Here is a 54,547-nt window from a genome sequence, read left to right as displayed (position 1 = left end):
TCCGGCTGGGGCTTCGAGGATCAGCCGAGCTTTTTCGGGGTGGATGCGGTGAGTGCCGGTGTGGTCGACGAGGAACCCCAGGCCGTGGGGTGTGAGCCAGACGTAGCGGCCTTCGCCGCACTGGCGTGACTGGTAGCCCGCGTGGGTCTTCCAGCGGTGGTGTCGTCGGCCCAGCGGGCCGCAGTTGTGGGAGCCGGTCTGGCCCGGCGGGGGTTCTCGACCAGAGCCGCGGTCGAAAGGCGTGGGGTGGTCGAGGTCGACGTGGCGGCTGGTGGAGGTGGCGTAGGGCCAGTAGTCGCCGCCGGTGATGAGGTGGACCTGGTCGCGCAGCGTCTCGGGGTGTTCGTAGGCGGTGTAGCGGACCCGGTCGGAGAGGTCCTTGACGGGCTGGACCTTCACGACAGATCGGGCGAGGAGCTCGGTGAGCCTGGTGAGGGTGAGGGGTCCGAAGCCCTCGGCCCGAGCCACGCCGTCCTCCCCGTGGAGCGCGGCTTCGTGGAGGTGGACGTGGAGCACGGCCTTGGGCGTGAGGGGTGTGAGGTCGAGGTCGCGGAGCTTGTCGAGGAGGTCGGCTGGGAACGCGAGCGCACGTGACATCGGTGCCGGCTGCGGCTCCGGCTCATCGGGGTCCGTGTCGAGGTCCAGCTCTGGGTCGGACGCTGCATCGGGCTCGGGGTCTGTGTCACGGGTGGTGTGTTCGAGGAGCAGCGTGAAGAGCTCGGCGGGGCGTGCGAGCCAAGCGAACGCGAGGGCCCGGAGCTCGTCGGGGCTGGCGTCGGGATGGCGCGGGGCGATGATCTCCGCAACCCGGCACAGGGTGGCCTCGACCGCAACTGCATCGCCGGCGTCGAGGCGGGCGATGAGCATCCGCAGGCCGTACTCGTCGGTGCGGCCGAGTCGGGCGAACCGGGCGCGGCGTTCGGCCTCGCACTTCTCGTCGTGCAGGGCGGGGTCGGCCTCGATGATCTTGGCCTCGGCGACCGCCAGGACGCGGCCGGATGCTTCGGTGGCGACCATCCGTGACATCGCGGAGTCGACCAGACGAACCTTGTCGGCGTCCAGGTGGCGCGAGAGCTTCGCGATGCGCCGCGCGATCCAGACGTCGCACTCCCCGCGAAGGCAGACCGCCCACGTCAGCGGGAGGCGGTGCTGGAGGTCGAGGACGTCGGCGAGAGCGTTGCGAGACGCCATCACACCGGTGCCGCGGGCCAGAGCGATCTCGCCGAGGCAGAAGTCCTGCACGCCGGGGGTGCCGTCGCCGCCGACCTGGACCAGCACGTTGCCCAGACGCCGCGCCACCGCACCGTCAGGACCCTCGGTCGGGTCGCAGGAGTGCACGACGGCCCACTGCGCAAGCACCTCGAGATCGTGGACTTCCGCCTGTCGACGGGCCTGCACAGCCTCGCCGGCTCGGGCCAGGAGCCCGGCCGGTTCGAGGTCTGTCAGGTCATCGATCATGTGTTCGATTCTACCGATGACCACCGACATCAGCCATCACGACGCCGGGCCTGTGGAGAGGGTCGAGCCAGCCTCCCAGTGCTCAGACCTTCAACCGGTCGACCCGCCGGGTGACGCGCTCGTCCGCCTTCTCGAGGAACACGATCTCGCCGAACTCGACGGACGACCAGCCGTCCTCGTCCTCCGTCAGGGGCTCGGAGGCGAACATGGCGACGGTCGCCTCGTTCTCGTCGCACGCCTCGAAGTCGTACGACGTGTCGTCGCCCGGGACGTGGCGACCCAGCAGCAGGTGCATCGGCTCCAGCAGCATCGAGAGGGCGTAGTCGTCGGTGCCCGGCCCCGACTCCCGCAGCTCCTTCCAGTCCCCGGCCGGGTCGGTCTCGCCGTGGTGCCCGAGACCGACGTTGACGCCGATGATCCGGTTCGGAGACACCAGGGCCATCTTCAACTTGGTCAGGGCTGGGAGGTCGAGGTCCTCCATCGCGCGGGCGATGAGACGGACCATCTCCTCTACCGCCCGCTGGACGTCCTCGTCGCCGTCGCCCTCGAGCAGGGACAGCAGGAGCACGTAGAGGAACTCCGTGTCCGTCGTGCCCCGCATCTGCTTGAGGTACCTGTCCTCGCAGTGCTGCAGCAGCTCTCGCTGGAGGAGCATCCAGCTCGGCAGGTCGCCGTTCTGGGCCATGATCCAGGGCGTCTCGTCGAAGGAGAAGGGGTGGCAGTTCTCGTCGACCATGACGACCTTCGAGTCATAGCTGGCCGCGCGCACGTGGCCCAACACCGTGCTGGCCTGGAGGCTCGGGATCATCCGGGTGGCGTTGTCGTCGTTGAACGCGGCCATGGGCCGGTGGTAGATGAAGGGGTCCTCCGGCTTGAGCAGGTGCTGGCTCCAGGCGCCGAATCCCCAGCCGGCCAGGTGGAGGTCCGGGTAGTGCTCAGGGTCGAGTGCCTGGTTGACGAGGCTGTTCGACGGCGTCAGCAGCAGGCTCTCGAGGGGAACTTCTGGCCCGATGTAGGCGAGCACTCGGCACATGGGTGTCCTTCACGGGTGGGGGTGTGGCGTCGCCACCCTATGGTCCGAGCTCCCCGACGATCGGGCTCAGGGACGGTAGGGCTTGTCCTCGTGCCGCGGGTCCGACCGGGGATAGCCCGCCTTGGGCTCCCGACCGTCCGGCTGCGGTTCCTCGCCGCCCGCGCTCTGCTCCGGCGGTGCCTCTGCCGGGGTGTCGAGCGCGGTGGTGTCCCGGAGGCCGTCGGCCCCCACCTGGCCCCTGCCGGTGGGACCGACCCACTCGCTGCTCGAACCCATGCCCCCCGCTGCTCCCTCGGGGCCGGACGCGTTCGGTGTCGACCGTCGCTCCTCGGATACGGATGCGGGTTCGGATGCGGGTGTGGCTGTCGTGTCGTCCGGGCTGGTCATGGACTCGTCCCCTCGCTGGTGGATGGCTGTCATCCCGTTCCCCGCCTGGCGATCGCCATGCACCGGGCGCCAGCGCGCCCCGACGCGCCGTTAGGCTCCGGCACGTGAGTGCGCGGGGTCCGATCTGGCGCCAGCCGGGGATGGCGTCGCTGTCGCTGATGACGTGCGCCGGATTCTCCGGGTACGCGGTGCTGCTCACCGTCGCTCCGCTGTGGGCGGTCGAGGGCGGCGCGGGCACGGCCGGCTCCGGGCTCGTCAACGGCGTGCTGCTGCTGTTCACGGTGCTGACCCAGCTCTTCGTCCCGCGGGCGCTGCACCGCTTCGGCTGGGGACCGGTGCTCACCGTCGGACTGGTACTGCTGGGTGCTCCGGGAGTCCTGCTGTCGCTCAGCGACGACCTCGGCGTGATCCTGGCGCTCTCCGCAGTCCGGGGAGTGGGGTTCGGCGTCCTGACGGTCACCGGGAGTGCCGCCGTCGCCGCCCTGGTGGGCGAGGAGCGTCGTGGAGAGGCGATCGGGGCGTACGGCCTGGCCGTCGCGGTGCCCAACCTCGTCCTCCTCCCCGCGGGACCGTGGATCGCCGAGAGCATCGGCTACTGGGTGGCGTTCGCGCTGAGCGCCCTGCCGCTGGTCGGCATCCCAGCGGCACTCCGACTCGCGTCGACGCTCCATCTCGGTGCACCGGACCTGCACCCGCGCGTGGCCGGGTCGACCGACCCGGTCGACCCACCCGGCCCACACGACTCCGAAGCCGCCGCCTTCCGGCAGCTGCTGCGACCGATGCTGATGCTGCTGGCTGTCACGCTGGCGGGCGGGGCGGTCATCACGTTCACGCCCCAGGTGGTCGACCGACCCGCGGTCGCGGCCGGTGGCCTCCTCCTGATGGGCCTGGCTGCTGCGCTCAGCCGGTGGCGCGTCGGGGTGCTCGCGGATCGTCACGGCGCTCAGCCCTTCCTGGTGCCGCTGATCCTCCTCACCGGGGTCGGGATGGCGCTCGTGTCGTGGTCGGTCGCGACCTCCGGCAGCGTCCGGGCCGGCTCGTTCCTGGCGGCGATGCTCCTGATCGGGCTCTGCTACGGAGCACTGCAGAACCTGACGCTCGTGATCTCCTTCGCAGCCGTCCCACGTCGACACCACAACCGCGCGAGCGCCGTGTGGAACATCGGCTTCGACGCAGGGACGGCGCTCGGCTCCGTGGCCGTGGGCGTCGTGGCCGAGCTCACGAGCTTCGCCACTGCCTTCCTGATCGCGGGTGCGATCGCGCTCTCGACCCTCCCGCTGGGACTGCAGCGGTACGCCGTCAGCGCGACCCGGAGGTCAGGACCCGCTCCCTAGGCTGGTCGCATGTTCACGCGACGTCGCCGACCCGATCCCGAGGTAGTGCACACGGACGCTGAGTGGCAGGCGCGTCTGGGCCCGGAGGCCTACCGCGTGCTCCGTCGCTCGGGCACCGAGGCGCCCGGGAGCAGCCCGTACGCGCACCCGACCGCGGGAGCGGACGGCGTCTACCGGTGCGCGGGCTGCGAGGCCGAGCTGTTCCGTGCGGAGGACCAGTTCGACTCCGGGACTGGCTGGCCCAGCTTCTCGGACCCCGCGGCGCGCGACGCCGTGGAGGTCCGCACGGACTTCAAGCTGCTCGTCCCGCGACGCGAGGCCACGTGCGCGCGGTGCGGGGGCCACCTGGGTCACGTCTTCGGGGACGGTCCGCGGCCCACCGGGCAGCGCTGGTGCATCAACGGCGCCGCACTCACGCTCGACGAGACCTCAACTGATCCGAACGGAAGAACCTCGTGACTGCCAGACCGACCACCACCCCCGGCCGTGCACTGGTCGTGGGAGCCACCGGGATCGTCGGGCAGTCCGTCGCTCGCCGACTCGTCGACGCCGGTTGGGAGACGTACGGGCTCTCGCGGAGCGGCACGACGCCGCACCCGGACGTACGCCCGGTCCGCGCGGACCTCAGTGACCCCGCCGGCCTGACGCAGGCGCTCGCGGATGTCCGACCCGACTTCGTGGCGATCACGGCGTGGACCCGGATGGACACCGAGGCGGAGAACATCCGGGTCAACGGGGGAGCGGTGCGCGACCTGCTCGCAGCGTTGTCGCCGGGCGGGTCGCTGAAGCACGTCGCGCTGATGACCGGGCTCAAGCACTACCTCGGCCCGTTCGAGGCCTACGGCCAGGGCGAGATGCCCGATACTCCCTTCCACGAGGACGAGGAGCGGCTGCCCTACCCCAACTTCTACTACGCGCAGGAGGACGAGCTCTTCGCCGCCGCCGAGCGGGACGGGTTCACCTGGAGCGTGCACCGCTCGCACACCGTGTTCGGCTTCGCCACCGGGAACGCGATGAACATGGTCGCCACGCTGTGCGCCTACGCGTCACTGTGCAAGGACCGCGGGCTGCCGTTCGTCTTCCCCGGGTCGGAGACGCAGTGGAACGGGCTCACCGACGTCACCGACGCCGACCTCCTCGCCGAGCAGATGCTGTGGGCGGCGCAGGCTCCCGCCGGTCAGGACCAGGCGTTCAACACCGCCAACGGCGACGTCTTCCGGTGGCGCTGGCTGTGGCCCCAGGTCGCGGCGTGGTTCGACCTCGAGTGGGAGGGGTACGCCGGAGCGCCGCGCACGCTGGAGGCGTCGATGGCCGGCATGGAGCCGGTGTGGCGCGAGCTCGCGGCCACGCACGGCCTCGTCGAGCCGGACCTGTCGCGCGTCGCCTCGTGGTGGCACTCCGACGCCGACCTCGGCCGGGAGATGGAGGTCGTGACCGACATGAACAAGAGCCGCACTGCCGGCTTCTCCGCGACCCGCGACACGAGGGCGACATTCTTCGACTACGCCCAGCAGTACCGCGACGCACGCGTCATCCCGTGAGCGCGAGGACTGCCGCGGCCCGGTGCTGATGATCCGGGCCGCGGCAGCGCTGTGAGGGCGAGGAGGACCTAGCCGGCGCAGATGCCCCTGGCCGTCTCGTTCTTGCCCTGGCCGCCGATCGCCTTCACCACGTCACCGACGTTGGTGAAGCCGAGGGCGCCCTCGGTGTTGATGGTCTTGTGGACCTGTCCGAAGCACGCGGCGTCGGACGGTGCGGCGTTCGCGGTGCCGGCGAGGCCGACGAGCGCGAAGGCAGCGATGGAGCTGGCGGCGAGAATGCGCTTCATGTGACATCCCTTCCTCAGTGGGCGGCCGGGGTCCGCCCGTTACTCCCTTCTCCCCGGCCAGGGGCCCGTCGGATGCAGGAGGGCACGAACTTTTTTCGCGTACGTCGTACGCGCCCGGGTTTGCGTGCGACGACCGACCCGGCGATCTCCGCCCTCCGCAGCGCCACCCAGGCGGACGGTCCCTGTCGTGGGAGGGAAGGCAACGTCCACTTCGCGCTGGGCCAGCAGGCCTGACTCCTGTCGTCTCACCAGCCGTAGGACAGGCTCTTCCTGATCGACCCACCCACCGAGGAGATCCGTCATGAGCAGCCCCCGTCGCGCCCTGGTCGTCGTGGACGTCCAGCAGGAGTACTTCGAAGGCCCCCTGCAGATCCAGCACCCGCCCCGCGAGGAGTCGCTCGCCAACGTCGTCCGCGCGATGGACCTCGCCACGGAGCAGGAGCTGCCCGTCGTGGTGGTGCAGCACGAGTACCCCGAGGGCGCACCTGTCTTCGCCGTCGGCTCGGCCGGGTGGGCGCTCCACCCCGACGTCGAGACGCGGATCGCGCCGTCCTGGAAGCGGACCACGAAGCAGAACGGCAGCGTGTTCGCCGGCAGCGAGGTCGCGGGGTGGTTGGCCGAGCAGGGGGTCGACACGATCACGATCGTCGGCTTCATGACCAACAACTGCGACATCGCCACGGCGGTCGACGCAGAAGGCCTCGGCCTGGCTGCGGAGGTGCTCTCGGACGCCACGGGGGCCATCCACCTCGCCAATGAGCAGGGCCAGGTGTCCGCCGAGGTCCTCCACGAGACCCTGATGGTGCTGCTGCACTCCAACTTCGCCGCGGTGGCCACCACCGACGTCTGGGCGGAGGCCGTCCGGTCGGGCGACGCGCTGCCGAAGAACGACCTCGGCACCTCCGCGACCCAGGGCCGTGCCGCCTTCAACAGCTGAGGTCGGGCACCACCCGACGCGGGCTCAGGCCCGCGGATCGTCGAGCACGTCGCGCCACGAGTGCTGCGGGTCGAAGCCGACGAGGTCGCGCGCCTTGTCGATCGCGTAGAACGTCTCGTTGCGACCCATCTCGCGGCGCACCTCCACACCCTCGTAGAACCGCGCGATGACCTCGTCGGTGGTCGCAGCCACGGACATGTCGGCGTTGGCCACGTTGAAGACCTCGTAGCCCAGTCCGTCGGTCTCGAGGCAGCGCTGCACCATCTGCCCCAGGTCGCGCACGTCGATGTAGGCGAAGACGTTGCGGCGCCGCAGCGACGGGTCGGTGAGGAACGGCGGGAACATCTCGGCGTACTCGTGGGGCTCGATGACGTTGTTGATCCGCAGGCCGTAGATGTCGGCGCCGGTGCGCGCCTGGAACGACCGCGCGGTCACCTCGTTGGCGACCTTCGACATCGCGTACGAGTCCTCCGGGACCGTCGGGTGATCCTCGTCGACCGGCACGTAGAGAGGTCGTCGCTCACCCTGCGCGAAGCAGACGCCGTACGTCGTCTCGGACGAGGCGAAGATGACCTTGCGGATGCCGAGCCGGGTCGCCGCCTCGAGGATGTTGTAGGTGCTGAGCACGTTGGTGGCGTACGTCGTCGAGTCGGCCTTGAGCAGGATGGCCGGCACCGCCGCGAAGTGCACGACGGCGTCGTACGACGGCTTCTCGGGCAGGTCGAGCTCGTCGAAGGTGGCCAGCCCGGCCATCGCCGAGTAGACCTCGCCGGCGTCGGTGAGGTCGACCCGGAGGTCGGCGACGTGGGGGTGATCGAGCGGCACGAGGTCCGCGTTGGTGACCTGGTGGCCCTGGTCGGCGAGGAAGGGGGCGACGTGCTTGCCGGCCTTGCCGCTGCCGCCGGTGAAGAGGATGCGCATGCCTCCTTCTTACCGCGAGTCCCGCGGAAAGCGTTGCGGGGCCCACCCGCCCGGGCGAGCTGTCAGCCGCGTTCCTCCGCGATGCTGTTGCCACCGTCGACGACGAGGCACTGCCCCGTGACGAACGAGGCACCCGGGGTGCACAGGAACACGATGGCGGCCGCGACCTCGTCGGGCGTCGCACTCCGGCCCACAGGGGTGCGGCGGCCGTGCAGCACCTCGTCGGCCGTCTGGCTCCCGGTCGCGATCCAGCCGGGCGCGACGGCGTTGGCCGTCACCCCGTCGCGGGCGTGGTCGAGGCCCACGGACCGCGCGAGCCCGACCATGCCGGCCTTCGCGGAGGCGTACGCCGCCTCGCCGCGCATCGCCATGACGGGGCCGGTCACCGAGGCCACCATGACCACGCGGCCCCAGCCCTCGCGCTGCATGCCGGGCAGCACGGCACGGGTGGCGAGGAACGCGGTGTCGAGGTTGCGGGACAGCGCCCGGCGCCAGGCCTCGTAAGACAGCTCGCCCAGCGTCCCCGACTCCTCCCCGCCGGATGAGGCGAGGGCGATGGCGGGCGCACTCACGCTGGTCATGCCGGCGTTGTTGACCAGGATGGTGGGCGGGCCGAGCGTGTCGCGCACCAGCGCGACAGCGTCGCGGACCTGTGCCTCCTCGGTCAGGTCCGCGACGACTCCCAGCGCCCGGACACCGTCCTGCTCGAGCTCGCGCGCGCGGTCGTGGGCGCGGTCCGTGGTCGTACCCACGGCGACCACCGCACCCAGGGCGCCGAGCAGCCGCGCCGCGGCGAAACCGATCCCGTCGGGGGCGCCGGCGCCCGTCACCCATGCGACCCGGCCGGCGAGGTTGAAGGGTTCAGGCAGCATGCGCGAACCCTCACGTCTTGGATGCACCAGGTCAAGCGCTGCGCGACGCGGGTTGCTGCTGTTCTGCGGCTCGGGCAGTCGTGCCCCTTAGGGGTCGAGTGGTGGAACGCCGGCGCGGGGCTGCGGCAGCGGTCCTAGGCTCGGACGCATGACGGAGTACCAGGTGACACGGTGGCGCGAGCTCCCTTCCATGGTCACGGCCCGCGCCGGTGACGAGACCGCGAAGGTCCAGCTGGCGGCGAGGTTCCAGGAGGCCATCGACGAGGCCGCGATGCGTCTCGGCGACACGGGCGCCACCGACTACCTCGAGGGCTGGGAGCGGTCCGGGTGGACGCCGGCCGACGGGCCACCTGCCGAGGTGCTCGCGCGCGTGTCCGCCGAGCTCGACGCGCAGTGGCCGGCCGAGCGGATCACCGACTACCTTGATGGACTGGGCCGATGAGCCGGCTCGCGGAGCTGCTGGGCGGGAGCCGGCCGGTGCTGCTCGACGGCGGCATGGGCACGCTGCTCCAGGACAGCGGACTGGAGGACGGCGCACCCGGCGAGCTCTGGAACCTGGAGAACCCCGACGCCATCCGCGCGGCGCACACCGCGTACGCCGGGGCGGGCGCACGGGTGCTGACGACCAACACCTTCGGTGGCACCCGCCCACGGCTGGACATGCACGGCCTCGGTGACCGACTCGACGAGGTCAACCGCACGGCGGCACTGCTGGCACGTTCGGTCGCGGACGAGCACGGCCTGCTCGTCGCCGGCGACCTAGGGCCCACCGGCGAGCTGCTGGCGCCGCTCGGGACGCTGACCCCGGAGGAGGCCCAGGCGCTCTTCGCCGAGCAGCTCACTGCGTTGGTGTCGGGCGGCATCGACCTGGTGCTGGTGGAGACGCTGAGCGACCTCGCCGAGGCTGACGCCGCACTGGCTGCGGCGCGCGAGGTGGCGCCGCACCTCCCGGTCGTGGTGACCATGAGCTTCGACACCAACCTGCGCACCATGATGGGCGTACGCCCCGCTTACGCCGTGGCCCACCTGGCCGCGGCCGGCGCTGACGCCGTGGGTGCCAACTGCGGCCGCGGACCGCACGAGATGGAGGTCATCGCCGCGCAGATGGCGGCCGTGCGGCCCGATGGTCTCCTGCTCGTCGCCCAGTCGAACGCGGGACTCCCGCAGGTCGTGGGGGACCACTTCGAGTACGACGCCAGCGCCCGGGACATGGCCGCTCACGCCGCACGACTGGCGGACCTGGGCGTCGACCTGGTCGGGGGCTGCTGCGGGTCCACCCCGACGCACATCGCGGCCATCGGCGCGACGTTGGCGGTGGCCTCGTGACGACCTGGACGAACTGGGTGGGCAACCAGTCCTTCTCCCCGTCCTCGATCTCCGCCCCGCGCGACGAGGAGGAGGTGGCCGCGCTCGTGAAGCAGGCTGCCGACCGGGGCGTCGGAGTCCGTGTGGCCGGAGCCGGCCACTCGTTCACGCCCGTCGTGCAGACCGACGGGCTGCTGCTCGACCTCTCGGCGCTGACCGGTGTGGTGCACACCGACGCGGTGCGCAAGCGCGCGACGGCACTCCCCGCCACCCGCATCCGCGACTTCTACGAGCCCCTCTGGGAGGCGGGCCTGGCCCTGCGCAACCAGGGCGACATCGACACCCAGCAGATCGCGGGAGCCGTGGCGACCGGGACGCACGGTTCGGGCACCCGCTACACCAGCCTGTCGGGGGTGGTCCGTGGCATGCGGCTCGTGACCGCCACCGGCGAGGTGCGCGACATCGGCGAGGGCGACCTCGACCTGCTGCACGCCGCGCAGGTCTCCGTCGGGATGCTCGGCGTCGTCACGCGCCTCGACCTCGAGGTGACCGACGCCTACCGTCTGCGCGAGCAGGTCGGCCTGCGGTCCTGGGACGACGTGATGGAGCACTGGGACGAGCTCGTCGCGCAGCACCGGCACTTCGGGTTCTTCTGGCTGCCCACCGAGGAGTCCGGCGCCCTCTACAACCTCGACGGCCACGGCGAGCGGCTGGCCGACCAGTGCTACGTGAAGGTGTACGACGAGGTGGGCCCCGACGTCCCGGACGACGACACCGTGGGTCGCCGCGTCGACCGCTGCCACCGGATCTTCCCCATGGTCTACGACCCCAACTTCCACGAGCTCGAGTACTTCGTGGCGCTGGAGCGTGCCCCGGAGGCGCTGCAGGCCATGCGGGAGCTCATGCTCGCCAGCCTCCCCGACTCGATCTACCCGCTGGAGGTGCGGACCGTCGGTGCCGACGACGCCTTCCTCTCCTCCCAGTACCGGACCGACACCGTGGTCATCTCGGTGTCGGGCACGCCCGGCACCGACTACTGGGGTTACCTGCGCTCGGTCGACGCGCTGCTGGCGCAGTTCGACGCGAGGGTGCACTGGGGCAAGCTGCACTTCCTGACCCCGGAACGGTTGCACGAGCTCTATCCCAGGGCGGACGAGTTCATCGCGCTCCGCCGCGAGCTCGACCCCCAGGGGATGTTCCTCAACGACCACCTGCGACCGCTGTTCGCCTGAGCGGCGGACGTACGAGCCGGGGTTGGCGCGGTCGCGCACGATGGTGGGCATGAAGTCAGCGCCCCTCGCCCTTGCCGGACTCGTCGCTGCGCTTGCGACCGCGTGCGCCGACACCGCCGCCTCCGGGGCACTCGGGCCGGCCACGGGCGAGGGTGACCGTGGATTCCCCTTCGTGGTCGAGGAGGTCGACCAGTTCGACGAGCCGTGGGCGATGGCGTTCCTGCCCGAGGGAGACCTGCTCATCACCGAGCGGAGCGGCACCCTGCACCTGCGTGATGCCGACACTGGCGAGCGGGTCGAGGTCGGGGGCACGCCGGCTGTCGCGGACTCCGGACAGAGCGGGCTCGGCGACGTGCTGCCGGGTCCGTCGTACGCCGAGGACAAGATGGTCTACCTGAGCTGGGCCGAAGCAGGCGACGGTGGCGTCGGCGCCGCTGTGGGGAGGGCGCGCCTCGAGACCGGTGACGACGAGCCGAGCCTGGAGGACCTCGAGGTGATCTGGCGCCAGACGCCCAAGACGGACGGCGACGGCCACCTCAGCCACCGGCTCGCCTTCTCGCCGGACGGGGAGCACCTCTTCGTGTCCTCGGGTGACAAGCAGCTCGGCGACCCCGCGCAGGACACCAGCAACACGTTGGGCACCATCGTGCGGCTGACCCTCGACGGCGACCCCGCGCCGGGCAACCCGATGGCGGACGCCGGGGGAGTCACCGCCGAGATCTGGAGCTGGGGCCACCGCAACCCGCTCGGTCTCGAGTTCGCCCCCGACGGGACCCTGTGGTCCTCGGAGATGGGTCCTGAGGGCGGCGACGAGCTCAACCTCGTCGAGGCCGGATCCAACTACGGCTGGCCCGAGGCATCCAACGGCAGCGACTACGGCGGCGGTGAGATCCCCGACCACGACGAGGGCGACGGGTACGCCGCTCCGGCCCGGTCGTGGACGCCGAGCATCTCACCGGGCAGCCTCCTCATCTACTCCGGCGACCTCTTCGCCGACTGGCAGGGCGACGCGTTCCTCGGCGCGCTCTCGGGCGAGGCGCTGGTGCGCGTCGGCCTCGACGGAGAGAGCGCAGGAGACGCCGAGGTCTACGACCTGGGCGAGCGGATCCGGGCCGTCGAGGAAGGGCCGGACGGCGCGATCTGGTTGCTCGAGGACGAGGGCGCCGGCAGGCTGCTCCGACTCACGCCGTCGTAGGGTCCGACAGTGGACGACGCGAGCACGACATTCCGGGTGGCACTCGCGCAGGTGCCGATCAGCGGGGACGCCCGGGTCAACGGCGACACCATCAGGACTGCCATGCGCAGGGCTTCTGAGGCCGGTGCCCGGCTCGTCCAGCTCCCCGAGGGCGCGCTCTCCGGATATGCCAAGAACCCCATCACCGACTGGGCCGAGGTCGACTGGGGTGTCGTCCGCAGCGAGCTCGAGTCGATCATGCGGCTCGCCGCAGAGCTGGAGCTCTGGGTGGTGCTCGGCTCGGCGCACCCCCTGTCGTCGCCCCGGCTGCCGCACAACAGCGTCTACGTGATCTCGGACGCGGGACAGGTCGTGGACCGCTACGACAAGCGCCGGTTGTCGCACACCGAGGTGACCGAGTTCTACACGGCGGGATCCGAGCCCGTGGTCTTCGACATCGACGGCTACCGCTTCGGGCTGGTGGTCTGTGTCGAGATCAACTTCCCCGAGCTCTTCATCGAGTACGCCGGGCTCGGGGTCGACTGCCTGCTCTTCTCGTCCTACCCGGTCGACAGCGTCTTCGCCGTCAAGGCGCGGGCCTACGCGGCGATCCACTGCTACTGGGTGAGCATGACCAACCCCTCCGAGACGTCCACCTTCTGCCCGTCGAGCGTCTTCGGCCCCAACGGAGACATCCTCGCCACGGTCGACGGCGCCGAGGGCGTGGTCACCGTCGAGCTGGACCGCGATGCGCCGGAGTTCGACATCGCCCTCACCAAGGCGCGTCCGTGGCGTGCGAGCGTGCCGTCCGACCCCGCCTACGACACCCGATCCCTGGACGACCCGCGGAGCCGCGACCGGACCTGCCTCTAGGGGGCGGGCGTCTCCCACACCCGCACCCAGTCGACGTACATGTGCTGGGGGAGCCGGCGCTCCTTGATCTTCGGGATCTCGTAGTCCGCGGCGATCAGGCTGAGGATCGGGAACTGCCGCACGTCGGAGATGTGGCCGCTCATCCGTCCGGTCTCCTTGCCGTCGATCCGGAAGATGACCGTGCGCGGCGTCCACTCGACCGAGAAGACGTGGTAGTTCTTCGACCAGCCGTCGCGACGGCTCGCGAGGTACGACGCCTGGTTGCGGATCCAGCCGCCGGTCGAGACGCGGCGCTTGCCGTCGTAGCGGTGCATGAAGGTCGCCAGGCCGCCCTGCGGGTGGTCGTCCCCGAAGTACTCGACGACGTCGATCTCGCTGCCGGCCGCGCCGGCGTACATCCCGTCGACCGGCTGCATCCAGAAGGCGCCGTGCTGGCCGCGGAGCCGCTGGAACTTCACCCGCGCGGCGGCGACGCCGTACCTGAAGGAGAACGCGCCCTGGGTGCCGATGTGGCCGCTGAGGCGGTAGGCGTACTTCCCCGGAGACGCGTCGCGTCCGCGGACCTTGCACCGCGTCGTGGCGTCGGGGTCCTTGATGACGCTCAGGCGTGCGGCGCCCCCGGCGACGCTGACCGCACGGGGGTCGCCCTTGGAGCACGTGCGTCGGCTCGAGCTCCAGTGCTCGCGACCGCGGTGGTTCCACACCGGGTCCAGCTCGCTGCCGGTGAACTCGTCGGTGAAGGTCGCGTCGAGCCAGCGCGCGGTGCTGACCGGGTGGCTCTTCACGGTGCGCAGGCCGCGAGTGGCCATCGCCTTCACCCGGTAGGTCAACGCGTCACCATCGCCGGTCGTCGCGGCCGCGAACTGGGCCCGGCCCTTCCTGTTCTGCCGGGCGGTCGCGACGGGGCGCCACTCGGGCCCGTCCTGGACCTGGAGCTGGACCCGACGTCCGACGTGCACGGGGCTGATCGTGGCGGTGATGGCCGTCCTCGCCGCGTCCGACGCGGCTGTCCGGCCGCCGTGCTGGACGATCTGGGGGAGCGCCTCGAGACGCACCCGCTGGGTGAACTTCTTCAGCAACGAGACGCTCGCGGCCGGCGCGACGGCATCGTCGGCGGCCGAGCCGGACTGCGATCCGGCGAGCAGGGAGGCGGGGAGGAGCAGGGCCAGGGCGCTGCCCGTGAGGAGGCGTCGAGCAGACATGAGGAGCCTTCGGTCGTGGGGCTGTTTCTCGTCTGGGACGCCACCGACCTCGACTTAGTTGTCGGGCACTCGCGCGAGGTTGTCGCCGGCCCGGCGCAGCAGCACCACCCGTTCGCCCTCGTTCCTCGTGCGGCGGGCCGCCTCGGCGAAGGCGCTGGCCGCATCCGGGTGCAACCCGGCCCGCTCCAGCAGGTCACCGCGAACGCTCGGCACCAGCGGCGACCCCCCGAGGGCGGCTGCGTCCACCGCGTCGAGCACGGCGAGCCCCGCACCAGGTCCGTACGCCCGGCCGTGGGCGACCGCACGGTTCACCTCGACCACCGGTCCGGGTGCTGCGCGGGACAGGACGTCGTAGAGGGCAGCGATCCGGCGCCAGTCCGTGTCCTCGGGACGCGCGGCGAGCGCGTGCTGGGCAGCGATGGAGGCCTGGAGGAAGTAGGTCCCGACCGGAGTCCCGTCGGCCGCGAGCTCCTCGGCCCGACGCAGGGCGGCGAGTCCGCGACGGATCATCAGGTGGTCCCACCGCGTGCGGTCCTGGGCCTCCAGCAGCACCGGGGTGCCGTCCACGTCCAGGCGGGCGGCCGTGCGCGAGCCCTGGATCTCCAGCAGCGCCTGCAGTCCGAGGACCTCGGGCTCGTCGGGGGCGAGCGCGGAAAGCATCCGGGCGAGCCTGGTCGCCTCACCCGCGAGGTCGGGGCGCATCCAGTCCTCGCCGGCCGTGGCGGTGTAGCCCTCGTTGAAGATCAGGTAGATCACGGCCATCACGTCGTCGAGCCGGTCCGTCCGTTCCTGGCCGGTGGGCAGCTCGAACTCGGCGTCCGCCTCGGACAGGGTCCTCTTGGCCCGCGAGATGCGCTGGCCCATCGTGGACTCGGTGGTGAGGAACCCTCGGGCGATCTCTGCGGTGGAGAGCCCGCCGACCAGGCGCAGCGTCAGCGCGGCCCGCGACTCCGCGGTGAGGGAGGGGTGGCACGACAGGAACACCAGACGGAGGACGTCGTCCTCGATGTGGTCGACCTGGGCGTCGAGGTCCGGCATCCGTGCCTCCTCTCCTCTGCGCGCGTCCTCGATCTCCGCGACCTTGCGGCGGAGGTTGTCGGCGCGCCGGAAGTGGTCGATGCCGCGCCGCTTGGCGGTGGTCATCAGCCACGCGGTCGGGTTGTCCGGCACGCCGCTGACGGGCCACTGCTCGAGCGCGGCCACGAGCGCGTCCTGAGCGAGGTCGGCGGCGAGCTCGACGTCCCGGGTCATCCGGGTGAGAGCCCCCACGAGGCGGGCCGAGTCGGCCCGCCACGCGGAGTGGACGGCCTCGGTGGGGTCGTCCGCAGTCGTCTCGGCCGGCACGGGGCCAGCGTAGTGAGCGTTGCTCAGTCGCCGGGCGCCTCGGGCCCGGTGGAGATCTGGCGCAGCGTCGACACGACGGTGACCTCGGGCCAGTGCGTCGCGTGGAGCTCGGCGAAGACCTGCATGTCGGCGACGGCGTCCTCGACGGTGGCGTACTCCATGATCGACCAGCCGCCCACGATCTCCTTGGCTTCGGCGTAGGGGCCGTCGACCCGGCTGACCTCGCCGCCGCGAACGACGAAGTTGACGGCGTCCTCGGTGCCGTAGAGCCCACCGCCGTCGACGAACCGGCCGTCGGCCGCCCGCTCACCGATGTGGGCGTCCATCGCCTCGAAGAGCGACTGCGGCGGCGTGCCGATGTTCTCTTCCATCCGGACGAATCCCATGAAACGTGGCATTGCGATCACTCCTGTGGGTGGGTCGATGAGTCTTCTCGCACGTACGTCGATCGGCCGGCGGGCTCCTCGACATCGACCCTAGGAGTTTTTTCTCGTACGTCAGTGGGGCGCGCGTCGCGGACGCACCGAGGCGATCGAGTGCAGCACCGCATCGCGGCGGGCAGCGCGGACCTCGACGAGCTTGGCCCGGCAGGACGGGCATCGGTCGGTGTCGTCGCAGCAGCGTGCGTCGCGGACCTCGGCCTCGAGCTGGTCGGCGTGTGCGCTGCGGCGCAGGATGGTGTGGATCATCTGTCCCTCCCCAGGGTGATGGCTCCGAGTGTGCCCCTGTCCTCCGACAGCGGCATCCGCATTTCTACTGATCTCTCGTCGCGTGGGTCGCGGCGACGAGGCTGTCCTCGGCAGGCATCACGAACCAGAGCACCGGGTAGATGAGGAGCTGGCTGCCCGGCAGGACCATCAGGAGCACCACGAACAGCAGGCGTGCGACCCACGGGGTCAGGCCGAGCCGGCGTCCGATCCCGGCGCACACCCCACCCAGGATCGCGCGGTCGCTCGACCGCATGAGGCCCTGACGGGCGAAGGCGGAGCGGATGTCGTTCATGGTGGTCCTCCGGGTTCGTGGCGTGTGGCTCCAGCCTCCTCCGCGCGGTCGCTGCCCGCCATCGGGATCAGCCCCGGTCCGACCCTGAGCTCGCTCAGGGTGCAGCGGCCGGGCCAGAGTCGGGGTCAGTCTGGAGAGCTGGCGTACCCCGTCTCCCGGATGAGCCGGGCCGGCACCCCGGCGACGATGGTGTCGGCCGCGACGTCCCGGGTGACGACCGAGCCGGCACCGACGACAGCGCCGTCCCCGATCGTCACCCCCGGGACGACCGTCACGCCTGCCCCGAGCCACACCCGGCGACCGATCGTCACCGGCGCCGGCACCATGTCGGTCCTCCGCTCGGGATCGACGCTGTGGTTGAGGGTGGTGAGGGTGCTGCCGTGCCCGATGAGGGAACCGTCCCCGATCGTGATGCCGCCCGTGTCCTGGAACCGGCAGCCGAGGTTGATGAAGACGTCCCGGCCGATCTCGAGGTTCTGGCCGAACTCGCTGTGGAACGGGGGGAACACCGTGACGGAGTGGTGGACCGGTCGGCCGGTGAGCTCGGACAGGAGGTCCCGCACCTCTTCTGGGGTGCGGTAGCCGGTGTTGATGTCCGCGACGATCCGCAACGCCTCCTGGGCTGCGCCGTGCATGAAGTGGTGCTCGGGGGAGCCGCCCCGGATCAGCGCACCGCGCCGCACGTGGGCGAGGAAGTCCGCGAGGGTGACGGGATCGCTCATGGCCGAGCCTCCACGGTCACCGTCACGGAGCCCGCCGTCGCTGCCACCCGGTCCGCGGCGCCCTCCGCGAGCCGGCCCAGGACCACGATGCCGGGGTAGTAGCCCTGGTCCCCGTAGTAGAGGACCAGGTCCTGGCCCGGCGCGTAGTAGCCGACGTCGCCCAGGTCAGGATCGGCGCCCTCGGGCTGTCCGGCCAGCGAGAGGGGGCCGGGCAGCGGGCCCGTCTTCTCGACCCCACCGTGGTCGGTCATGTCGATGGTCAGGGGGAGCATCTGTGCCAGGTCCGAGGCTGCGGCGCTGTCGGTGAGCGTCGCAGCGAGCCGCTGCTCCCCGATGGTGACGATGATCCTCATGCGGTCCTCCTGCGGGGTCGGGGTCCTCGGCGTCGAGCTGCTCGGGCTCGCGGGTGACGACGACGTGGTCGGTGACGGGCGTACGTCCGCCCCGTCCGCGCCGCAGCCGGCAGCGGTCGTGCCGACCGCCAGCGCCACGGCCGTGACGCCGAGTGATCCGGTGCGGGTGAGCGAGTCCATGCCTCCAGTCAACGTCCTCCCCGACCCGACAGGAAGGCACTGCCGAGGGGTGCACCGGCAGGACACCCCTCGCCCCTGTGGGAGCGGCCCGACGGGACCTAGGCTCGCAGGGTGGACCACAGCGACGACGCACGCCACGAGGTACGTGAGTTCCTCACCACCCGTCGCGCCCGCATCACCCCCGACCAGGTCGGGCTGCCCGTCAGCGGCTCGCGACGCGTGCCGGGCCTGCGGCGCAGCGAGGTCGCGACGCTCGCGGGCCTGAGCGTCGAGTACTACGCGCGCCTCGAGCGCGGACAGATCGGCGGTGCCTCCTCGGGTGTGCTGGAGGCACTGGCAGGCGCACTCCGGCTCGACGACACCGAGCGTGACCACCTCTTCGACCTCGCCCGAGCGGTCGACGGGATCCCCACCTCCGGCCGCGGCCGACGACGTACGACCTCCCGGTCGGCATCGCGGCCGGGCCTGCACTGGACCCTCGAGGCCTTCACCCGCGGAGTCGCATTCGTCCGTGACCAGCACCAGGACGTGCTCGCCACCAACGCGCTGGCACGGGCGTTCTACTCGCACCTGATCGGCGAGGGAGGACGGACCCCCAACCTGGCCCGCTTCCAGTTCCTCGACCCGGCGTCGCGGGACTTCTACCCGGACTGGGACCTGTTCGCAGCGATGTGCGTCGGGGTCATGCGCGCCGATGCCGGCCGTGATCCGCACGACCGTGGCCTGCAGGAGCTGGTCGGCGAGCTGTCCACCCGGAGCGACACCTTCCGCCGGTTGTGGGCCGACCACGACGTACGCAGCCACGGCTCCGGGACGAAGCGGTTCGACCACCCCGTGGTCGGCGAGCTGACGCTGGCCTACGAGGAGCTGGCGATCACGGCGGAGCCCGGCCTCGCGCTCATCGTCTACACCGCCGAGCCCGGGTCGCCGTCAGCCGAGCGGCTCGAGCTGCTCGCGTCGTGGGCCGCCCCGGTCCGGCCCTGACGTCAGGGGCGCGGCCTCGCCGCGTCCCCCGGGAACCCGAACTCCGTGAACACGCCAGGGCTGAAGCCCACGTGGTCAGGCGCCCGGGAGGCGAGACCCGGCAGGCCCACCGATGCCATCAGCTCGTCGTCCAGGGCCAGCACCTCGGCGTCGTGGACCGGCCAGGGCTCGTGCGTGTTGGGGACGTGGAGAGTCCGGCCGAACCACCGCTGGTGCAGCCCCCACCGCGCGCTGAGGAAGTCGTCGAGCGGCGTGCTCTCCCTGCGGGCCCCGGCACGGACGACGATGTGGCTGGCCGCGCGGGTGCCGGGCGAGCGGAGGCGGGCGTCGTAGGTGTGGACGTCACCACGCGCGGCGTAGCGCATCCGCGCCCAGCGATACGGCAGGCCGAACGCCGCACGGGCCCCGAGCACCACCGCAGCGCGGTCGGCGTCGAGGCTGAGGAACACGATGCCGCGGCGGCCCGTCCCGTCGACGGAGTAGAGCCGGACGTTGGTCTCGAGGAACGACCCGAGCCACGGGACACCCGGGCCGCGGCCGACCCCGGCGTCGACCATCCGGAACGGGATGAGCCCGACATAGGTGGCCCCGTCGATCGTGTCAGGACGTGTGCCGGGCGGCATCCGGTGCGCGACCTCGGCGGGGTCGACGGCCCAGTGCAGGAAGGTCAGGTCGCGCCAGTGCTGGTTCATCATCACCACGCCGCTGAGCGCCGGAGCGTGGGGCGACACGGGCTCGACGACGCGGTCGTTCACACCGTCAGCGTAGGCAGGCGCACGAAGCCGGCGGCCCACTTCATCCACACCCGACGTCGACCCGGTTTGGACCGCACCCCGGCGGGGCATCTGAGAGCACAAGCCGCCACGGCGCCCTCGGGTCAAGGAGACGCAGATGTATGGAGACACCGCAGTCATCCGACGCCTCGCCACGCAGATGGCGGAGCAGGGCACCGAGATCCGCAGCGACGCCGACCAGCTGGTGACGTCGTCCCAGCTCGTCGTCTGGGAGGGCCGCGCGGCACAGGCGATGCGCGAGCGGATGTCGGAGCGTGCGGTCGCGCTCCGCAGGACGGCCGACGAGCACGACGACGCCGCGCAGGCGCTGCGTCACCACGCCGACGAGGTCGACCGGCTCAAGGACCTGATCCGCGAGATCGCCCACAGGGTCCGTGGCCTCATCGAAGGAGCGAAGTCGCGGCTGGCCGACCTCGCCGACAAGGCGATCGACCTGATCAAGAAGGTGACCCCCGACCCCGTCGACGAGATGCTCTCCACCTTCCAGCCGCCCCCCGAGGGCCACAAGGACTGGCTCGACGTGCCCGACCAGCTGCCGGGAGGCGGACGATGAACGCGATCCTCCTGGACGCCCAGGGCCACGAGGTCGAGCAGGAGACCATCACGCCACGCCGCGTGCGGCTCTCCCGCGCCGCCATCGACCGCTTCGCCGAGATCGCCGCGGTCGAGTCGCCCGCCGCGCAGATGGTCGTCTCCACCGGCTCCCTCGACAGCCTGGGCGACCGGCTCGGCTCGATGTCCCCCGACCCTGCGCCGCCGACTGCGGGACCCGCCGCCGGACCGGCGACCGCTGAGACCGACGTCGACGACGTCCTCGTCGCAGCCGGCCTCGTCGCGGACGGCACGCCCACCGTCGAGGGGCGCGCGGTGCTCACTGTCTGGCACGCCCCGGTCCTCGCCGTCGAGCTCGAGATGCTGGTCGCCCTGCGGCGCGGCAAGGTCCGCGTCCGCAGCTGGCACCGCAACCTCGACGACTGGGTCGTGTGCCTGTCCACCGGCGACGGCGCCACCTTCGAGCTGTCCTGGCTCTCCGCCGACGACTGGTGGCTCGAGCTCGGCCGCGCGGCCTACGTCGACACGGCCACCCTCAGCGCGAGCACCTACGACGACCCCCTCCCCGACGTGGTCGAGACGCCCTGGGACCTCCTGCTCGCCACGGGCGAGGCCGTCCAGCGCCGGCGCTTCGAGCTCCTCGACCAGATGGCGTCCGACTACAGCGGGATGACGCTCACCGGCGTCTCGCTCGACGCGTTGGAGACCGCCGACGACACCGACGTACGACGCTGGCACGAGCAGCTCGAGAGCTCGTCGCGCGGTCGACTGCACGCCGCCGTGATGGGTCGCAGCGAACGTGGCCGACCCGGGGCCGGAATCGTCGAGTGGGTGCTCTTCCACGACGGGTGGCGCTCCCTCACCCCCTTCACGCGCGACGGCTGGAACATGGTCCGCATCGAGCGGAGGAGCCCGGTCGACCTGCCCCGTGCGCTGGCCGTGCGGGCCGCGGAGGTGACCTCGTGACCAGCAGCACCCTGCCCCCGATTGAGTCCGTGTCCGGCGGCTCGCACGGCGTCGAGGCCGGCTACGAGCAGATGCTCGCGCTCGCCGAGCGCTACGAGCGCCAGGCCGGCGACTTCGTGGAGATGGCCGGTCTCGGCGCCCGGATCATGGCCAACGGTGACCTTCTGGAGTCGGCGATCCTCTCCCCGGTCTCGTTCGGCGACGCCGAGCTCCAGGTGCTCGACGCCACCACCGGCACCGACGGCCTGACCGTGCGGGCCATCGGGATCGAGGCGGACGCGCTCGGCGTACGCGCCGTGGTGGCCGCCTTCAAGGCCAGCGACTCCCTGTCCAGGCACGCGACGGAGATGCTCGACAACGCGCTCGGCAAGCTCCTCCTCGTCGGGACCGTGGCCGCGCTGCCGGCGCTGCTCGCCGCCGGAGGGATCAGCTACGCCTACTACTCCACCCTCTCTCCCGAGGAGCAGGAGGCGCTCAAGGCGCAGCTCGCGGACGACCTCGGCCAGCTGCTCCACGACCATCCCGAGCTCGCGCAGCACCTCATCAACAGCGGGGGAGGACTGCTCGAGTCGCTCGTGCCGGGCCTCGGCCTGCTCAACCCCGGCGACGGTCCGGTCGACCAGGCGACCACCAACGACGCCGCCCGGCTGCTGGCACTGCTCCTCGGCAACGACACGGCCTTCGACGTCCGCCAGCTCGACGGCATCGACCCCACCCTGGCGCAGTCGCACGCGCCGGGCTCGCTGGCCGACCTGATGAGGTCGCTGAACGACACCAACGAGATCGACAACGACGACCCGACCCGTCACGGGGCGATCCAGATCCAGAAGATCGTCGAGAACGGCCAGGAGAGATTCATCGTCTACATCCCCGGCACCGACGACATGAGCCCGGTCCCCCAGGACGGGGAGCACTCGCGCGACATGGAGACCAACTACCAGCTCATCGGTGGGATGGACTCCGCCTACGGTCACGGCATCCAGCAGGCCATGCTCGACGCCGGCCTCGAGGGCAAGGACGTCATGCTGGTGGGTCACTCCCAGGGCGGCATGGTCTCCACGTCGTTGGCCGCCGACCCCGACTTCAACCGCCACTTCAACGTCCAGCACGTCGTCACGGCCGGCTCGCCGACGGCCCAGGTGCCGGACCTGCCCTCGGGCACCAGTGCCATCCACTTCGAGAACCGCGGTGACGCGGTGCCCCTGCTCGACGGGGAGGACAACCCCGACGATCCCCACCGGACCACGGTGAAGTTCGACGACGAGGGGTCCTCCGACGTCGCGGACAACCACGCCATCCGCCACTACGTGAACGGCGCTGCCGCTGCCGACGCGTCGACCAACGGGTCCATCCAGGACCAGGTCCGACAGATGCAGCAGGATGGCTACCTCAGCGGAACGGTGGAGGGCGTCTCGACCTTCCAGATCACCAGAGGATGACACGCATGGTGCGACCCACGATCGTGATGGCGCTGGTCGGCGTGCTGCTGACGAGCGCGTGCAGCTCCTCCGGCGGCTCCTCCGGCGGCTCCGCGACGAACGGTTCGACCGCCGAAGAGGGGTGCGGGGAGTGCACCCAGGAGGTCGCCGCCATCCGCCGGCAGCTCGAGGAGCTCGACGGCATCCGCGAGCTGCTGACGCTCAAGCGCTATCCGTCCTCGCCCACCAACGGCGCCGGCGTCAAGGTCGAGCTCCGGAGCACGGGCGCGGGGGACACCGGCGTGCAGGACGAGGTGGCCGAGATCGTGTGGAAGAGCCGGGTGACACCTCTGGACGAGCTGTTCGTCACCGTCGAGGACGGCGAGGGCGAGCTGGTTCCGACGCTGCCCTACGACTTCACCGACGGCGGGCGCAACCACGCGACCTACGAGGAGCAGTGGGGAGCGCGGCCGGTCGGGGAATAGGGGTTACCGCGTTGTCCCCGGCCTGATCTAATGTCGGCCGACGTGACGGAATCCATGATCTCGGCCCGGGGACTCCGCAAGTCGTTCGGTGACCTCGAGGCAGTGAAGGGCATCGACGTCGAGGTGCGCAAGGGCGAGGCGTTCGGCTTCCTCGGCCCCAACGGTGCCGGCAAGTCGAGCACGATGCGGATGATCGCGTCGGTGAGCCCGGTGACCTCGGGCGAGCTGAGGATCCTGGGCATGGACCCGGCGACCGACGGGCCGGCCATCCGCAGCCGTCTCGGTGTCTGCCCCCAGGAGGACACGCTCGACAACGAGCTCAACGTGTTCGACAACCTCTACATCTACGGCCGCTACTTCGGCATCGACCGTGCCACCTGCCGCGACCGCGCCCACGAGCTGCTCGAGTTCGCCCAGATCACCGACAAGGCGAGGTCCAAGGTCGAGGACCTGTCCGGAGGCATGAAGCGCCGCCTCACCATCGCCCGCAGCCTCATCAACAACCCCGACGTGCTGCTGCTCGACGAGCCGACCACGGGTCTCGACCCGCAGGCACGGCACGTGCTGTGGGACCAGCTCTTCCGCCTCAAGCAGGCCGGCGTGACCCTCGTGATCACCACGCACTACATGGATGAGGCCGAGCAGCTGTGCGACCGGCTCGTCGTGATGGACAAGGGCGTGATCGCAGCGGAGGGGTCGCCGCGCGAGCTGATCGACGCCCACTCGACCCGCGAGGTCGCCGAGCTGCGGTTCGGGGTCGGCGAGCACGAGGGCCTGGCCGAGAAGGTCGCTGACCTCGGCGAGCGCGTCGAGGTGCTGCCCGACCGGCTCCTCGTCTACAGCGACCACGGCGAGGAGGTCGTCACTGCGGTGCTCGAGCGTGGGCTGCACCCGATCGCGACGCTCGTACGCCGCTCCACCCTCGAGGACGTCTTCCTGCGCCTCACCGGCCGAAGCCTGGCGGACTGATGGCCACCGGCACGACGCCGTCGACGAGCCGACCCACGGCCGGGCCGACCGGCTCGCTCTCGGTCGTCGAGGGGGTCGCCCGCCAGTACGACTACTGGGCGACGGTCTACAAGCGCACCTGGCGCGGCGGAGTGGTCAACTCGTTCGCCACGCCGCTGTTCTACGTCGTCGCCATGGGAGTCCTGCTCGGCGGCTTCATCGAGGGCGACCCCGACCAGCTCGAGGGTGCGACGTCCTACCTCGCCTTCGTCGTGCCCGGTCTCGTCGCGGCGCACGCGATGACCATGGCTGTCAGCGAGACGACCTACCCGGTCATGGGCGCCATCAAGTGGCACAAGACCTTCTACGCCCAGCTCGCGACGCCGCTCGCGGTCCGCGACCTCGTCAACGCGTTCCTCCTCTTCGTGCTCTTCCGCGTCGCCTCCGCGTGCGCGGTCTTCATGCTGGTGCTCGCTCCGTTCGGGGTGTTCGAGACCTGGTGGGGTCCGCTCCTCGCGTGGCTCTCCCAGGTGCTCGTGGGGATGGCGTTCGCGACGCTCGTCTTCGGCTACTCCGCGCGGCTGAGGTCGGAGGAGGGTTTCGGGGTGCTGTTCCGTCTCGGCGTGCTCCCGCTGACGCTCTTCTCGGGCGCCTTCTTCCCGATCACCAACCTCGGGCCCGTCCTCGAGTGGGTCGCGCGGCTCACCCCGCTGTGGCACGGCGTCTCGCTGTCGCGGATGTTCTGCCTCGACACCGTCGACTGGCGTCTCGCCGCGGTCAACGTCGGCGTGCTCGTGGTCCTCTCGGCGGTCGGGTGGCGCTGGGCCGTCACCGGCCTCGACAAGCGGCTGGAGGTCTGACGTGGCCTCGATCGACCCCCCGGTCATCCCCGCACCGCTGTCGCCGGTGGACGCCGCCGGCGTGCTGGTGCTGCGCAACTTCATCGTCTACAAGTCGGCCTGGAAGCTCTTCCTCACCGGCTTCCTCGAGCCGGTCCTCTACCTCTTCTCGATCGGCATCGGCGTCGGCCAGCTGATCGACACCTTCGAGTTCCACGGCGAGGCGATCGACTATGCCGCCTTCGTCGCGCCGGCGATGCTGGCCACCTCGGCCTTCAACGGCGCCCTGCTCGACTCGACGTTCAACGTCTTCTTCAAGCTCAAGTACGAGAAGCTCTACGACCAGATGCTGGCGACCCCGCTGACGACCGGCGACATCGCCCGCGGAGAGATCACGTGGGGCCTGATCCGTGGCTCGGTCTACTCCGCGGCCTTCCTGGTCGTGATGGTCCTGATGGGGCTGGTCGACTCGTGGTGGGGCGTCCTCGCGCTGCCCGCGGCCGTGCTGATCGCCTTCGCCTTCTCGGCCGTGTGCATGGCGCTGACGACGTGGATGAAGAGCTGGCAGGACTTCGACAAGATCACCCTCGCCCAGATGCCGATGTTCTTGTTCTCCGCGACGTTCTTCCCGGTCGAGGCGTTCGGCGACGGGGTGCTGCGCTGGATCGTCGAGGCCACGCCGCTCTACCGCGGGGTCGTGCTGTGCCGCGAGCTCACCACCGGTGTCGTCACCTGGGAGTCGGCGGTCTCGGTCGTCTACCTCGTCGTGATGGGTGTCGTCGGCCTGCTCGTCGTACGCCGTCGCCTCGACAGGCTGCTGCTCACCTGAGCACCTGCTGGTTGGATGACGCACATGAGCATCACGCCCGACACCAAGGACTGGACCTGGGTGCTCGACCGTCCGTGCCCCGAGTGCGGCTTCGACCCGTCCGCGCAGTCGCTGACCGACCTCCCGCGGGCCTTCCACGACACCGCGATGACCTGGTCCGACGTGCTCGGGCGCGCTGACGTCGCGGTGCGGCCCTCCCCGGCGGTGTGGTCACCGCTCGAGTACGCCTGTCACGTCCGCGACGTGCACGAGCTCTTCGCCGAGCGGGTGCGGCTGATGCTCGACGAGGACACGCCCACCTTCGCCAACTGGGACCAGGACGCCACCGCCGTCGAGCGGCACTACGGCGAGCAGGACCCCGCCGCGGTGGTCGTCGCGCTCATCGAGGCGGCGGGGACCGTCGCCGGCATCTACGCAGGCATCACCGATGCGACCCGGGACCGCCGCGGCATCCGCTCGAACGGTGACGAGTTCACCGTCGATACGCTCGGCAGCTATCACCTGCACGACGTCGTCCACCACCTCCACGACGTGGAGGCCACATGAACGACACCGTGCGCGCCTACGACCTCGACGCGGCGGCCTACGTCGCCGGCACGGCGCGGATGCCGGACTCGGTGCGCGCCGCCCTCGAGGCCTTCGGAGCCCGGCTCGGCCGCGGAGCCCGGGTGCTGGAGATCGGCTCCGGGGGTGGGCGCGACGCACGCCTGATGGAGGAGCTCGGGTTGTCGGTCCGGCGCACCGACATCACGCCGGCCTTCGTCACCCTTCTGCGCTCGCACGGTCACGACGCCGACCTGGTCGACCCGCTCGCCGACGACCTGTCGTCGTCGGAGGGGGCGTACGACGGTGTCTGGGCCAACGCGTCCCTGCTGCACGTCGCCCGCGCCGAGCTCGTCACCGTGCTGGCCCGCCTGGCCGACGTGACCCGTCCCGGCGGGCTCCTGCGGATCTCGCTCAAGGAGGGCGACGGCGACGGATGGTCGACCCACGGCTCGATCAGCCAGCCGCGTCACTTCACCTACTGGCGTTCCGACGCGCTGCGCACGCTGGTCGAGGGCACCGGCTGGACGGGCGTGGACATCCGCTCGGGCATCGATGGCAAGCGCGCGGAGAGCTGGCTGGAGCTCGAGGCGGTCCGCGGATGAGGCACACCGAGTTCTGGTCGCGGCTCGACCACGCACTGGGTCGCGCCTACTCGCGGACGTGGGCCGAGCTCACCGTCCTCCGTGACCTGGACGGGCGCACCACCCAGGAGGCGCTCGACGCGGGCGTGCCGCCCAAGCAGGTCTGGGCGGCTGTGTGGCGCCAGCTCGAGCTCCCGGACACCGAGAAGTGAGCACGCGGGCTGCAGCCGGCGTCGACCACGAGGCCGTCCAGCGGCGCACCGTCCGCACCCTCGTGGTCTCGCAGGCGATCGGGGCCGTGGGCGTCACGATCGGCGTCGCCACGGCTTCGCTCCTGGCCCGTGACATCTCGGGCAGCGAGACCATGGCCGGGCTGGCGCAGACCTTCCAGGTGCTCGGCACCGCAGGGGCGGCCTACGGCCTGGCGAAGGTGATGCGCCGGCGCGGCCGCCGGATCGGCATCGTGCTCGGCTACCTCATGGGCGCCACAGGTGCGCTGCTCGCCGTCGTCGCAGGAGTCGTCGACTCCATGCTGGTGCTGCTCACGGGGGCGGTGCTGCTGGGCGCGACCTCCGCGGTCAACAGCGGGTCGCGCTATGCCGCGACCGACCTGGCCACCGAGGAGCACCGCGCCCGCGCGCTGTCGGTGGTGGTGTGGGCGACGACCATCGGCGCGGTCGCCGGCCCCAACCTCACCGGGGTCGGAGGCGCACTGGCGCGGTCGCTCGGGATCCCCGAGCTCACGGGCGGCTTCGCCATCGGCGCAGTCGTGCTCGTCGTGGCGGCAGGGTGGGTCTGGGTCATGCTGCGGCCGGATCCGCTGCTGCTCGCGCAGGAGTCGGCCGGGATCGCCCCGAGCGTCGGCCCCGAACCGCGCGGCCGCTCGTGGGGTCGCTTCGTGAGTGTCGTCCGCGACGTACCCGCTGTCGGCGCGGCCGTCGTCGCGATGGCGTGCGCCCACGCGGCGATGGTCACCGTGATGATCATGACGCCCCTGCACATGGAGCACGGGGGCGCACACCTGGAGGTGATCGGGTTCGTCATCTCGATCCACGTGCTCGGCATGTTCGCCTTCTCACCGCTGGTCGGGTGGGCCGCCGACCGGTTCGGCCGCAGCGCGGTGCTGGTGACCGGGGGAGCGGTCCTGCTGGTGTCGCTGGCGCTGTGCGGGTGGTCGCCGGAGGGCTCCTCCTGGCAGATCTTCTCCGGCCTGTTCCTCCTGGGCCTGGGCTGGTCGTGCGCGACGGTGGCCGCCTCCACGGTGATCGCCGACCGCACGCCGATCGAGGCACGCACCGACGTGCAGGGCACCTCCGACATGGCGATGGCGCTCACCGCTGCGGGTGGCGGAGCCCTCGCCGGCGTGATCGTCGGTGGGCTGGGCTACCCGGCGCTGGCCGCGTTCGCGGCCCTGCTGGCCGGCGCCGTCGTGGTGGCCGGCCGGCTCATGCGCCCTCGGTCGTGAACATGTCCCACGACACGCGCGACACGCCGCGTTCGAACGTCGCATCGAACACCTGTTCGGGCTACTGTCTGTCCACAGGTACGACGGTGGGCGAGGTTCTCCACAGCAGGTGAGGGTCCTGATCAGGGACTGTCGGTGGCTCGCCCTAGCGTCGCAGACGTACCTACACACACGACGAGAGAACGGGACACAGCCATGGCTGGTGCAGACCGCGAGAAGGCCCTCGATGCCGCGCTCGCACAGGTGGAGAAGCAGTTCGGCAAGGGCTCGGTCATGCGACTGGGCGACGAGGCACGTGCCCCGCTCGAGGTGATCCCCACGGGGTCGATCGCCCTCGACGTGGCCCTCGGCCTCGGCGGCCTCCCGCGAGGTCGGGTCGTGGAGATCTACGGCCCGGAGTCCTCCGGAAAGACGACGGTCGCCCTCCACGCGGTGGCCAGCGCGCAGGCCATGGGCGGCATCGTCGCCTTCATCGACGCCGAGCACGCGCTCGACCCCGACTACGCCAAGAACCTCGGCGTCGACACCGATGCCCTCTTGGTCTCCCAGCCCGACTCGGGTGAGCAGGCGCTCGAGATCGCCGACATGCTGATCCGCTCGGGTGCGCTGTCGCTGATCGTCATCGACTCGGTCGCCGCGCTCGTGCCCCGCGCCGAGATCGAGGGCGAGATGGGCGACAGCCACGTGGGCCTCCAGGCCCGGCTGATGAGCCAGGCGCTGCGCAAGATGACCGGTGCGCTCAACAACTCCAACACCACCGCGATCTTCATCAACCAGCTGCGCGAGAAGATCGGCGTGATGTTCGGTTCGCCGGAGACCACGACCGGTGGTCGGGCGCTGAAGTTCTACTCCTCGGTCCGCCTCGACGTGCGCCGCATCGAGACGCTCAAGGACGGCACCGACATGGTCGGCAACCGCACCCGCGTCAAGGTCGTCAAGAACAAGGTGGCCCCGCCCTTCAAGCAGGCCGAGTTCGACATCATGTACGGCAAGGGCATCAGCCGCGAGGGTGGCCTGATCGACGTCGGCGTCGAGGCGGGCATCATCCGCAAGGCCGGCGCCTGGTACACCTACGAGGGTGACCAGCTCGGTCAGGGCAAGGAGAACTCGCGGAACTTCCTCAAGGACAACCCCGACCTCGCCAACGAGATCGAGAAGCTGATCCTGGAGAAGCTGGGCGTCATTCCGAGCGTCGACAAGCCTGCCGACGACCTGAGTGACGAGCCCATCGGGGTCAATGACTTCTGATCCCGCAGCCGACTCCGAGGGACGAGGAGTCGGCGTGGGCGGGGTCAGGTTGAGCAAGCGATCAGCCGAGCTCGCGAGGCTGCTGCTGCGTGTCGAAACCCGATGACCATGGACAAGGAAGATCGTCCACCGCCCTCATGGGTCGGTGACGTCAGCCTCGGAGTCCAGGCGTGGGTGGGGGACACCTCACCCACGCCTGCCGAGGCGTCCCCGTCCCGCCCGAGGAAGAAGGGGCGCGGGCGTGGTCGCACCAAGACTCCCGCCGAGCGCGAGGAGTCCCGCGCGGCGTCCGCCGCGGCGCGTGCCGCGGAGGTCGAGGCAGACCCGGAGGGCGTCGGTCGCACGATCCTCCTCGACACCCTCACCGGCCAGGCGCGCACCCGCAAGGAGCTCGCCGACAAGCTCGCCAAGCGCGAGGTGCCCGACGACGTGGCGGTCGAGCTGCTCGACCGCTTCACCGAGATCGGCCTCATCGATGACAGCGCCTTCGCCCAGCAGTGGGTGGAGAGCCGGCACCGCAGCCGCGGCCTGGCGCCGCGTGCCCTGGCTCAGGAGCTGCGGCGCAAGGGCGTGGGTGACGAGGAGGCCAAGGCGGCGCTCGAGCAGATCGACGAGGACGACCAGCGCACCGCCGCTCGGGCACTGGTCGACAAGAAGATGCGCTCGATGCGGGGGCTCGACCCGCAGGTCGCCACGCGACGGCTCGCCGGACTGCTGGCCCGCAAGGGCTACGGCGCAGGGCTGGCGTTCTCGGTGGTCCGGGAGGCGCTGGCCGAGAGTGACGACCAGCACGTGACCGACGACATCGAGATGCCCGAGGACTGAGAGCCCCCTTCCACCGCGTCGACGGGCTCTGGTGGGATGACCCGGTGAGCGACGAGCGCGAGGTCCTGACCTACGACCTGTTCGGCACGGCCACGCGCGAGCTGGCCCAGGAGGTCGCCGACTCGGGCTTCGAGCCCGACATGATCCTGGCGATCGCCCGTGGCGGCCTGGCCCTCGGGATGGGACTGGGCTATGCCCTCGCGGTCAAGAACCTGTCGGTGATCAACGTCGAGTTCTACACCGGCATCGACCAGCGTCTCGAGGTCCCGATCATGTTGCCGCCGACCCCGGCCGCCGTGGACCTGTCCGGGCTCAAGGTCCTCATCGCCGACGACGTCGCCGACACGGGTCGCACCCTCGAGCTGGTCCAGGAGTTCTGCGAGGGCCACGTGGCCGAGGCCCGCACCGTCGTGGTCTACGAGAAGCCCGACTCGGTCATCAAGGCGGACTACGTGTGGCGCACCACCGACCGGTGGATCGACTTCCCGTGGTCGGTGCTTCCACCGGTGGTCCCGGGCGCGCTCGCCCACTGAGGTCGGCGCTCCGATGGACCTCGAGCGGGTGAGCGTCCGCCACGGGGAGGATGAGCTCTCCGGGGCTGTCCGGCCGGGCGAGTCCTGGCAGCAGGCCGCCCGGCGCGTCGCCGCACCCGCGGCCGGCACGGTGGTCGCGGACGACCTGTCCGGGCGGGTCAGGAGGTTCGCGGTCGACCCGGACCGCGAGGTGATCCTGCGTGCCATGACCCGCGGTGACCTGCCGGTGCTGACGCGCTGGCTGCGCGAGCAGCACGTGCGCCGGTGGTGGCACTCGGACGGCGAGCCGACCGACGAGCGGGTCCAGCGGGTCTACGGCCCCCGCGTGGACGGCACCACGCCGACCCGGATGTGGGTCGCCGAGGTCAACGGGCGGTCGGTGGGCTTCGTGCAGGACTACCGGATCCGCGACTACCCGGACTTCGCACTGCTCGCACCCGACCCCGACGCGGTGGGTCTGGACTACGCGATCGGCGAGCCCGGCTGGGTGGGGCGTGGACTCGGGACGCCGATCCTGTGGGCCTGGATGCAGCGGACGCACGAGTCGCTGCCCGACGCGACGGCGTACTTCGCTGCCCCGGACCACCGCAACCAGGCGTCGTTGCGGATCCTCGGCAAGGCCGGCTTCACCCAGGGCGTGTGGTTCGACGAGCCCAAGCGTGACGGGAGCACCGCCACGGTGATCGGCTGCACCCTCGATGTACGCCGCGTCCTGGGGTGAGCGTGGGCCATGATGTGCCCATGACCGACGAGATCACCGCCCACCTGCGGCTCCCCGGCGGACCGGTGGACCTGGCCGCGATCGAGACCGACGCCGCTCCTGGCTTCGATGGCAAGAAGGCCGACGGACAGGCCGCGCTGGCAGCGATGGCGGGTGAGCTCTCCGACCTGCAGGAGCGGCTCTGGGCCGAGCGCACGGCGGGCTCGGAGCGCCGGGTGCTCCTCGTGCTGCAGGGCATGGACACCAGCGGCAAGGGTGGCGTGCTGCGCCACACCATCGGTCTGGTGGACCCCCAGGGAGTGCGGATCACCAGCTTCAAGGCGCCCACCGACGAGGAGCGCGCACACGACTTCCTGTGGCGCATCGAGAAGGGGCTCCCGTCCGCGGGCTACGTCGGTGTCTTCGACCGCTCCCACTACGAGGACGTCCTGATCGCGCGGGTGCGCGAGCTCGCCGACCGCCCCGAGATCGAGCGCCGCTACGGCGCGATCAACGACTTCGAGGCTCGCCTCGCGGACGAGGGGTTCTCGATCATCAAGTGCATGCTGCACATCAGCGCCGACGAGCAGAAGGTCCGCCTGGCCGAGCGGCTGGCCAACCCCGAGAAGCACTGGAAGTACAACCCGGGCGACCTCGACGAGCGCGCGCACTGGCCGGCCTACCGCGATGCCTACGAGACCGCCCTCGAGCACACGAACACCGACGTCGCGCCCTGGCACGTCGTGCCGGCCGACAAGAAGTGGTTCCGCAACCTCGCGGTGGGCCAGCTCCTGCTGGAGACCCTGCGCGGCCTCGACCTCCAGTGGCCGAAGGCCGACTTCGACGTCGCCGCCGAGACTGCCCGGCTCGACGAGGAGGCCCCGGTCCAGTGAACGGGACCGGCCTCCCCGTCGTCACCGTCACGCGCTACGTCACGCCGTTGCGGGAGGGCGGCAGCCTGCCCGGCGTCGTCGAGGGAGACGACCTCGGGACCTACGTCTGCAAGTTCCGCGGCGCCGGACAAGGAGCCAAGGTCCTCGTGGCCGAGGTCATCGTCAGCCGCCTCGCCACCCGTCTCGGCCTGCGCACACCGCGACTCGTCGTGCTCGACCTCGATCCCCAGCTCGCGCGCTACGAGGCCGACGAGGAGGTGCAGGACCTGCTCAACGCCAGTGTCGGACCCAACCTCGGCATCGACTTCCTCCCCGGCTCGTTCGGCGTCGACGGCCAGGTGTCCGCGGCGGACGACGAGGGCGCGCGGGTGCTCTGGCTCGACGCGTTCACCGCCAACGTCGACCGTTCGTGGCGCAACCCCAACCTGCTGCTCTGGCACGGCGACCTCTGGGTGATCGACCATGGCGCCTCGCTCTACTTCCACCACGGGTGGCGTGGCGGTGTCACGGCACCGGAGAAGTTCGCCCAGCAGCCGTGGGACGTCACCGGCCACGTCTTCGAGACCTGCGCGGCCCGGGCGCGAGAGCTCGACGAGGAGATCTCCGCGTCGCTCGACCGCGATGCGCTGGTCGAGGTGGTCGCGGAGGTGCCGGAGGTCTGGCTCGAGCCGGTGCCCGGGGCCGACGGTGCCGGCGAGCTGGGGGCCGAGGCGCTGCGAGCGGCGTACGTCGACTTCCTCTCCGCCCGTCTGCGCACGCGTCAGTGGTTGCCGGACGGTGCGCGATGAGGCTCGCCTACCAGTACGTCGTGCTCCGGTGCGTGCCGCGACCGGACCGCGAGGAGTTCCTCAACGTCGGCGTGGTCCTGCACTGCCAGTCCGCCGACTTCCTCGACGCGGTCTGGAGCGTGGACGCCGACCGGCTCAAGGCGCTGGCCCCCCAGGTCGACATCGACCAGGTCTGCGAGGCGCTCGCCTTCGTCGACCGCGTGTGCCGCGGCGACGAGCGCGCCGGCGAGGCTGCCCGACAGAGCCTCGGGCAGCGGTTCGGCTTCCTCAAGGCGCCGCGCAGCACAGTCCTGCAGCCGGGACCGGTGCACGGCGGCGTCACCGACGACCCGGCGCGACAGCTCGAGCACCTGCGCGAGCGACTCGTCGGGTGAACGGTCCACGGTGACCTACGTCGGCGCTGTCCGCGCCGCCCTGGCCGAGCGCGGCGACGCCGTACGAGCGGCGCAGCAGCAGGCCTACATGAAGTCCGAGCTGCCCTACGTCGGGCTGACCGCTCCGGAGCTGCGGGCGATGCTGAAGCCCCTGCTGGTCGAGCACCGCTTCATCGACCGCGCATCGTGGGAGGCGGCGGTGCTGGAGCTGTGGGAGGACGTCACGCACCGCGAGGAGTGGTACGCCGCCGTCGCGCTGCTGCGGCACCGCGCCTACGCCGCGTGGCTCGACCCCGACCTGCTGCCGCTGCTCGGGACGCTCGTGCGGACCGGTGCGTGGTGGGACGTGGTCGACGAGATCGCCTCGCACCTCGTCGGGCAGGTGCTGCTCGACCACCGCCGCGTCGTCACACCGGTCATGGACGGGTGGTCCGTCGACGTGGACAGCCTCTGGATCCGGCGTACGGCGGTGCTGTCGCAGCTGCGCCACCGCGAGGAGACCGACACCGACCTCCTGCAGCGGGCGCTGGTCGCCAACCTCGACGACACGGCGTACGGCAAGGAGTTCTTCGTCCGCAAGGCGCTCGGGTGGTCGTTGCGCGAGCACGCGAAGACGGACGCGGCGTGGGTCCGGGCGTTCGTCTCGACCTACGCCGACCGACTGAGCGGGCTCTCACGCCGTGAGGCGCTCAAGCACCTCTAGGTTTCGACGCGTCACTGCTCGTCTCACACCGGGACGAGCTCGACCGCGCCCACGGCGTAGCGGGCGAGGATCGCGCGGGCCACGGCCGGGTGCGCGCCCAGGGGGTCGGAGACCGCGACGGCACCGGCCTCGATCGCGAGCTCGCCCGCGCGGTCGGGCAACCGGCCCGGTGCGAGGAAGAACGACGCGACCGCGATGTGGCGCTTTCCCTCACCGCGGAAGGCGCGCACGGCCTCGCCGGTGGCCGGCGGGGCGGCCGACGCGAAGGCAGCGGTGACGGGCAGCCGGTGGCGGGCACCCCAGGTGCGGGCGATCCGGGCGACGGCCTGGTTGGCGAGCGGGTCCGAGGATCCAGCGGCGGCGAGGACGAGCGCGTCGAGCTCGCGCACCCGGGCGTCCTTGAGCGCCTCACGCAGGCGGACGTCGAGCACCTCGAGGAAGGCGGCCTCCATGCCGAGGATCTTGCTGGCCTGGATCTTGAGGCCCTCGTGGCGCGCCATCGCAGCGGCGATGACCTCGGGGACGTCGACCTTGGCGTGGTAGGCCTCGGTGAGCAGGAGGGGCACGACGACGATCTCGTCGAAGCCGGCCTTGACCAGGCGGTCGACGACCGTGTCGAAGGACGGCTTGGCGAGGTCGAGGAACGCCGTCTCGACCCGGAGGTCGGGGCGCATGGCCTTGACCTCGGCGACGAGCGACTTGATCGTCGCGGCCGAGCGCGGGTCCCGGCTTCCGTGGGCGAGTGCAACCAGAGCAGGTGCAGCCATCAGGGGTGCCTCCGATCGTGCGTAGTGGTGCTGTCGTGCTGGGTGGGTGCGACGACGCTGTCGCTTGTGCTGAGGAGGTCGCGCAGCGACCGTCTCGAAGTGCTGGTCTGGATCAAGGTCGACTCTCGGAGAGTCGGGGTCCCCGCGGCGTTGTTCGGGGGAGCGCAGCGGAGGAGGAGAACGTCGTGGGGTGACTTCATGCGTGGATGCCGCACTCGGTCTTCGTGGTGCCGGCCCAGCGCCCGCTGCGCGGGTCGTCACCGGGGGCGACGCGGCGGGTGCAGGGGAAGCAGCCGATGCTGGGATAGCCGTCGTGCACGAGCGGGTTGACCAGCACGCCGTTGTCGGCGATGTAGCGCTCGACCTGCTCGTCGCTCCAGCGGGCGAGCGGCGAGACCTTGACCTTGCCCTTGCGGGCGTCCCAGCCGATGACGGGCGCGATGACGCGGTTGTGGGTCTCGGCACGGCGCAGTCCGGTGGCCCAGGCGTCGTACTCGGCGAGCGTGTCGGCCAGCGGCTTGACCTTGCGCAGCGCGCAGCAGAGGTCGGGGTCGGTCTTGTAGAGGTCCTTGCCGTACTCCGCGTCCTGCTCGGCCACGGTCTGCGCGGGCGTGATCGTGCGCAGGTTCACCGGCAGGGTCGCGGCGACCGCGTCGCGGGTGCCGATCGTCTCGATGAAGTGGTAGCCGGTGTCGAGGAACACCACGTCGATGTCGGGCGCGACCTTGGCCGCCAGGTGGGCCAGTACGGCGTCGCCCATCGACGAGGTGATCGCGAACCGGTCGCCGAAGGTGGCGACGGCCCACTCGATGATGACCTCGGCGGGAGCGAGCTCGAGCTCGGCGCCGACGTGGGAGACCAGCTCGCGCAGCTCCTCCGGTGTGCGGCCCTCGGTGTGGGTGCCCTTGAAGTTCCGCGCGGCGCGGGTGGAGAGGCTCATGCCGAACCCCCTCGCGACGCGGGGTGCGGGATCATCCCGGTCATCTTGACGGTGAAGGCGCGCAGGCACGAGCGGCACTCCCAGGCTCCTGCACCCTCCTGGGGGAAGAGGTTCTCGTCCCCGCAGTAGGGGCAGTGGAAGGGCTGCGCGCGCTCGCTCATGAGGAGACCGGCTCCCCGCGCAGGAGGGTCTCGTCCGCACGGGTGACCCATGTGGCGAACCGCTCGCCCTCGGTGCGGTCGGAGAGGTACGCCGAGACGACGGCGGTGACGTAGTCGTCGAGGCCGGCGCTGGTGACCTTGTGGGCGCGCAGCTTGCGGCCCATCACCGGGTTGAGGCCGAGCGCACCGCCGAGGTGGACCTGGAAGCCCTCGACCTGCTGGCCGTCGGCATCCATCACGAGCTGGCCCTTGAGGCCGATGTCCGCGACCTGGGTGCGGGCGCAGGCGTTGGGGCAGCCGTTGACGTTGACGGAGATCTGGGTGTCGAGGTCGGGGAAGCGCTTCTCCAGCTCGGTCACCAGGAGTCGCGCGCGCTCCTTGGTGTCGACGATGGCGAGCTTGCAGAACTCGATGCCGGTGCAGGCCATCGTCGAGCGACGCCAGTTGCTCGGCCGCGCGGTGAGGCCGATCTTCTCCAGGTCGTCGGCGAAGGCGGCGGTGTCCTCGGCGGCGACGCCGATCACCACGAGCTTCTGGTAGGCCGTGAGCCGCGCACCGCGGGCGCCGTAGGTCTCGACGAGGTCGCCGAGCGCGGACAGGGTCGAGCCGTCGATGCGGCCGACGACCGGTGCGGCGCCGACGTAGAACTTGCCGTCCTTCTGCTCGTGGATGCCGATGTGGTCGCCGGCGGTGACCGGTGCCTCGGGGGAGGGGTTGTCGACGAGCGCGCGGTGGAGGTACTCGTTCTCCAGCACCTCGCGGAACTTCTCCTTGCCCCAGTCGGCCAGCAGGAACTTCAGCCGGGCCTTGGACCGCAGCCGGCGGTAGCCGTAGTCGCGGAAGATGCCGGCAACGCCCTCCCAGGCGTCGGCCACCTCGTCGAGCGGGATCCACACACCGAGCTTGTGGGCGAGCATCGGGTTGGTGGACAGGCCGCCGCCGACCCACAGGTCGAAGCCGGGGCCGTGCTCGGGGTGGACGGTGCCCACGAACGAGACGTCGTTGACCTCGGGGGCCACGTCGTGGCTGGGGTGACCGGTGAGCGCCGTCTTGAACTTGCGCGGCAGGTTGGAGAAGTCGGGGTTGCCCAGGATCCGCCGCTTGATCTCCTCGAGCGCCGACGAGCCGTCGATGATCTCGTCCTTGGCGATGCCGGCGACGGGGGACCCGAGGAAGGGCCGCGGGCTGTCACCGCACGCCTCGAGCGTGGTGAGGCCGACCGCCTCGAGCTGCTCCCAGATCGCCGGGACGCTCTCGATCTCGACCCAGTGGTACTGGATGTTGTTGCGGTCGGTGATGTCCGCGGTGTTGCGGGCGTACGCCGTGGACACCTCGCCGAGCGCGCGCAGGGCCGGGCCGTCGAGGATCGCGCCGTCGGTGCGCACCCGCATCATGAAGAAGCGGTCGTCGAGCTCCTCCTCCTCGAGCTGGGCGGTCTTGCCGCCGTCGAACCCCGGGGCGCGCTGCGTGTAGAGGCCCATCCAGCGGAAGCGGCCACGCAGGTCCGCGGGGTCGATCGAGTCGAAGCCGCGACGCGAGTAGGTGTGGAGGATGCGGTCCCGCACGTTGAGCGGGTCGTCGTCCTTCTTGGACTGCTCGTTCTTGTTGAGCGGCTCGGTGTAGCCGAGCGCCCACTGACCCTCGGCGCGCTTCGGGCGCGGGATCTCGGTGTTCTGGGCTGCCTGGGGCTTGAACCGGAGGTCGGGCATGATCAGGAAGTTCCTGTTCGCTGAGGAGTGCCGCGCGCGACGTTGAGCGCGGAGAAGGAGTTCTGGGGCGGCGATTCAGCGATGCCAACAGGTCGCGCTGCCCACGCGCATGAGGTCGACGTGACGTCGGACCACGAGGTGCGTGTGGGTGGAAGCGGTGACCATGTCAAGAAGTCTCAGGGAGTGGACACCACTTCCACAAGACGAAATCTCGACAGGCGAGATGGGGCGCCACGATGTGAGACAGGGTCGAGTTGGATGCGCTGGTCCGAGGGCCCCGGTGCGGCCCAGGTCACACCGTCCACGCCGGGCCGACCTCGCGCCGGAGCCACCGGGCCGGGCCCTAGGCTGTCGGTCATGGACGACTCCCTCATCAGCAGCGCGTACTCGCAGGCCCTCGAGGTCATCGCCTCGGTCGAGCCGCGGATCGCCGCGGCCACCCGCCAGGAGCTCACCGACCAGCGCGGCTCGCTCAAGCTGATCGCGTCGGAGAACTACGCCTCGCCCGCCGTGCTGCTGACGATGGGCACGTGGTTCAGCGACAAGTACGCCGAGGGCACGGTGGGCCACCGCTTCTACGCCGGCTGCCAGAACGTCGACACCGTCGAGAGCCTGGCTGCCGAGCACGCGCGCGAGCTCTTCGGTGCGCCGTACGCCTATGTCCAGCCGCACTCCGGCATCGACGCCAACCTCGTCGCGTTCTGGTCGATCCTGGCCAACCGCGTGGAGACGCCCTATCTGGCGAAGATGCAGGCCAAGAACGTCAACGAGCTGACCGAGGCCGACTGGGAGACGCTGCGGCACGAATTCGGCAACCAGCGCCTGCTCGGCATGTCGCTCGACGCCGGCGGCCACCTCACGCACGGCTTCCGCCCCAACATCAGCGGCAAGATGTTCCACCAGCAGCAGTACGGGACCGACCCGGGTACCGGGCTTCTCGACTACGACGCCGTGGCCGCGAAGGCGCGCGAGTTCAAGCCGCTGGTGCTCGTCGCGGGCTACTCCGCCTACCCCCGCCGGGTGAACTTCGCCAAGATGCGCGAGATCGCCGACGAGGTGGGCGCCGTGCTGATGGTCGACATGGCGCACTTCGCCGGCCTGGTCGCGGGCAAGGTCTTCACCGGCGAGGAGGACCCCGTCCCCTTCGCCCACATCACGACCACCACGACCCACAAGTCGCTGCGCGGTCCGCGCGGGGGCATGGTGCTGGCCCAGGAGGAGTTCGCGGCCGACGTCGACCGCGGCTGCCCGATGGTGCTCGGCGGTCCGCTGTCGCACGTGATGGCCGCCAAGGCCGTCGCGTTCGCTGAGGCTCGCCAGCCGTCCTTCCAGACCTATGCGCAGAAGGTCGCGGACAACGCCAAGTCGCTGGCCGAGGGTTTCCTGACCCGCGGGGCCAACCTCGTCACGGGTGGCACCGACAACCACATCGTCCTGCTCGACGTGTCGTCCTACGGCCTCACCGGTCGCCAGGCCGAGTCCGCGCTGCTCGACGCCGGCGTCGTCACCAACCGCAACTCGGTCCCGGCCGACCCCAACGGCGCCTGGTACACCTCCGGCGTCCGGCTCGGCACCCCCGCGCTCACCACGCGCGGCTTCGGGCACGACGAGTTCGACAAGGTCGCGGAGCTGATCGTCGACGTGCTCGAGCACACGGAGGCCGGCACGACCAAGGCCGGCGGCCCCAGCAAGGCGTCGTACGTCCTGGGCGACGGAGTCGCTGACCGCGTCACGTCGCAGTCGGCGGAGATGCTCGACAAGCACCCGCTCTACCCCGGTCTCGTCCTCAGCTGAGTCGAGCCGGGTCGAGCCGGTTCACCCGCCGGGCGTGGGGAACCGCACGTGGGCGGGGTCGATGTTGACCTGCCAGCTCCGGTAGCCCAGCCAGATCCAGGTGGTGAAGTGCGCCGCCCCGACGACGAAGGCACCGACGGCCGTCGGAGCGCCCCCCTGCGGCCAGAGCACGAACGCGGTGACACCGGCGGCGACGAGCGTGTTGACCACGACGATGAACATCGCCGAGCTCGCCAGCACCTGGCTCGCGCTGCGCCGCCTCACGCCCATGTCATAGGTCTGCCCGATGCCTGCCTCGTCGTCGTGCAGGCCGGTGATGAAGTACGGCGCGAGGCTGGGGTCGAGGTCGATGTACGCCGCCCGCAACCGGTTCATCCCCTTGATGAACATGTAGTCCTCCTGGCTCGCGTTGTGGACGCGGAACGACGTGAGCGTCCCCGCGACCAGCAGAGTCAGCCCCAGGAGGATCGCGAGCAGCCGGAACGTGGAGGAGTACGACATCGCCTGGCCGGCCAGGGCGAGGAAGAGCAGCGAGGCAGAGGTGAACATCAGCTGCGACGTGATCCGCCCCATCACCTCGCTCCAGGTCTGGCTGCGCACCGCCAGGAGCCCCCAGTGCTCGGTGGCGAGGATCTGCGCCTTGACGGCGGGCGGGACCGGTTCGGGGTGCGGCTGGCTCATGGCGCCTCCTCAGCGCAGCGCGGTGATCCACGGTAGACCCGCGGAGCCGCCGGCGGGAGCCCTCAGGTGCCGCCGACCCAGACGTAGCCGACCTCGGGACGCCCGGCGCCGCCGTAGCGCGGGGACCGGGTGACGCGCCCCTCGTCGGCGAGGTGCTCGAGGTAGCGCCGCGCGGTGACGCGGGAGACGCCCACGGCCGCACCTGCCTCCGCGGCCGAGAGCCCATCGGGCTGCGCGCGCAGTGCCTCGACCACCGCGCGCAGCGAGTCGAGCCCCATGCCCTTGGGCAGCGTGTCGCCGGTCGGCCTGGCTCGCAGGGCACCGAAGAGCTGGTCGACGTCGTCCTGCACGACGTCGCCCGGGGCGCGCTCGAGGCGGGAGCGGAACTCGGCGTACTGCTCGAGCTTGCCGCGGAACGTCGCGAAGGTGAACGGCTTGAGGAGGTAGAGCACGACCCCCTGTGACACCGCTCGCCGCACCACCTCGGTGTCGCGGGCCGACGTCACGGCGATCACGTCGACCTGCCGTCCCTCGGCGCGCAGCCGCTGCAGCAGGCCGAGACCGTGACCGTCCGGCAGGTGCATGTCGAGCAGGATCAGATCGACGCCGGCGTCGGCGTTGAGCAGCCGCACCGCATCGCCGGCCGACCGCGCGACCCCCGCGAGCTCGAAGCCTGCCAGCCTGCCGACGTACGTCGCGTGCGCGTCCGCGGCGACCTCCTCGTCCTCGACCACGAGGACCCGGACGTTCACGCCTCACCGCCGCGCACGCCGGCCCGGCGTCGTACGCCGACCGCGAAGCGCGCTCCGCCGAGCGGGGAGTCGGTGACGTCGAGCGTGCCGCCGTGCTGGGACACGACCTGGGTGACGATCGCCAGGCCGAGCCCTCGCCCTTCCTGGGCCTTGCTCGACCAGCCGCGCTCGAGGACGTGCTGCCGGTCCTCGACGGCGATGCCGGGACCGGAGTCCTCGACCGCGATGCGGAGGTCGTCGGTGTCGCCGGCGAGCTCGATCCGGACCCGCTGAGGGGTGCGGACCCGGGTCAGCGCGACGGCGTCGAAGGCGTTGTCGACGAGGTTGCCGACGAGGGCGACGAGGTCGCGGGGCTCGATCGGCAGCTCGGACGGGAGGGCGCCGAGGATCTCCAGGTCGATGCCACGCTCCGCGGCCTGCGCGGTCTTGCCGAGCAGGAGCGCTGCGAGCACCGGCTCGTCGACGGCCGACACGAGCTCGTCGGCCAGCCCCTGGGCGACCTCGAGCTCGGCGGTCGCGAACGCCACGGCCTGGTCGGTGCGGCCCATCTCCACCAGCGACACGATGGTGTGCAGCCGGTTGGCGGCCTCGTGGTTCTGCGCGCGCAGCGACTCGGTGAGCCCGCGCACGAGGTCGAGCTCGCCGGTCACGGCCTGCAGCTCGGTCCGGTCGCGGACCGTGACCACCGCGCCCACCTCGGCCTCGCGCCAGTAGGCCGGCGCCGAGCTGAAGACCAGCACCTGCTGGCCCAGGACGTAGGTCTCGTCGGCCAGTGCCGTACGACGCTCGACGGCCGCCACCAGCCCCGGCGGCAGGCCGAGGTCGTCGAGCGAGCGACCCTCGACGTCGTCGGGCAGCGCGAGGAGCCGCACGGCCTCCTCGTTGACGAGCTGGACCCGCAGGTCGTCGTCGACCAGGAGCAGTCCCTCGCGCACGGCGCCCAGGACGGCCCGGTAGTACTCGTACATCCGGGTGATCTCGCGCTCGCCGAGGCCGTGGGTCTGGCGACGCAGGCGGCGGGCGATCAGCCATGCGCCCAGCAGCCCGGCCGCGAGGGTCGCGCCGGCCGCGAGGGCGATGCCGGGCAGGTCGCGCAGGAGCTGGCGGTCCAGCCGGTCGACGGTGATGCCGACCGCCACCAGGGCGACGACCTCGTCGGCGTCCACGACGGGCACGACGGCGCGCACCGACGGCCCCAGCGTGCCGACGTACTCCTGGGTGAACACCTGCCCCTCGGGTGCGGCACCGACGCCGCCGACGAACCGGCCGCCGATCTGGGAGGTGTCGGGGTGCGTCCAGCGGATCCGGTCGGTGTCCATCACGACCACGAAGTCGGTGCCGGTGTCGATGCGGACCTCCTCGGCGAAGGGCTGCAACGAGGCGGTGGGGTCGTCGGACTGGGCAGCCTCGCGCACGAAGGGGGAGTCGGCGACCGAGCGCGCGACGGCCGTCGCCCGGTCGCTGGCTGACTCACGCGAGTCGCGGCGGGCGTCGAGCGAGGCGAGCGCGACGGCGGTGACCACCAGGACCACGACGACGCCGACCTGCAGCAGCAGGATCTGGCGGGCCACCGGGCTCTCGCCCTCGGCGCGACGCGTCATGGGCCGCATTGTGCCCCACCGCGGAGGGGGGTTGTGACGGCGAACACAACGTACGAAACGGTGACCGCGGTCACAGGTGTCACCACGATGGCGGACGAGGCCGGCGCACGCCGGGCCCGAGACCAGGAGGACCAGATGAGCACCACCCCCCAGGTGACGCCGCCGGAGACCCGGCGCGATCGCACCCACTACCTCTACATCGCGGTCATCGCGGCGGTGGCGCTCGGCATCGTCGTCGGCTTCGTGGCACCCGAGTTCGCGACCGGCCTCAAGCCCATCGGCGAGGGCTTCGTGGCGCTCATCAAGATGATGATCCAGCCCATCATCTTCTGCACGATCGTCCTCGGCGTCGGCTCGGTCCGCAGCGCCGCGAGCGTCGGCAAGGTCGGCGGACTGGCCCTGGCCTACTTCCTCACCATGTCGACCGTCGCCCTCGCGATCGGCCTCGTGGTCGGCAACCTCCTCGACCCCGGCGAGGGTCTCAACATCACCGACGAGGTGGCGAGCGCCGGCCAGGGCAAGGTCGAGGACAGCGGCACGACCACCGACTTCCTCCTGCACATCATCCCCGACTCGCTGCTCTCGTCCCTGACCTCGGGCGAGGTGCTCCAGACCCTGCTCGTCGCGCTCCTGGTCGGATTCGCGCTGCAGGCGATGGGTCGCTCGGGGGAGCCGATCCTGACGGCCATCGGCCACATCCAGCGGCTCGTGTTCCGGATCCTCGCGATGATCATGTGGGTCGCCCCGATCGGCGCGTTCGGCGCCATCGCCGCGGTCGTCGGTGAGACCGGCGTCGACGCCCTCAAGGCGCTGGCCACGATCATGATCGCCTTCTACATCACCTGCGCGGTGTTCGTCTTCGGCATCCTCGGCGTGGTCCTCAAGGTCGCCAGCGGGGTGAACATCTTCAGCCTGCTGAAGTACCTCGGCCGCGAGTTCCTGCTGATCGTGTCGACGTCGTCGTCCGAGACCGCGCTGCCGCGCCTGATCGCCAAGATGAACCACGCGGGCGTGGACAAGACGACCTCCGGCATCGTCGTCCCCACGGGGTACTCGTTCAACCTCGACGGCACCGCGATCTACCTGACGATGGCCTCGATCTTCATCGCCGACGCGATGAACATGCCGCTCTCGATCGGCGAGCAGATCTCGCTCCTGGTGTTCATGGTCATCGCCTCCAAGGGTGCGGCGGGCGTCACCGGCGCCGGCCTGGCGACCCTGGCGGGTGGCCTCTCCTCGCACCGCCCCGAGCTCCTCGACGGGGTCGGCCTGATCGTCGGCATCGACCGTTTCATGTCCGAGGCCCGCGCCGTGACCAACTTCGCCGGCAACTCGGTGGCCACGATCCTCGTCGGCCACTGGACGCACACGCTCGACCACGACCAGCTCGACCGCGTGCTGTCCGGCGACGACCCGTTCGACGAGACCACGATGGTCGACGACGACCACGGCTACACCCCGGCTCCGGTCGAGGCCGGAGACCCGGTGTCCGCCGGTCGCTGACCATCCGACGACGCGCCCCGGACCCGCCCGGTCCGGGGCGCGTCGTCGTACGGACCCAACGAGCCCGAGGTCGCCGCCTTCGCGCCTACGTCCGCGCCGACCCGGCCCGTTGGGTCCGTTCGACGACGAGAGTGAGGACCTGTCGCACCCAGTCCTGGTCGTGCATGACGTCCTCCCACGCGAAGCGCAGCACGGTCCAGCCGTCGGCGACGAGCAGGTCATAGCGACGGGCGTCGCGCCTGAGTGCCGCCCGGTCTCCGTGCCACTCGAACGAGTCGGCCTCGAGCACGATCCGCAGCCCTCGGTCAGCCAGGTCGCAGCGCACGTCCAGCCCCAGGTCGCCACGGACCTGGACCTGCGGCTCGACGTCCAGGCCGGGGACGGCGGCCGCGATGGCACGGAGCACCGACTCGAACGGGTTGGCCGCCCGCCCGTCGGCCATCGCCGCCACCCGCCGCAGTCGCGCCGATCCGGGGCCCCTGGCCGACTCGGCGATGTGCAGCAGCTCCTGACGTGGGAAGCCTTCCCTCAGCGCAGAGTCCGCGACCGACAGCGCCTCGTCGAACGGGAGCCGACGTCCGCACATCTCGAGCGTGGTGGAGGCGTCGGTCGCCAGTCCCTCGACCTGCTCGTGCGACAGGTCGGCCCAGACGAGCTCCATGGACGAGCGGACCGCAGGAGGGATCCGACGGTCCTTCGGCACGACGATCTGTGGCAGCGCGGGCACGAGCTTGACCTTCCAGCCGTGGCTGAGCGCGGCCGAGACGAGGCACACGTGTCCGGTGACCCTGAGGGCGAGCTCGGTCCCCTCGTGGACGCCGGGTACGGCGTACCGGCCGCGGTTCACGCGCACCAACGCACCCGACGACACAGCGTCCTCGAACTCACGGCGGGAGGTGGCGTTGATCAGCATGCGACGCGTGGCCACGCCTCCGAGGACGGGCATGATGGCTGAGATCTCCATGACGCCAGCCTGACGTCAGTGACCGGGGTCTGCTCGCCCTCTCCACAGGCCGTCGTACGGACCGAACGCCGGTCGTACGCCGAGGCCAAGCGGGCCGGGCCGTCGCGCACGCACGGTCGGTCCGTACGACGACGCCCGCCACGGTGAGCAGGTCAGGTCAGGTCAGGTCAGGTCAGCGAGCGGTAGAGCTCCAGCGTCCGTCCGGCGATCGCGTCCCAGCTGAACGACTCCTCGGCCCGCCGGCGCCCGGCGATGCCGTAGGTCCGTGCGCGCTCGGGGTCGCTGACCGCGTCGGTGAGGGCGGCGCCGAGGTCGGCGACGTACTTCTCCGGGTCGAGGGGAGTGCCGGTGCCGTCGGTGGCCTGGTCGATCGGGACGAGCCATCCGGTCTCGCCGTGCACCACGACCTCCGGGATCCCGCCGGTGGCGGTGGCGACGACGGCGGTCTCGCAGGCCATCGCCTCGAGGTTGACGATGCCGAGCGGCTCGTAGATCGACGGGCAGGCGAAGACGGTGGCGGCGGTCAGCAGCGCGACGACGTCGGGCCGCGGCAGCATCTCGGCGATCCACACCACGCCGGACCGGGTGGCGGCGAGCTGCTCGACGAGGCCACGCACCTCGGCCTCGATCTCCGGGGTGTCCGGTGCGCCGGCGCACAGCACGAGCTGGACGTCGGGGGGCAGTGCGGCAGCCGCGCGGAGGAACAGCGGCAGGCCCTTCTGGCGGGTGATCCGGCCGACGAAGATCACGCTCGGGCGGTCAGGGTCGACGCCGAGCTCGCGGACGCGGTCGGGATTCGGCATCGGGGACCACTGCGAGGTGTCGATGCCGTTGTGCACCACGTGCACGCGAGCAGGATCGACCGCCGGATAGCTGCGCAGCACGTCGTCGCGCATCGCCGCGCTCACCGCGACGATCCCCGCGGCACCCTCGTACGCGGTCCGCTCGACCCAGCTCGACAGGGCGTAGCCGCCGCCGAGCTGCTCGGCCTTCCACGGCCGCATCGGCTCGAGGGAGTGGGCGCTGACGACGTGGGGGATGCCGTGCATCAGGCCGGCGAGGTGACCGGCCATGTTGGCGTACCAGGTGTGCGAGTGCACGAGGTCGGCACCGGCGCAGTCGTCGACCATGGCGAGGTCGACGCCCAGGGTGCGGATCGCACCGTTGGCGGCGGCGAGCGTCTCCGGCTCGGCGTACGCCGTGGTGCCGGGCTCCGAGCGCGGCGCGCCGAAGCAGCGCACCCGTGCGTCCATGTCGGGCAGCACGCGCAGCGCGCGGACCAGCTCGGCGACGTGGACACCTGCGCCGCCGTAGACCTCGGGTGGGTACTCCTTGCTGAGGACGTCGATGCGCATGTGCCGAACCTAGTCGCAAAACGCGCCACCGAGGGAGGTCGACCGCGCCCCTCCGGACGGCTAGTTTCGTCGCATGGCCATCACGCCCCCGCGCAAGAAGGTTCTCGCCGTCGTCCTGGCAGGCGGTGAGGGCAAGCGCCTGATGCCGCTCACCGCCGACCGCGCCAAACCGGCAGTCCCGTTCGGCGGGATCTACCGGCTGATCGACTTCGCGCTGTCCAACGTCGTGAACTCCGGCTACCTCAAGGTCGTCGTGCTGACGCAGTACAAGTCGCACAGCCTCGACCGGCACGTCACGACGACCTGGCGGATGTCGAACCTGCTGGGCAACTACGTCACCCCGGTGCCGGCCCAGCAGCGCGTGGGCAAGCGGTGGTACCTCGGCAGCGCGGACGCGATCTTCCAGTCGCTCAACCTGCTCACCGACGAGCGACCCGACATCGTCGTGGTCGTCGGCGCCGACCACGTCTACCGGATGGACTTCTCGCAGATGGTCGCCGACCACGTGGAGTCCGGCGCCGGCTGCACGGTCGCGGCGATCCGCCAGCCGATCAGCCTCGCCGACCAGTTCGGCGTGATCGACGTCGACCCGACCAACCCGCAGCAGATCCGGGCGTTCCTCGAGAAGCCGACCGACCCCGTGGGCTTGCCCGACTCGCCCGACGAGGTCCTCGCGAGCATGGGCAACTACGTCTTCACCGCCGACGCGCTGGTCGACGCCGTCACGCGCGACGCGGACCGCGACCAGTCCAAGCACGACATGGGTGGCGACATCGTGCCCTGGTTCGTCGACAAGGCGGAGTCCGCGGTCTACGACTACAAGGACAACGAGGTCCCCGGCTCGACCGACCGCGACCGCGGCTACTGGCGCGACGTCGGGACCATGCGGTCCTACTACGACGCGCACAAGGACCTCGTCTCGCCGCTGCCGGTCTTCAACCTCTACAACAACGCATGGCCCATCTACACCAGCTACGGCCCGCACCCGCCGGCCAAGCTGGTCGAGGGCGCCAGCGGGGCCGGCGTCTCGACCTTCAACTCGATCCTGTCGCCCGGCGTGGTCGTCACCGGCGGCACCGTCAACCAGTCGGTCCTGTCGCCGGCGGTGTGGGTCAAGGACGGTGCCGAGGTGTCCGACTCCGTGCTCATGGACGGGGTGCAGATCGGCGAGGGCGCGGTGGTGCGCAACGCGATCCTCGACAAGGGCGTCATCGTCCCGCCGGGCGCGCGCATCGGCGTCGACCACGACGAGGACCGCGCCCGCGGCTTCGTCGTGGACGAGGGGCTCACCGTGCTGGCCAAGCAGCAGAAGGTGCCGACCGACTAGAGCTCGGCCCGTCTCTCCTCGAGGAACGCGCGCTCGACGTCGTTGCGGCATGCGGCGATCGCCTGGTCGTACGCCGCCCGCGCCGCGTCCACGTCCCCCGAGCGGGACAGCAGCTCGGCGCGGACAGCAGCCGGACGGTGGCTGTCGGGGATCTCCAGACCTTCGAGGGCGTCGAGGCCGGCGGCCGCACCGCGGTCCTCGGCGACGGCGACGGCCCGCGCGAGCCGGGCGGACGGTGACGGTGCCACCTGCAGCAACAGGTCGTACAGCCCGACGATGCGGTCCCAGCGGGTGTCGGCGGCGCTCGGTGCGGTGGCGTGCTCGGCCGCGATCCGGGCCTGCAGGACGTACGACGCGGTGAGCGGGGTGATCGGGCCGGCGAGGCAGGGTGCGGCCAGCAGCCGGGTGGACTCGGCGACCTCGTCGTGGTGCCAGCGGGAGCGGTCCTGGTCGGCCAGGAGCACCAGGCGTCCGTCGTGCTCGCGGGCGTCACGCCGCGAGTGCTGGAGCAGCATCAGCGCCAGCAGCGCGACGAGCGCCGGCTCGTCCGGCCGCAGCCCCAGCACGACGCGCACCAGCCGGATCGCCTCGCCGGACGCCGCTGCGCGCAGCAGGTCCGGACCGGTGCCGGGGGAGTAGCCCGCGGTGAAGGCGAGGTAGGCGGTCTGCGCGACCACGTCGATGCGGTCGGGGAGCACCGACGCGTCGGGCACGGCGAACGGGATCCCGGCACCCACGATCCGCTTCTTGGCGCGGGTGATCCGCGCCGCCATGGTCGGCTCGGGGACCAGGAAGAGGCGCGCGATGTCGGCGGTCGGGACACCGAGGACGAGCCGCAGGCTGAGCGCGCTGGCCGACTCCGGCGCCAGCGCCGGGTGGGCGCACATCAGCACCAGGCGCAGGACGTCGTCCTCGACGAGGCTGCCGGTGTCGGCCATGGTGCGCGCGCCCTCCTGGTGGCGTACGACGTCGGTGCGGACGAGCGGCAGCTTGCGGCGCGCCACCTCCTCGGTGCGCAGCCGGTCGAGCACGCGGCGCCGCGCGGCGGTCATCAGCCACGCGGCCGGGTTGTCGGGTGCGCCGTCGACGGGCCAGGTGCGGCTGGCGGACTCGACGGCGTCACCCAGCGCATCCTCGACCAGGTCGAGGCGCCGGAACTGCGACAGGAGCAGGGCCACGAGGCGACCCCACTCCTCCCGCACGACCTCTTCGAGACCCTGCACGCGGTCCTCCCCGCCCGATGGGCTCAGAGCGTCACGTCGACGGTCGGGTGGATCTGGATGTCGTAGGGCGGCAGGAGCTGCAGCAGCTCGACGACGACGTCGAGGTCGGGCGCCTCCATCAGGTAGAACCCGCCCATCCCCTCGATCACCTCGGCGTAGGGGCCGTCGGTCAGCTCGACGTGCCCCGACGTCCGGCGCATGACCGTCGCGTCGCGCGGACCGCTCAGGGCCTCGCCGGCGAGCAGCTCGACGCCGTCGTGCTCGGTGCATGCCCGGTCGAAGTCGCCGAACTTCGCCATCGAGGCGCCCTGCTCGTCCTCCGTCTGCTCGGTCCACGGCTTCTCCGCCCCGTCGCCGATGAGCAGCACGAGGTACTTCATGACGCACGCTCCTCGGCGGCCACGCAGCGGCGGACCTCGACTGCGTCGCCGGTGGCCGCCAGGACCAGGCAGCACTCCATCAGGTCGTCGACGTCGTCGGTCTCCACGAGGTAGAACCCGCCCACCTGCTCGCGGGTCTCGGCCCACGGGCCCTCGGTGATCGTGGTGGCGTCGGGCGCGATGGTGCGGGCCTCGGAGGCCCGGTGCAGCTCGGCCCCGCCGGTGATCCGGTGCCCGCGCTCGACCAGCTGCGCGGTGAACTTCTCGTGGGTGGCATAGCCGGCGACGCGCTCCTCCTCGGGCAGGTCCCACCAGCGTTCGGCGTCCCCCATCAGCAGTACGACGTACTCGGTCATCGGGGTCTCCTTCACTCCGCCATCCGGCGGAACTCGATGTGCTCGCCCCGCGCCGCGAAGCGCTGGCAGGCGGCCCTCAGGTCGTCCTCGTCGTCGCTCTCGACGAGGTAGAAGCCGACGACCTGCTCGGTCGTCTCGGAGAACGGACCGTCCGTCACGAGGGCCGCGCCGTCGTCGCCCGGGCGCATCGACGTGGCCCGGTCGGACGCCTCGAGCGGTCCGCCGGTCACGAGGGTGTGGCCACCTGCGGCCAGCTCCTGGTGGAACCGGACGTGCGAGGCGTGGCCCTTCTCGTGCTCCTCGGGTGGCAGGTCGGCCCACTCCGCCTCGGGTGCGGGCAGCAGGATCAGGTAGCGGCTCATGGGTCTGGTTCTCCTCCTGGAGGTTCGAGGCCGCCGGTTGCGACCTCACCACTGTGACGGATCAGCACGACACGGATCGACAACGACGTGCCCCTTTCTCGACGCGGGCGCCCCCACCCACCAAGATGGAGCCATGGCCACCCACGAGAGAGCCGGACAGCCCGCCCGCCCCGAGGACCTGGTGGACGTCTCCCACCTCGTGACGGCCTACTTCGACCTCGAGCCCGACCCCGACGACGTGTCGCAGCAGGTCGCCTTCGGCACCAGCGGACACCGCGGCACGTCGCTCACCACCTCGTTCAACGAGATCCACATCGCGGCGACCACGCAGGCGATCTGCGACTACCGCCGCGAGCAGGGCTACGACGGTCCGCTCTTCATCGGGCGCGACACCCACGCCCTGTCCGAGCCGGCCTGGGCGACGGCGCTCGAGGTGCTGGTCGCCAACGACGTGACGGTCCTGGTCGACGACCGCGACGGCTTCACACCGACCCCCGCGGTCAGCCACGCGATCATCCGCGCCAACCAGGGACGTACGACGGGCGCGGGGCTCGCCGACGGCATCGTGGTCACGCCGTCGCACAACCCGCCCCAGGACGGCGGCTTCAAGTACAATCCGCCGCACGGAGGGCCGGCCGACTCCGACGCCACCACCGTCATCGCCGCGCGGGCCAACGAGCTGATCCGCGCCAACATCGAGGGCGTCAGGCGGGTGGCGTTCGCGAAGGCGCGCGCGGCGGTCGGCACCTACGACTTCCTCGGCCACTACGTCGACGACCTTCCGCAGGTGCTCGACCTCGACGCGATCCGCGACGCCGGTGTGCGCATCGGCGCCGACCCGCTGGGCGGCGCCAGCGTGGCCTACTGGGGCGAGATCGCCGACCGCCACCGGCTCGACCTGACGGTGGTCAACCCGCTGGCCGACCCCACCTGGCGCTTCATGACGCTCGACTGGGACGGCAAGATCCGGATGGACTGCTCGTCGCCCTATGCGATGGCGTCGCTGGTCAGCCGCAAGGACGACTACGACATCGCCACCGGCAACGACGCCGACGCCGACCGTCACGGCATCGTCACCCCCGACGCCGGCCTGATGAACCCCAACCACTTCCTCGCCGTCGCGATCGCCCACCTCTTCGGTGGCGCGAGGCCGGGCTGGCCGGAGTCGGCCCGGATCGGCAAGACGCTGGTGTCGAGCTCGATGATCGACCGGGTCGCCGCCGCGATCGGCAAGCCGCTGGTCGAGGTGCCGGTCGGCTTCAAGTGGTTCGTCCCCGGCCTGATGGACGGCTCGTTCGGCTTCGGCGGCGAGGAGTCCGCGGGTGCGTCGTTCCTCCGCCGCGACGGGTCGACCTGGACGACCGACAAGGACGGCCTCCTCCTCGCCCTCCTGGCCAGCGAGATCCTCGGCGCGACCGGCAAGACCCCCAGCGAGCACTATGCGGGGCTCGTCGCCGAGCACGGGGACCCGGCCTACGCCCGCATCGACGCGCCCGCCTCCCGCGAGGAGAAGGCCAAGCTCGGCGCGCTGTCCCCGGACGACGTGAGCGCCACGACGCTGGCGGGGGAGACGATCACCGCCAAGCTCACCGAGGCGCCCGGCAACGGGGCGAAGATCGGCGGGCTCAAGGTCACCACCGAGTCGGCCTGGTTCGCGGCGCGACCCAGTGGCACCGAGGACGTCTACAAGATCTACGCCGAGTCGTTCCGGGGCCCCGAGCACCTGGCGCAGGTGCAGGACGAGGCGCGAGAGGTCGTCAGTACGGCTTTGCGGTGAGGAAGTGGTACTCGCCGCTCTTCTGTGTCGGCACCGTGATCGGACCTGCCTCGATCGGTCCGCTGCCCGCTCCGTGCGAGCGGGCGCCGGTGTCGGTCAGGCCGTCCTCCATCTCAGCCCGGGAGAACGTCACGGCGGCCACCTGGTCGAGTCGTACGAGCGACTGACTGCCCTCGCCGTCGTCGAGGATGGCGCCCACGCCGTCGCACCCGAGGACGCGACCGGTCAGCCAGCTGTTCTGGACGAGCAGCTTCACCTCGGTGCCGGTGTCCTCGGCCCGGCGGAGCAGGGTCCCCACGCTGAACATCGTGCTGGACATCTTCGTCATGGCGACCCCCACAGGTACGAGTGACGCACCCCCCACAGGTGCCGTGACGCGAACCTATGCCCGGAGCGCGTCAGCGGATGGGCGATGAGCCGAGCGTGCGCCAGGCCTTCGGGAAAACTTGATGATCGCCAGGTGCTCTACACGAGAACCGGTGTGGACCGGTCCACGATCTCGCGCAGCGATCCGCTGGTCAGGATGCCGAACGTGCCGCCGTACGACGCCCCGAACCGGCTGCCGCAGAAGGCGTCCGCCACCTCGGGCGGCGCGAAGCGGACGAGCAGCGCCCCCTGGAGGCAGGCAGCCATCTGACCGGCCAGCCGGCGCGCCCCGGCCTCGAGGCCGGCGCTGTCGCCCAGCAGGGCCAGCGTGTCGTCGACGGCGCGGTCGAGCCGGCTGTCGGCGCCCCGCGCCGCGCCCACCTCGCTGATCCAGGCCTGCAGGACCTCGGGCTCGCGACCCAGCGCGCGCAGCACGTCGAGCGCGTTGACGTTGCCCGAGCCCTCCCAGATCGAGTTCAGCGGCGACTCGCGGAACATCAGCGGAAGCCCTGACTCCTCGACGTAGCCGTTGCCGCCGAGGCACTCGAGCGCCTCGGCCACCATCGCGGGGGTGCGCTTGCAGACCCAGAACTTCGCCAGCGGGAGCGCGATCCGGCGGAGCGCGACCTCGTGCGGGTCGCCGGGTCGGTCGACGGCCGCGGCCAGGCGCATGGCCAGGGCAGTCGCCGCCTCGGACTCGACGGCAAGGTCGGCCACGACGTTCTGCATGAGCGGCTTGTCGACGAGCCGACCGCCGAAGGCCGCGCGGTGGGCGACGTGCCAGGAGGCCTCTGCCAGCGCGTGGCGCATCAGCGCCGCCGAGCCGAGCACGCAGTCGAGACGGGTCGCGGCCACCATCTCGATGATGGTCCGGACTCCCCGGCCCTCGTCGCCGAGCCGCTGGGCGAGCGTCCCGTCCAGCTCGAGCTCGCTGGAGGCGTTGGAGCGGTTGCCGAGCTTGTCCTTGAGCCGGACCACGTCGATCCGGTTGCGGGTGCCGTCGGGCAGGACGCGCGGCACGACGAAGCACGTCAGGCCGCCGCCGGTCTGGGCAAGCACGAGGAAGAGGTCGTTCATCGGCGCGGAGGTGAACCACTTGTGGCCGTGCAGCGCGTACCAGCCGTCCTCGGCCGTCGGCACGGCCCGGGTCTGGTTGGCCCGCACGTCCGACCCGCCCTGCTTCTCCGTCATGCCCATCCCGGCCAGCGCACCGGTCTTCTGCGACCTCGCACGGACGCCCGGGTCGTAGGACCGCGCTGCCAGGAGCGGGGTCCACTCCTTCGCGATGGCGTCGTCGGCCCGCAGCGCCGGGACAGCGGCGTACGTCATCGAGATGGGGCAGCCGTGCCCGGGCTCGGTCTGCGACCACGCGAAGAAGCCGGCCGCGCGACGCAGGTGGGCGTGCGGGTCGCCTGCCTCCTGCTGCTCCCACGGCGCCGCCTGCAGGCCGTGGCCCACCGCACGCTCCATCAGCCAGTGCCACGAGGGGTGGAACTGCACCTCGTCGATCCGGTTGCCCCAGCGGTCGTACGTCGTCAGCTCGGGGTGGTGGTGGTTGGCGAGCATGCCGTGCTCGCGAGCCGCCTCGGTGCCGGCCTCGACTCCGAGCGGGGTGAGCTCCTCGACGAGCCCGGCCGACCCGTGACGGGTGACGGCCTCGGTCAGTGCGACGTCGGAGGTGACCACGTTGTGACCCACGAGGGCGGGCGCCTGGTTGACGGCGGTCCGCGGGTCGACGGGGTCGGGCAGGTCGGTCACAGGGGTGCTCACGGCCCCACCGTAGGCGTTGCCGCCGCGATGTGGCCGGACCGGAACACTCAGTCGAGCGTCGTGGCGACCGGGACGGGCAGGCGACCCAGGACGGCCTTGCCGCGCGAGCGCAGCGGCCGGATGCAGCCGGC

General features: G+C 71.2%; 63 protein-coding genes (2 of these 63 only partly in view). 33 read left to right on the top strand and 30 right to left on the bottom strand.

The genetic code is table 11. The features are described 5' to 3' along the window. The 3 genes from BM127_RS20150 to BM127_RS20140 form a co-directional block, all read right to left on the bottom strand. On the bottom strand, positions 1-1,458 hold the 5' portion of the coding sequence (locus BM127_RS20150; RefSeq protein ID WP_091201632.1) for a hypothetical protein. It extends 21 nt beyond the left edge of the window; only the first 1,458 of its 1,479 coding nucleotides appear in the window; its start codon is at positions 1,456-1,458; the stop codon falls past the left edge of the window. Positions 1,459-1,540: 82 nt separating this feature from the next. Then, a complete protein-coding gene (locus tag BM127_RS20145; RefSeq protein ID WP_091201630.1) occupies positions 1,541-2,491 on the bottom strand; it encodes a class II glutamine amidotransferase in 951 nt (316 codons plus the stop codon). 66 nt (positions 2,492-2,557) lie between these two features. Further along, positions 2,558-2,767: a hypothetical protein gene (locus BM127_RS20140; RefSeq protein WP_091201628.1), complete on the bottom strand. Its 210-nt coding sequence runs from the start codon at positions 2,765-2,767 to the stop codon at positions 2,558-2,560. A gap of 215 nt (positions 2,768-2,982) precedes the next feature. Between BM127_RS20140 and BM127_RS20135 the strand changes: the two genes are divergently transcribed. From BM127_RS20135 to BM127_RS20125, 3 genes are read left to right on the top strand one after another with little or no spacing between them, the layout of a single operon-like run. Beyond that, complete coding sequence (locus BM127_RS20135) at positions 2,983-4,212, top strand: MFS transporter (protein WP_198554329.1); 1,230 nt, start codon at positions 2,983-2,985, stop codon at positions 4,210-4,212. Positions 4,213-4,221: 9 nt separating this feature from the next. After that, entirely contained in the window at positions 4,222-4,671 is a 450-nt protein-coding gene (gene msrB, locus BM127_RS20130; RefSeq protein WP_091201623.1) for a peptide-methionine (R)-S-oxide reductase MsrB, read from the top strand. Continuing rightward, the gene (locus BM127_RS20125; protein WP_091201621.1) at positions 4,668-5,753 is read left to right on the top strand and encodes an SDR family oxidoreductase; all 1,086 of its coding nucleotides are present in this window, start codon (positions 4,668-4,670) and stop codon (positions 5,751-5,753) included. The genes msrB and BM127_RS20125 overlap by 4 nt, the downstream gene beginning before the upstream one ends. Positions 5,754-5,821: 68 nt before the next feature. On the opposite strand, the gene BM127_RS20120 is transcribed toward BM127_RS20125, so the two are convergent. Beyond that, a complete protein-coding gene (locus BM127_RS20120) occupies positions 5,822-6,040 on the bottom strand; it encodes a hypothetical protein (protein WP_091201619.1) in 219 nt (72 codons plus the stop codon). A gap of 301 nt (positions 6,041-6,341) precedes the next feature. Between BM127_RS20120 and BM127_RS20115 the strand changes: the two genes are divergently transcribed. Next, the gene (locus BM127_RS20115; protein WP_091201618.1) at positions 6,342-6,977 is read left to right on the top strand and encodes an isochorismatase family protein; all 636 of its coding nucleotides are present in this window, start codon (positions 6,342-6,344) and stop codon (positions 6,975-6,977) included. Positions 6,978-7,001: 24 nt separating this feature from the next. On the opposite strand, the gene BM127_RS20110 is transcribed toward BM127_RS20115, so the two are convergent. Together BM127_RS20110 and BM127_RS20105 are read right to left on the bottom strand one after the other, a co-directional pair. Continuing rightward, positions 7,002-7,898, bottom strand: coding sequence for an NAD-dependent epimerase/dehydratase family protein (locus tag BM127_RS20110; protein WP_091201617.1), 897 nt, complete (start codon positions 7,896-7,898; stop codon positions 7,002-7,004). 62 nt (positions 7,899-7,960) lie between these two features. Then, positions 7,961-8,770 (bottom strand): SDR family NAD(P)-dependent oxidoreductase, encoded by an 810-nt coding sequence (locus tag BM127_RS20105; protein ID WP_091201615.1) that lies wholly within the window; start codon positions 8,768-8,770, stop codon positions 7,961-7,963. A 148-nt stretch (positions 8,771-8,918) separates the two neighbouring features. Here BM127_RS20105 and BM127_RS20100 point away from each other — a divergent pair, with 148 nt between their 5' ends. Genes BM127_RS20100 through BM127_RS20080 form a run of 5 tightly spaced genes read left to right on the top strand, consistent with a single transcriptional unit; the run spans position 8,919 to position 13,354 of the window. Beyond that, on the top strand, positions 8,919-9,212 hold the full coding sequence (locus BM127_RS20100) for a virulence factor (protein ID WP_091201613.1): 294 nt from the start codon (positions 8,919-8,921) through the stop codon (positions 9,210-9,212). Beyond that, positions 9,209-10,096, top strand: coding sequence for a homocysteine S-methyltransferase family protein (locus BM127_RS20095; RefSeq protein ID WP_091201611.1), 888 nt, complete (start codon positions 9,209-9,211; stop codon positions 10,094-10,096). The genes BM127_RS20100 and BM127_RS20095 overlap by 4 nt, the downstream gene beginning before the upstream one ends. Continuing rightward, positions 10,093-11,307, top strand: a complete 1,215-nt coding sequence (locus tag BM127_RS20090) for a D-arabinono-1,4-lactone oxidase (protein WP_091201608.1) — start codon at positions 10,093-10,095, stop codon at positions 11,305-11,307. The genes BM127_RS20095 and BM127_RS20090 overlap by 4 nt, the downstream gene beginning before the upstream one ends. 49 nt (positions 11,308-11,356) lie before the next feature. Beyond that, positions 11,357-12,502 carry a PQQ-dependent sugar dehydrogenase gene (locus tag BM127_RS20085; RefSeq protein ID WP_091201660.1) on the top strand — a complete coding sequence of 382 codons (1,146 nt, stop codon included), beginning with the start codon at positions 11,357-11,359 and terminating at the stop codon, positions 12,500-12,502. Positions 12,503-12,511: 9 nt separating this feature from the next. Beyond that, positions 12,512-13,354 (top strand): carbon-nitrogen hydrolase family protein, encoded by an 843-nt coding sequence (locus BM127_RS20080; protein WP_091201606.1) that lies wholly within the window; start codon positions 12,512-12,514, stop codon positions 13,352-13,354. Here BM127_RS20080 and BM127_RS20075 read toward each other — a convergent pair. From BM127_RS20075 to BM127_RS20045, 7 genes are all read right to left on the bottom strand, one after another. Then, positions 13,351-14,556, bottom strand: a complete 1,206-nt coding sequence (locus BM127_RS20075) for a glycoside hydrolase family 16 protein (RefSeq protein ID WP_091201604.1) — start codon at positions 14,554-14,556, stop codon at positions 13,351-13,353. The two genes, BM127_RS20080 and BM127_RS20075, sit on opposite strands and share 4 nt — an antisense overlap. 54 nt (positions 14,557-14,610) lie before the next feature. After that, the gene (locus tag BM127_RS20070; RefSeq protein ID WP_091201602.1) at positions 14,611-15,900 is read right to left on the bottom strand and encodes an RNA polymerase sigma factor; all 1,290 of its coding nucleotides are present in this window, start codon (positions 15,898-15,900) and stop codon (positions 14,611-14,613) included. Positions 15,901-15,923: 23 nt separating this feature from the next. After that, on the bottom strand, positions 15,924-16,271 hold the full coding sequence (locus BM127_RS20065; protein ID WP_231263250.1) for a YciI family protein: 348 nt from the start codon (positions 16,269-16,271) through the stop codon (positions 15,924-15,926). A 126-nt stretch (positions 16,272-16,397) separates the two neighbouring features. Then, positions 16,398-16,589, bottom strand: a complete 192-nt coding sequence (locus tag BM127_RS20060; RefSeq protein WP_091201598.1) for a hypothetical protein — start codon at positions 16,587-16,589, stop codon at positions 16,398-16,400. Between the two features lie 64 nt (positions 16,590-16,653). Then, positions 16,654-16,902 (bottom strand): PspC domain-containing protein, encoded by a 249-nt coding sequence (locus BM127_RS20055; RefSeq protein ID WP_091201596.1) that lies wholly within the window; start codon positions 16,900-16,902, stop codon positions 16,654-16,656. A gap of 125 nt (positions 16,903-17,027) precedes the next feature. Beyond that, on the bottom strand, positions 17,028-17,624 hold the full coding sequence (locus tag BM127_RS20050) for a sugar O-acetyltransferase (protein WP_091201594.1): 597 nt from the start codon (positions 17,622-17,624) through the stop codon (positions 17,028-17,030). Continuing rightward, entirely contained in the window at positions 17,621-18,157 is a 537-nt protein-coding gene (locus BM127_RS20045; RefSeq protein ID WP_091201592.1) for a cyclophilin-like fold protein, read from the bottom strand. Before BM127_RS20045 ends, BM127_RS20050 begins: the two co-directional genes overlap by 4 nt. A 111-nt stretch (positions 18,158-18,268) precedes the next feature. Between BM127_RS20045 and BM127_RS20040 the strand changes: the two genes are divergently transcribed. Continuing rightward, a complete protein-coding gene (locus tag BM127_RS20040; RefSeq protein WP_091201590.1) occupies positions 18,269-19,141 on the top strand; it encodes a helix-turn-helix transcriptional regulator in 873 nt (290 codons plus the stop codon). 2 nt (positions 19,142-19,143) lie between these two features. Here BM127_RS20040 and BM127_RS20035 read toward each other — a convergent pair whose 3' ends face one another. Further along, positions 19,144-19,896: a YqjF family protein gene (locus BM127_RS20035; protein WP_231263251.1), complete on the bottom strand. Its 753-nt coding sequence runs from the start codon at positions 19,894-19,896 to the stop codon at positions 19,144-19,146. A 136-nt stretch (positions 19,897-20,032) separates the two neighbouring features. Between BM127_RS20035 and BM127_RS20030 the strand changes: the two genes are divergently transcribed. The 19 genes from BM127_RS20030 to BM127_RS19940 all read left to right on the top strand — a co-directional run bounded on the left by BM127_RS20030 (position 20,033) and on the right by BM127_RS19940 (position 34,628). Beyond that, positions 20,033-20,488 (top strand): WXG100 family type VII secretion target, encoded by a 456-nt coding sequence (locus tag BM127_RS20030; RefSeq protein WP_091201588.1) that lies wholly within the window; start codon positions 20,033-20,035, stop codon positions 20,486-20,488. After that, positions 20,485-21,453 (top strand): hypothetical protein, encoded by a 969-nt coding sequence (locus BM127_RS20025; RefSeq protein ID WP_091201587.1) that lies wholly within the window; start codon positions 20,485-20,487, stop codon positions 21,451-21,453. The genes BM127_RS20030 and BM127_RS20025 overlap by 4 nt, the downstream gene beginning before the upstream one ends. Then, complete coding sequence (locus BM127_RS20020; RefSeq protein WP_091201584.1) at positions 21,450-22,892, top strand: PGAP1-like alpha/beta domain-containing protein; 1,443 nt, start codon at positions 21,450-21,452, stop codon at positions 22,890-22,892. Before BM127_RS20025 ends, BM127_RS20020 begins: the two co-directional genes overlap by 4 nt. 5 nt (positions 22,893-22,897) lie before the next feature. Then, positions 22,898-23,356, top strand: coding sequence for a hypothetical protein (locus tag BM127_RS20015; RefSeq protein WP_091201582.1), 459 nt, complete (start codon positions 22,898-22,900; stop codon positions 23,354-23,356). A gap of 42 nt (positions 23,357-23,398) precedes the next feature. Continuing rightward, positions 23,399-24,325: an ABC transporter ATP-binding protein gene (locus tag BM127_RS20010; RefSeq protein ID WP_443678021.1), complete on the top strand. Its 927-nt coding sequence runs from the start codon at positions 23,399-23,401 to the stop codon at positions 24,323-24,325. After that, positions 24,325-25,164 (top strand): ABC transporter permease, encoded by an 840-nt coding sequence (locus BM127_RS20005; protein ID WP_091201578.1) that lies wholly within the window; start codon positions 24,325-24,327, stop codon positions 25,162-25,164. The genes BM127_RS20010 and BM127_RS20005 overlap by 1 nt, the downstream gene beginning before the upstream one ends. A 1-nt stretch (position 25,165) precedes the next feature. Next, positions 25,166-25,972: an ABC transporter permease gene (locus BM127_RS20000; RefSeq protein ID WP_091201576.1), complete on the top strand. Its 807-nt coding sequence runs from the start codon at positions 25,166-25,168 to the stop codon at positions 25,970-25,972. Positions 25,973-25,996: 24 nt separating this feature from the next. Further along, positions 25,997-26,518 (top strand): DinB family protein, encoded by a 522-nt coding sequence (locus BM127_RS19995; protein ID WP_091201575.1) that lies wholly within the window; start codon positions 25,997-25,999, stop codon positions 26,516-26,518. Then, positions 26,515-27,120: a class I SAM-dependent methyltransferase gene (locus BM127_RS19990; RefSeq protein ID WP_091201574.1), complete on the top strand. Its 606-nt coding sequence runs from the start codon at positions 26,515-26,517 to the stop codon at positions 27,118-27,120. The genes BM127_RS19995 and BM127_RS19990 overlap by 4 nt, the downstream gene beginning before the upstream one ends. Continuing rightward, positions 27,117-27,311 (top strand): DUF3046 domain-containing protein, encoded by a 195-nt coding sequence (locus tag BM127_RS19985; protein WP_091201572.1) that lies wholly within the window; start codon positions 27,117-27,119, stop codon positions 27,309-27,311. Before BM127_RS19990 ends, BM127_RS19985 begins: the two co-directional genes overlap by 4 nt. After that, entirely contained in the window at positions 27,308-28,564 is a 1,257-nt protein-coding gene (locus tag BM127_RS19980; RefSeq protein WP_091201570.1) for an MFS transporter, read from the top strand. The genes BM127_RS19985 and BM127_RS19980 overlap by 4 nt, the downstream gene beginning before the upstream one ends. A 195-nt stretch (positions 28,565-28,759) precedes the next feature. Beyond that, positions 28,760-29,812, top strand: a complete 1,053-nt coding sequence (recA, locus tag BM127_RS19975; RefSeq protein WP_091201568.1) for a recombinase RecA — start codon at positions 28,760-28,762, stop codon at positions 29,810-29,812. Positions 29,813-29,920: 108 nt separating this feature from the next. After that, positions 29,921-30,637 (top strand): regulatory protein RecX, encoded by a 717-nt coding sequence (locus tag BM127_RS19970; RefSeq protein ID WP_198554330.1) that lies wholly within the window; start codon positions 29,921-29,923, stop codon positions 30,635-30,637. A 44-nt stretch (positions 30,638-30,681) separates the two neighbouring features. Beyond that, positions 30,682-31,170 carry a phosphoribosyltransferase gene (locus BM127_RS19965; RefSeq protein ID WP_091201565.1) on the top strand — a complete coding sequence of 163 codons (489 nt, stop codon included), beginning with the start codon at positions 30,682-30,684 and terminating at the stop codon, positions 31,168-31,170. Positions 31,171-31,183: 13 nt separating this feature from the next. Beyond that, the gene (locus BM127_RS19960; protein ID WP_091201563.1) at positions 31,184-31,891 is read left to right on the top strand and encodes a GNAT family N-acetyltransferase; all 708 of its coding nucleotides are present in this window, start codon (positions 31,184-31,186) and stop codon (positions 31,889-31,891) included. Between the two features lie 20 nt (positions 31,892-31,911). Beyond that, on the top strand, positions 31,912-32,763 hold the full coding sequence (locus BM127_RS19955) for a polyphosphate kinase 2 family protein (RefSeq protein WP_091201561.1): 852 nt from the start codon (positions 31,912-31,914) through the stop codon (positions 32,761-32,763). Continuing rightward, a complete protein-coding gene (locus BM127_RS19950; RefSeq protein ID WP_091201559.1) occupies positions 32,760-33,551 on the top strand; it encodes a HipA family kinase in 792 nt (263 codons plus the stop codon). Before BM127_RS19955 ends, BM127_RS19950 begins: the two co-directional genes overlap by 4 nt. After that, positions 33,548-33,925, top strand: coding sequence for a DUF3037 domain-containing protein (locus BM127_RS19945; protein WP_091201557.1), 378 nt, complete (start codon positions 33,548-33,550; stop codon positions 33,923-33,925). The genes BM127_RS19950 and BM127_RS19945 overlap by 4 nt, the downstream gene beginning before the upstream one ends. A gap of 10 nt (positions 33,926-33,935) precedes the next feature. Further along, entirely contained in the window at positions 33,936-34,628 is a 693-nt protein-coding gene (locus tag BM127_RS19940; RefSeq protein ID WP_091201555.1) for a DNA alkylation repair protein, read from the top strand. Between the two features lie 23 nt (positions 34,629-34,651). Here the strand turns inward: BM127_RS19940 and BM127_RS19935 are convergent, their stop codons facing one another. From BM127_RS19935 to BM127_RS19920, 4 genes are all read right to left on the bottom strand, one after another. Further along, complete coding sequence (locus BM127_RS19935; protein ID WP_091201553.1) at positions 34,652-35,395, bottom strand: sirohydrochlorin chelatase; 744 nt, start codon at positions 35,393-35,395, stop codon at positions 34,652-34,654. A gap of 196 nt (positions 35,396-35,591) precedes the next feature. Then, positions 35,592-36,335, bottom strand: coding sequence for a phosphoadenylyl-sulfate reductase (locus BM127_RS19930; RefSeq protein WP_091201552.1), 744 nt, complete (start codon positions 36,333-36,335; stop codon positions 35,592-35,594). Further along, positions 36,332-36,496: an Insertion element protein gene (locus BM127_RS19925; protein WP_091201550.1), complete on the bottom strand. Its 165-nt coding sequence runs from the start codon at positions 36,494-36,496 to the stop codon at positions 36,332-36,334. Before BM127_RS19925 ends, BM127_RS19930 begins: the two co-directional genes overlap by 4 nt. Then, positions 36,493-38,205: a nitrite/sulfite reductase gene (locus tag BM127_RS19920; RefSeq protein WP_091201548.1), complete on the bottom strand. Its 1,713-nt coding sequence runs from the start codon at positions 38,203-38,205 to the stop codon at positions 36,493-36,495. The genes BM127_RS19925 and BM127_RS19920 overlap by 4 nt, the downstream gene beginning before the upstream one ends. A 357-nt stretch (positions 38,206-38,562) precedes the next feature. On the opposite strand from BM127_RS19920, the gene BM127_RS19915 reads away from it, so the two are divergent. Then, on the top strand, positions 38,563-39,999 hold the full coding sequence (locus tag BM127_RS19915) for a glycine hydroxymethyltransferase (protein ID WP_091201546.1): 1,437 nt from the start codon (positions 38,563-38,565) through the stop codon (positions 39,997-39,999). Positions 40,000-40,020: 21 nt separating this feature from the next. Here BM127_RS19915 and BM127_RS19910 read toward each other — a convergent pair whose 3' ends face one another. The 3 genes from BM127_RS19910 to BM127_RS19900 form a co-directional block, all read right to left on the bottom strand. After that, positions 40,021-40,680 (bottom strand): hypothetical protein, encoded by a 660-nt coding sequence (locus tag BM127_RS19910; protein WP_091201543.1) that lies wholly within the window; start codon positions 40,678-40,680, stop codon positions 40,021-40,023. Between the two features lie 62 nt (positions 40,681-40,742). Beyond that, positions 40,743-41,432, bottom strand: coding sequence for a response regulator (locus tag BM127_RS19905; protein WP_091201541.1), 690 nt, complete (start codon positions 41,430-41,432; stop codon positions 40,743-40,745). Then, positions 41,429-43,033: a sensor histidine kinase gene (locus BM127_RS19900; RefSeq protein ID WP_091201539.1), complete on the bottom strand. Its 1,605-nt coding sequence runs from the start codon at positions 43,031-43,033 to the stop codon at positions 41,429-41,431. The genes BM127_RS19905 and BM127_RS19900 overlap by 4 nt, the downstream gene beginning before the upstream one ends. A 135-nt stretch (positions 43,034-43,168) precedes the next feature. Here BM127_RS19900 and BM127_RS19895 point away from each other — a divergent pair, with 135 nt between their 5' ends. Next, complete coding sequence (locus BM127_RS19895) at positions 43,169-44,536, top strand: cation:dicarboxylate symporter family transporter (RefSeq protein ID WP_091201656.1); 1,368 nt, start codon at positions 43,169-43,171, stop codon at positions 44,534-44,536. 85 nt (positions 44,537-44,621) lie between these two features. Here BM127_RS19895 and BM127_RS19890 read toward each other — a convergent pair whose 3' ends face one another. Further along, positions 44,622-45,500 carry a DUF559 domain-containing protein gene (locus BM127_RS19890; protein WP_091201537.1) on the bottom strand — a complete coding sequence of 293 codons (879 nt, stop codon included), beginning with the start codon at positions 45,498-45,500 and terminating at the stop codon, positions 44,622-44,624. A gap of 167 nt (positions 45,501-45,667) precedes the next feature. Beyond that, the gene (gene glgA / locus BM127_RS19885) at positions 45,668-46,855 is read right to left on the bottom strand and encodes a glycogen synthase (protein WP_091201535.1); all 1,188 of its coding nucleotides are present in this window, start codon (positions 46,853-46,855) and stop codon (positions 45,668-45,670) included. Between the two features lie 79 nt (positions 46,856-46,934). On the opposite strand from glgA, the gene glgC reads away from it, so the two are divergent. Beyond that, positions 46,935-48,182: a glucose-1-phosphate adenylyltransferase gene (gene glgC / locus BM127_RS19880; RefSeq protein ID WP_372476607.1), complete on the top strand. Its 1,248-nt coding sequence runs from the start codon at positions 46,935-46,937 to the stop codon at positions 48,180-48,182. Here the strand turns inward: glgC and BM127_RS19875 are convergent. The 4 genes from BM127_RS19875 to BM127_RS19860 are packed head-to-tail and all read right to left on the bottom strand — an operon-like array spanning position 48,179 to position 50,503. Further along, on the bottom strand, positions 48,179-49,405 hold the full coding sequence (locus BM127_RS19875) for an RNA polymerase sigma factor (protein WP_091201531.1): 1,227 nt from the start codon (positions 49,403-49,405) through the stop codon (positions 48,179-48,181). The two genes, glgC and BM127_RS19875, sit on opposite strands and share 4 nt — an antisense overlap. Before the next feature lie 23 nt (positions 49,406-49,428). Continuing rightward, positions 49,429-49,785 carry a YciI family protein gene (locus tag BM127_RS19870; protein ID WP_091201529.1) on the bottom strand — a complete coding sequence of 119 codons (357 nt, stop codon included), beginning with the start codon at positions 49,783-49,785 and terminating at the stop codon, positions 49,429-49,431. Next, positions 49,782-50,141, bottom strand: coding sequence for a YciI family protein (locus tag BM127_RS19865; RefSeq protein ID WP_091201654.1), 360 nt, complete (start codon positions 50,139-50,141; stop codon positions 49,782-49,784). The genes BM127_RS19870 and BM127_RS19865 overlap by 4 nt, the downstream gene beginning before the upstream one ends. Positions 50,142-50,152: 11 nt before the next feature. After that, a complete protein-coding gene (locus BM127_RS19860; RefSeq protein ID WP_091201526.1) occupies positions 50,153-50,503 on the bottom strand; it encodes a YciI family protein in 351 nt (116 codons plus the stop codon). 133 nt (positions 50,504-50,636) lie between these two features. Here BM127_RS19860 and pgm point away from each other — a divergent pair, with 133 nt between their 5' ends. Continuing rightward, positions 50,637-52,280, top strand: coding sequence for a phosphoglucomutase (alpha-D-glucose-1,6-bisphosphate-dependent) (gene pgm, locus BM127_RS19855; RefSeq protein ID WP_091201524.1), 1,644 nt, complete (start codon positions 50,637-50,639; stop codon positions 52,278-52,280). Here the strand turns inward: pgm and BM127_RS19850 are convergent. The 3 genes from BM127_RS19850 to BM127_RS19840 form a co-directional block, all read right to left on the bottom strand. Further along, entirely contained in the window at positions 52,261-52,608 is a 348-nt protein-coding gene (locus BM127_RS19850; protein WP_139227817.1) for a hypothetical protein, read from the bottom strand. The genes pgm and BM127_RS19850 overlap by 20 nt on opposite strands. Before the next feature lie 137 nt (positions 52,609-52,745). Further along, the gene (locus tag BM127_RS19845; RefSeq protein WP_175507462.1) at positions 52,746-54,416 is read right to left on the bottom strand and encodes an acyl-CoA dehydrogenase family protein; all 1,671 of its coding nucleotides are present in this window, start codon (positions 54,414-54,416) and stop codon (positions 52,746-52,748) included. Between the two features lie 47 nt (positions 54,417-54,463). Beyond that, positions 54,464-54,547: the 3' end of a zinc metalloprotease gene (locus tag BM127_RS19840; protein ID WP_139227816.1), read on the bottom strand. The gene runs 984 nt beyond the window's last position; 84 of the gene's 1,068 nt are visible here — the last part of the coding sequence; its start codon lies off the right edge, out of view; the stop codon is at positions 54,464-54,466.

Origin of the sequence: Nocardioides alpinus (genome assembly GCF_900112035.1) — a bacterium.
GTDB classification, from domain to species: Bacteria; Actinomycetota; Actinomycetes; order Propionibacteriales; family Nocardioidaceae; genus Nocardioides; species Nocardioides alpinus.
The sequence above is the reverse complement of the archived record's forward strand: the minus strand, read 5'-3'. Positions and strand labels throughout refer to the sequence as shown.

Coding starts and splice junctions, on each gene's coding strand:
- BM127_RS20145 (WP_091201630.1), bottom strand. CDS start 2,491: ATGTGCCGAGTGCTCGCCTACATCGGGCCAGAAGTTCCCCTCGAGAGC.
- BM127_RS20140 (WP_091201628.1), bottom strand. CDS start 2,767: ATGGGTTCGAGCAGCGAGTGGGTCGGTCCCACCGGCAGGGGCCAGGTG.
- msrB (WP_091201623.1), top strand. CDS start 4,222: ATGTTCACGCGACGTCGCCGACCCGATCCCGAGGTAGTGCACACGGAC.
- BM127_RS20120 (WP_091201619.1), bottom strand. CDS start 6,040: ATGAAGCGCATTCTCGCCGCCAGCTCCATCGCTGCCTTCGCGCTCGTC.
- BM127_RS20115 (WP_091201618.1), top strand. CDS start 6,342: ATGAGCAGCCCCCGTCGCGCCCTGGTCGTCGTGGACGTCCAGCAGGAG.
- BM127_RS20110 (WP_091201617.1), bottom strand. CDS start 7,898: ATGCGCATCCTCTTCACCGGCGGCAGCGGCAAGGCCGGCAAGCACGTC.
- BM127_RS20105 (WP_091201615.1), bottom strand. CDS start 8,770: ATGCTGCCTGAACCCTTCAACCTCGCCGGCCGGGTCGCATGGGTGACG.
- BM127_RS20100 (WP_091201613.1), top strand. CDS start 8,919: ATGACGGAGTACCAGGTGACACGGTGGCGCGAGCTCCCTTCCATGGTC.
- BM127_RS20095 (WP_091201611.1), top strand. CDS start 9,209: ATGAGCCGGCTCGCGGAGCTGCTGGGCGGGAGCCGGCCGGTGCTGCTC.
- BM127_RS20085 (WP_091201660.1), top strand. CDS start 11,357: ATGAAGTCAGCGCCCCTCGCCCTTGCCGGACTCGTCGCTGCGCTTGCG.
- BM127_RS20075 (WP_091201604.1), bottom strand. CDS start 14,556: ATGTCTGCTCGACGCCTCCTCACGGGCAGCGCCCTGGCCCTGCTCCTC.
- BM127_RS20065 (WP_231263250.1), bottom strand. CDS start 16,271: ATGGAAGAGAACATCGGCACGCCGCCGCAGTCGCTCTTCGAGGCGATG.
- BM127_RS20060 (WP_091201598.1), bottom strand. CDS start 16,589: ATGATCCACACCATCCTGCGCCGCAGCGCACACGCCGACCAGCTCGAG.
- BM127_RS20055 (WP_091201596.1), bottom strand. CDS start 16,902: ATGAACGACATCCGCTCCGCCTTCGCCCGTCAGGGCCTCATGCGGTCG.
- BM127_RS20050 (WP_091201594.1), bottom strand. CDS start 17,624: ATGAGCGATCCCGTCACCCTCGCGGACTTCCTCGCCCACGTGCGGCGC.
- BM127_RS20045 (WP_091201592.1), bottom strand. CDS start 18,157: ATGGACTCGCTCACCCGCACCGGATCACTCGGCGTCACGGCCGTGGCG.
- BM127_RS20030 (WP_091201588.1), top strand. CDS start 20,033: ATGTATGGAGACACCGCAGTCATCCGACGCCTCGCCACGCAGATGGCG.
- BM127_RS20025 (WP_091201587.1), top strand. CDS start 20,485: ATGAACGCGATCCTCCTGGACGCCCAGGGCCACGAGGTCGAGCAGGAG.
- BM127_RS20015 (WP_091201582.1), top strand. CDS start 22,898: ATGGTGCGACCCACGATCGTGATGGCGCTGGTCGGCGTGCTGCTGACG.
- BM127_RS20005 (WP_091201578.1), top strand. CDS start 24,325: ATGGCCACCGGCACGACGCCGTCGACGAGCCGACCCACGGCCGGGCCG.
- BM127_RS19995 (WP_091201575.1), top strand. CDS start 25,997: ATGAGCATCACGCCCGACACCAAGGACTGGACCTGGGTGCTCGACCGT.
- BM127_RS19990 (WP_091201574.1), top strand. CDS start 26,515: ATGAACGACACCGTGCGCGCCTACGACCTCGACGCGGCGGCCTACGTC.
- BM127_RS19985 (WP_091201572.1), top strand. CDS start 27,117: ATGAGGCACACCGAGTTCTGGTCGCGGCTCGACCACGCACTGGGTCGC.
- recA (WP_091201568.1), top strand. CDS start 28,760: ATGGCTGGTGCAGACCGCGAGAAGGCCCTCGATGCCGCGCTCGCACAG.
- BM127_RS19970 (WP_198554330.1), top strand. CDS start 29,921: ATGGACAAGGAAGATCGTCCACCGCCCTCATGGGTCGGTGACGTCAGC.
- BM127_RS19960 (WP_091201563.1), top strand. CDS start 31,184: ATGGACCTCGAGCGGGTGAGCGTCCGCCACGGGGAGGATGAGCTCTCC.
- BM127_RS19955 (WP_091201561.1), top strand. CDS start 31,912: ATGACCGACGAGATCACCGCCCACCTGCGGCTCCCCGGCGGACCGGTG.
- BM127_RS19945 (WP_091201557.1), top strand. CDS start 33,548: ATGAGGCTCGCCTACCAGTACGTCGTGCTCCGGTGCGTGCCGCGACCG.
- BM127_RS19935 (WP_091201553.1), bottom strand. CDS start 35,395: ATGGCTGCACCTGCTCTGGTTGCACTCGCCCACGGAAGCCGGGACCCG.
- BM127_RS19930 (WP_091201552.1), bottom strand. CDS start 36,335: ATGAGCCTCTCCACCCGCGCCGCGCGGAACTTCAAGGGCACCCACACC.
- BM127_RS19925 (WP_091201550.1), bottom strand. CDS start 36,496: ATGAGCGAGCGCGCGCAGCCCTTCCACTGCCCCTACTGCGGGGACGAG.
- BM127_RS19920 (WP_091201548.1), bottom strand. CDS start 38,205: ATGCCCGACCTCCGGTTCAAGCCCCAGGCAGCCCAGAACACCGAGATC.
- BM127_RS19915 (WP_091201546.1), top strand. CDS start 38,563: ATGGACGACTCCCTCATCAGCAGCGCGTACTCGCAGGCCCTCGAGGTC.
- BM127_RS19910 (WP_091201543.1), bottom strand. CDS start 40,680: ATGAGCCAGCCGCACCCCGAACCGGTCCCGCCCGCCGTCAAGGCGCAG.
- BM127_RS19900 (WP_091201539.1), bottom strand. CDS start 43,033: ATGACGCGTCGCGCCGAGGGCGAGAGCCCGGTGGCCCGCCAGATCCTG.
- BM127_RS19895 (WP_091201656.1), top strand. CDS start 43,169: ATGAGCACCACCCCCCAGGTGACGCCGCCGGAGACCCGGCGCGATCGC.
- BM127_RS19890 (WP_091201537.1), bottom strand. CDS start 45,500: ATGGAGATCTCAGCCATCATGCCCGTCCTCGGAGGCGTGGCCACGCGT.
- glgA (WP_091201535.1), bottom strand. CDS start 46,855: ATGCGCATCGACGTCCTCAGCAAGGAGTACCCACCCGAGGTCTACGGC.
- BM127_RS19870 (WP_091201529.1), bottom strand. CDS start 49,785: ATGAAGTACCTCGTGCTGCTCATCGGCGACGGGGCGGAGAAGCCGTGG.
- BM127_RS19865 (WP_091201654.1), bottom strand. CDS start 50,141: ATGACCGAGTACGTCGTACTGCTGATGGGGGACGCCGAACGCTGGTGG.
- BM127_RS19860 (WP_091201526.1), bottom strand. CDS start 50,503: ATGAGCCGCTACCTGATCCTGCTGCCCGCACCCGAGGCGGAGTGGGCC.
- pgm (WP_091201524.1), top strand. CDS start 50,637: ATGGCCACCCACGAGAGAGCCGGACAGCCCGCCCGCCCCGAGGACCTG.
- BM127_RS19850 (WP_139227817.1), bottom strand. CDS start 52,608: ATGACGAAGATGTCCAGCACGATGTTCAGCGTGGGGACCCTGCTCCGC.